This window comes from Legionella brunensis (assembly GCF_001467025.1).
Classification (GTDB): Bacteria; Pseudomonadota; Gammaproteobacteria; order Legionellales; family Legionellaceae; genus Tatlockia; species Tatlockia brunensis.
In genome coordinates this window covers 256795-314465 of the sequence record NZ_LNXV01000008.1, presented here as the reverse complement: position 1 = coordinate 314465, position 57671 = coordinate 256795, and the positions used below count along the sequence as shown (strand labels likewise).

Here is a 57671-nt window from a genome sequence, read left to right as displayed (position 1 = left end):
CTGGGCTGCTTGCAGTAACTTTTCTGAAGCTTGTAACTCACCTTCGGCATGAATCACTTTTGCTCTTCTATCCCGCTCGGCTTCAGCTTGTTTTGCAATAGCACGGATCATGCTTTCATCCAAATCAACATGTTTAATTTCGACATTAGAAACTTTGATTCCCCAACTGTCAGTTTGGGCATCTAAAATTTTTTGAATGTCGCTATTGAGTTGCTCTCTTTCCGCTAACATTTCATCTAATTCGTGCTGCCCCAACACTGAACGTAAGGTTGTCTGAGCCAATTGGCTAGTAGCTTCAAAATAATTTTCAACTTGGATAATTGCATTTTGTGGCTCTACAACGCGGAAATAAAGAACAGCATTCACACGAACTGAAACGTTATCTCTAGAGATCACATCTTGGCTTGGCACATCCATAACCACCGTTCTTAAATCAACACGCACCATCTGTTGCACAATAGGAATAACAAGAATAAGTCCAGGCCCTTTGACACGCCAGAAACGGCCCAGCAAAAAAATCACTCCCCGCTCATATTCTCGCAATACTCGCAGAGTGGACATTAAGAAAATAGCAATAATAATGATTACAAACCCCATGAATGAGAACATTTTTTTCTCCTTTTTCCCACCAGTATCCTTTCTAACTAATGTGAGTTCGATATAAATGGCATAAATGCTGTTATGTCACTAAACGAACATTATTTTTTAGCCGAACTCTCATTACCGTGATTCGTTTCGATTTCTTCTACTTCAAGCTGTAAGCCCTTGGTCGCAACAACTTTAATGCGTTTATCCGCAACGATAGGCGTTTTTGCATGCACAGTCCAGATTTCTCCTCGGATAACTGCCTGACCCTCAAGATTAATAGCCCCTAAGGACCTGCCCTCTGCACCTAATAAAATGCTAACACCGTGTTGAGGCTTTTGTTTTCTTGATTTTACAGCCATTGCTCCTAAGGTAAATAAAATAAGAATATTTACTGCTGCCATTGCCAAAATTGCTGACCATGCAATTTGATAGCCATAATTCTTTGTATCAATCAATAAAATGGACCCGATAATAAATGCCACTGTGCCACCAAAACCTAAAGCTCCAAAACTTGGAGCATAAGCTTCGGCAATAATAAAGATAATACCTAAGATAATTAAACCAAGTCCTGCATAACTAATGGGAAGTAACTGTAGTGCATAAAGTGCAATTAGTATGGAAATAGCTCCAATTACCCCAGGCAGCACGAAACCAGGATTTAACAATTCAAAGAAAATTCCATAAATGCCAAGTAGCAATAGCAAATAAGCAACGGTTGGATCAGTAATCGCCTGCAAAAAACGCATTCGCCAATCCGGTGTCAAATTGACTATTTGTGCACTTTTTGCTGATATTTTGACCTGCTTTCCATTTTGGGTTACAACCATGCCATCTAATTGTTTCAGCAAATCCTGCCTGTCTTTAGCAATAATATTAATTACGCCTCCTTGTTTTGCTTCAATTGCTGTTAAAGTAGCGGCATCTAATATGGCCTTTTCAGCAAACTCGGAATTTCTACCTCGTAATTGAGCTAAAGAGCGGATGTAAGCCACAGCATCATTGGTAATTTTTTTATCCATCGAGGATTTGGGTTGCTCCTTCTTACTCACTACCTCATTTAAATTAACAGGACTTGCCGCGCCTAAATGCGTGCTAGGTGCCATGGCAGCAACTGTGCTGGCATACACTATAAAAGTGCCCGCACTGGCTGCACGCGCACCATTCGGAGCGACATAAGTCACCACAGGGATTTTTGAGGATAAAATATCTTGCACAATCAAGTGCATTGACTTATCTAAACCACCTGGAGTATCTAAAATTATCAGAATCAGTGCTGCGTCTTGACCTTGTGTAATGCCACGACTTATAAAATCTGCCGTTGCAGGTCCAATGGCGCCATTTATTTTAAGCTCCATAATCTTATTAGCTAATGCCGTTGAGATAGAAATGAGAAACAAAACTATACCAACAATGACAGCTTGCCACGGCTTACTTGATTGACGAGATTTCGTTGGATTTGCATAAGTTAAGCAAGAATGCAAAAGAAGAGATTTTTTTGCAAAGCCAACGCGTGATGCTAAGGCGTGTGCAAGTCCCATATATAAATCCCGATTTACTCCCTATTAGGATAAGAATAGCAGTATTTTTATTAGGTGTAGAATTTAATAACAGTATGAATTATTTGCTGTTCATGCCTATAGGACATGAACAGTTAATATGAGCTTAGAAATAAACACCGAGTTGTGCAACGACTGCATCCGATGTTTTACCAGTTCCAACTGTATTTTGGTTAACAACCCCAACTGGAGCCGCACCATTAGCGAATTGGTTTGCTTTGTAGTCAATATCGTGACGATACTCAATACTTTCTACCGTGTCTTTCCAAATTGAAATATTAAAGACACCAGCGAATCGTTGTTCCGGTAAATTAAGCGCCAATGCTTGTTGAGTCCACTGGTAGCCTATGCCTAATGATGCTGGCTTTGAAAAAGCCATGAAAGTTACTCCTGCCTCAAGCTGACCTGCTTGCGGTCTAGCAGGCTTGCCATTGAAACTTAAGTCTTGAACACTAAAATCTCTTGCAGCAGCAACCCATTCAGCAGTAAAACTATAGCGATCAACGTTGAGGTTAATATGCGCTCCTACTCCTGGCACTTGATGGACGGCCTCCGTTCCGTTAGTCACTGAACCAAATCCACCAAAAGTAGTTCCAGGTGCTGAACCTGTATTTTGCATGCCAGCAGAATCCGTGATCGAACCGATGTAACTTGCCCCTAGCTCGCCTCTAGTATTATCCGTATGGATTGTATAACCTGCGTTTATACCGCCAACACCTGAGTGTCCATCAGTAGTATCGGATTTAAATGCATAAAGAGCAGCATATGGGCCAGATTCCGTTTGTGATTTATAGCCGAAAATGAAAGGTCTTGATTTAGTACGTGCAAGCCTCATCGTGAGTGGAGAGCTCACCATAGAACTTGAGTATCTACCATAAGGAATGTAGATTTGGCCAGCAGTGAAATAATAAGGGGTTATATTTAAATCACCGATGTTAACGAAACCTTGATTTAAGAAAAATACTGAATTCTCTACTCGGGTACCTCCAATTTGAGGAGGCAAAGAATCATAAGCTATCGAGGTGAAAGCCTCTACTTTACTATTTAACAATACAGCAACATCAAGCTCACTTGAGCCTAAGTCTAAATCACCAGTTGTAGAGCCTATGTAGGGACGCTCGGCAAAAGCGACAGGCTCGGTCTTTCCACTCAACGCAATAATTGGTCTTTCAGGAATGGGGTATCCTATGCTCTCATAGGCATCATAAACTCGACGCCGTTGTTCCATTAAACGCACGTCACGATTAATACTGGAAATGTTAACAATATAATCGGAACCATCAAATGCTGGCCTATCGCCCGTATAAGGTGAAGCAACTACAGGTGTTCCAGCGATATAAGTGACTATTCGATTGTCTGCAATAAGGGCTGTTGGGTAAAAACTACTTGAGTCCGGATCACCATCTACGATATTTACCTGTACAGGAGCTGCATGAAATTGACCCTTAGCCTTTTTAGATTTTGAGGCTTTCTCGTCTGCCACTTCCCTTCGACTTTGCTTCCTTGCTTTTTCTGCCTGTTTACCCTGCTTTTTTTGCGCTATATTTTGAGACGTACCCTGTGATTTCTCTGTAGGTTGCAGCGCAACTTGTTTTTGCAAACGATTGAGTTGAGCTTGTAGAGCTTTTGTTTGCGCTTGCAGTAATTGAATTTCTTTTTGTAATTCTGCATTTTTAGCAGCAAATAGTGGCCCAGAGATTGCGGCAATGGCCATAATAAGTACTTTCTGTTTCACGAGCGGTACTCCTGACTGTTTTTTTGTCTTCCTGGTTATTTATCGCTGAGGATTATAGCTTGCATCGATCGCAGTGGCCAGCCTTTGCGCACAATATTTGTTATACTATTCTTAGACAAGGGAAGTTACGCTCATGAGGTAGGGAAATCAGTATTAATAATTTGGATAAAAAAAAAGCCCTGGGCAGGGCTTTTTGAAAACGGTAGGAACTATAGAAGGTTACCTACCCATTTTGCACCAAGGTACGGCCCATACAGTCCAAAATCACTATTCTTTAAGTTAGCTGCAAGATTAAAGACATGCAGCGCATCAAAATAATTGAGAACTTGATAACCGCCTTCAATATTAAAGACGCCTTGAGGCATTTCGTAGGCATATTTTAGGCCCAACTTCGCTTCTATACTTGGAACTACAGATTTTTTGCTCGCATAAACATTAATAGGCACTAATCCACTAGGTGCGAAAATAAATCTATTATTAAAACGGCTTGTGCCATATAAAATTGAGCCAGCAGTATTTGCAGTAATGCTAAATCCGCGCACTAAGTCATAGGCATAATCTATACCGATAACAGGACCAACCCCATTAAAATCTGCATCGCGATCTTGAGAAAACCCTGCAGGTGCGAGCACTGGTATTGTTGCAGCATAGTTATAGGTAGCATCCAAGCGGATTCTTGCATATTGCAAACCACCGTAGAATCGAGCATCTTTCAAGAGCCCCATATCAACGTGCTGCCCCATCACGAGGTTTACTTGATCAAAACGGTTGTCTATGGTTATGCCGAATGGCACGAGGAAAGGGCCACTAAAAGGAGTAACACCAGCATAGCCAGAGTGATGAGAGTTATCATCATCAAAATGCACCCAGGTCATAGTAATGTCATTACCTGTGCTGAAATGATAAGAACCTTCTAAACGGTATCCCCAATCCCAATCATGCTCGACTTCCCTAAAGGTGTCGCTTTGGGTCAACTCATAACCTCGTTGAGAACTATAAATAGGTTGTAAATAAAGAGCTTGTACTCCTATGTCCCATTTTTTAGCTTCGCAAGGAACAGTTACATCGCCAGGTACACAAGCAGGCCCCATTGTCCCTGCTGATGCAAAACCACTTGCTGCCATGCAAAAAATAGCGAGGGTTGTTTTTTTCAACATTGATCACTCCATCTATCAAAAAAAAGCCCATCAACAAGGATGGGCTTCAGTAAGACATTTCCGGTTTGACTAATTAAACGTTACCAACCCATTTCAAACCAGCGAAAGGACCTTGTAGAGCGAAGTTAGATTCGCGGTTACCAGCTAAAGTACCGATGAAGTGGTTAGCGTTGAAATAGTTAACCCACATCCAACCAGCATCTAGAGTCAAGTCACCTTGAGCCATGGCATAAGTGTACTTAGCACCTAACTTAGCTTCTAGTTCAGGAACGATGGTTGTTTTTGAACCAGAGGTAGAACCAATTAGGAAACCACCAAAAGCAGTTGCAGTGTTGAACTTAGCATCGCCAACTAACAATGCAGAAGCGCCATTTCCGTAAATAGCAAAGCCATTGTTGAAGTTGTACTGCATGTCCATACCTACACGTGGACCGAAGCCATTGAACTTGCTCTCACCTGTTGTAGAGAAGCCAGTGAATACAGAAGCTGGTGGAATATAACCAGATGCAGTAAACTCGTGCTCGATACGGGCATATTGAACACCAGCATGGAAACGAATGTCTTTGAACTCACCGAAATCAACGTGTTGGCCAAACTCTAGGTTAACAGCATCCCATTTTGGTTCAAAATGATGGCTGCCATAGAGAGGACCGAAACCGCCGAAGAATGCATCAGCAAAGTTCTCATCGTTTTGCTTGTTCCAGTGGTACCAGTTAAGGTTCAAATCATTACCAGTACTAAAATGGTAAGAACCTTCTAACTTGAAGCCCCATCCCCAGTCAGGATCCAAATCACGATAGTGATTAGTGATACCATCTGGAGAGTGGAAGAAAGGATAACCGTAATCTACATCATATGCAGGTTGAAGGTACAGAGCATATACACCAAAATCCCAAGCTGTTCTTTCGCAAGGAACGGTGACATTACCAGGGGTACATACAGGACCCATGGTTCCAGCAAATACTGCACTGCTACCTAAAGCAAGAACAGCTACCGCTGTTTTTTTCAGATTTAACATGCTTCATCTCCACTTTTTTATTATTAATTTCCCGTTTAGCCGTCAAACCACAACATGGTATTGACTATAGTACGCAATCATCGCTCTATCCGAGAACGTACATGGTCAGATTATCAAGCGCTACTTTATCAAAGTCAACACTATTTCCACAAAAATTCTCTATAAATTCGATAATTTAGTCTGTCTAACGACCAAAAATGTCTTCTTTATGTCCATACTAATTAATTTGCCGCCAACTCCATTAGGGCAAGATTAGCTAGTTTTCCATTCTAAAAAAGCCTCATTATGTTCCGACTAAAGTTAATGTCTAACAAAAACTAATTATTCCAGGTGTTAAACCTTTCGAATCAATAGGTTGGCTAAATTCTTTTTGAATGTACCAGATAAAAGGCCGTGTGAGCAATTTTTTTTTGATTTATTTTCAAGTATTTGATTTAACAATTTTAACTACTACTCTGCGATTAAGGGTTTTTCCTGAATCAGTATCATTGGGTGCCACTGGATCTTTAACACCGTACCAGGTTATTGATAAGCGCTCCAAATGAACCCCTTGGCTTTGTAAATAATTAGCAACTGCTTTAGCGCGCGCCTCTGAAACAGCATTATTATAGGATTTGCGCCCTGTATCATCAGTATAGCCAGCAATTTTGACTCGCTTTACTAGTTGATCAGCACGACAGTATCTGGCTATTTTCTTCAGCTGTTGCTTGGCTTCATCACTCAACTCAAAACTATCCGAATCGAAATATATGATGCTCATTCGCACACTAGCATAATCAAAAGGTAATAAATTACCTAAGCAACGCTGATATTTTGCATAAACCTCTTGGAAGTGAATTGGAGAAAGCACTACGGTCACAGGAAAACCTTCTTCCGACCGATACTCAAATTTAGTTTGGAAGCCTTCTGCTAAATAAGTTAATAATTTAAGCGCTGGCTCACGAGGTAAATAAAGACCATATTGGCCTGGATTAACTGTTGTTTTTGAAACAAAATAGGATTTGCCATAAGGTTTCCAAACAGGTGGAGCAGCATAGACTACTGCCGGAAGCTGTCTTTCTACCTGTTGCCATTTGCTTAGAATAAAATGAGGCGGCTTCGCTGCATATTGTTCAAAATAAGCAATGCCATAATTGGGGACTGTTAAAGACAAACCGCAACGCAGCGGATTACCATTCATCCGCCAATTCTCCTCACCCATCGGGCTGGCATAATCTACATGGATTGTAGCAAACACATGATTAATGGGCAGCCAGCACAAAATAGCAATTTTTAACAATCCTTGTATAACAATCCGTATAAATGCCATTTTTTGCTCATCCAGCTTAGCAATCCATGTTATGCTTCAAATATCGGCAAACTCAACGGAATCTTTACTGTGGAATCTATAACAATCACGCGCCCTGATGATTGGCACGTCCATCTGCGGGATGGTCTTTACCTGGAACATACTGTTCCAGCTACAGCACAACATTTTGCCCGCGCCCTCATTATGCCCAACCTTAAACCTGCCCTCACAACTGTTGACGCGGTTGTTGCTTATCATCAGCGCATTATCTCGGCTTTACCTAAAGAGACGGACTTTTCGCCATTCATGACTTTATATCTTAATGAAAAAGTTACGGCAGATGAGCTTCAACAAATAAAGAACTATCCATTTATATTAGGTGCCAAACTTTATCCTGCCGGTGCCACCACGAACTCAGAAGAGGGGGTCAATTCTTTGCGAGCCCTCTATCCTTTATTTGAAGTCATGCAAACAGAAAATTTGGTATTACAAGTTCATGGCGAGGTAACTGAAGGGGATATTTTTCAGCGTGAAGCGGCATTTATTCACACAAATTTAGTCCCCTTAATTCGCAACTTTCCTAAGTTACGCGTCATCCTAGAACACATTTCCACCCAAGTTGCCGTTGATTTTATTAATCAATCGCCAGAAACCGTGGCAGCTACCATTACCGCGCATCATTTAATTTATAATCGTAATCATTTGTTGGCTGGGGGTATTAGACCTCATTATTATTGCCTTCCTATTTTAAAACGTGAAACTGATCAAAAAGCTCTGCAAGAAGCAGCCATAAGCGGCAGTCCTAAATTTTTTGCAGGTACAGATAGTGCTCCGCATGCCGTGGCCAACAAAGAAAGTGCCTGTGGTTGTGCAGGTATTTTTTCAGCACCCTATGCAGTAGCCTTGTATACACAAGTCTTTGAACAATTAAATGCTTTAGACAAACTTGATGCTTTTTTAAGTCGTTATGGTGCTGAATTTTATCAGTTGCCAATTAACAAGGGCCAAATAACTTTAAGAAAATCCGCACAACTTATACCCTCAGTGTTCCCTTTCGGCAAGGAGTTCGTAATTCCTGTCGCTGCTGGAGAATCTTTAACTTGGAGTGTTCATGAGTCTGCGTGATACTATTTTTTGCACCGAATTAAAGGACCGCTTCCGCGGCTTTTTGCCCGTCGTGGTCGATATCGAAACAGCAGGCGTGAATCCTTTAAAAAATGCACTGTTAGAGATGAGTATTGTCCTGATTGACATCAATAGTGAAGGTATCTTTTCTCCGCAAGCCACTTATTTTGAACACATTATACCGTTTGAAGGGGCTGAACTTGATGAGAAATCATTAGAATTTATTCAAGTTGACCCCTATCAACCACTACGATTTGCAATTGATGAAAAACAGGCCCTTAAAAATCTGTTTGCGCCAATCAATAAAGCTTTACAAGAGCGTAAATGTCAAAAAGCAGTTTTAGTCGGTCATAATGCCTGGTTTGATTTGCTGTTTATTAAAGAGGCCGTTAAACGTACTGGTGTTCGCTCCCCTTTTCACTCGTTCACTTGCTTTGACACAGCCACATTGGGAGGGTTATTTTATGGGCAAACAGTGCTTTCAAGGGCAGCTAAAGCGGCGGGAATTGACTTTAATGTTAACGAAGCACATTCGGCAATTTATGATGCAGAAAGAACGGCAGAGTTATTTTGCGCCATGCTTAATGCTTGGCGCAAAATTCATACAGACTCTTATAAATCATCCGAATGAGTTGCTAAGTATTCTGCTACGCCTTTTGGAGAAGCCTTCATGCCTGCTTTTCCTTTTTGCCAACCAGCAGGGCATACTTCACCATGCTCTTCGAAGAATTGAACTGCATCAATAATACGAATTAATTCGTCAATGTTACGGCCAATTGGCAAATCATTAACAATTTGCGAACGCACAACACCGTTCTTGTCGATAATAAAGGCACCACGGAATGCAACACCAGCCACAGGATGCTCTACACCATAAGATTGGCAAATCGTATGAGTCATATCAGCAGCCAAAGTAAAATTCACATGGCCAATGCCACCATCTTTAACAGAAGTATTACGATAAGCATTGTGAGTGAATTGCGAATCAATGGAAACAGCAACCACTTCAACACCACGGCTCTTAAATTCATCCATACGATGATGAAGAGCTATTAATTCAGAAGGGCATACAAATGTAAAGTCCAAGGGGTAGAAAAACACCAAACCAAATTTACCTTTTAATGAGTCATGCAAATTAAATTTGTCAGTAATTTCACCACTCGCCAATACGGCAGGAACTGTAAAATCGGGGGCCTTGCGTCCAACTAAAACACTCATCTATTTCTCCTTAATCAAGCACACCAAGTGCGCAACATTTAAGCTTAAAGTGCAACCGCTTCACGTAATAAAGACTCTAACTCACCTTGTTGATAAAGTTCTGCAATAATATCTGAGCCGCCGATCAACTCACCTTTAACATAAAGCTGGGGAAAAGTAGGCCAATCTGCATATTGCGGTAGAGTTTGTCGAATATCTGGATTAGCAAGAACATCCACATAAGCGAAATTCACCCCACAGGCATCAATGCATTGCACAGCACGTGCAGAAAAACCACATTGGGGCATTTTAGGAGTACCCTTCATATAGAGTAATATTGCATTTTCAGCAATTTGTTGTTTAATCTTTTCGATTGTTTCCACTGGGTCACCTATCGTTTTAATATCAAAAAATAAATAAAAACCAGTGTAATTATGGCGAAAATGAGACCAATTCGCAACTAGCAGCCATCAAGGGGTGGTTATCACATAATCAATTCTGGTTTTATTCCACATTTTTTCCAGCCATAATGAACCTGGAAAAACCTATCCTTCTTACTTGAAGAGCATTCGCTACAGAAGAATATTGAGATTAAAAATCTCGTTATATATTAAATGTCTATTTTACAACAATAGCACATCAGCAAAATAGAATTTTACAAATAAGCGCTCATTGAATATGTTTACCTTCCTGCTAAACTTAACATTCATTTAATAAAGAGGACTAAAAATGGCTTTTACACTACCCCCACTACCCTATGCAATGGATGCTTTGGCACCCCATATCTCTAAAGAAACTTTAGAGTATCATTATGGCAAACATCACAATGCTTATGTGACAAATCTTAATAAGCTAATTGCGGGAACCGAGTATGAAAACTTTAGTCTAGAAGACATTATTAAGAAATCTTCCGGCGGTATATTTAACAATGCCGCCCAAGTATGGAATCACACGTTCTATTGGCATTGTTTAAGCCCTAATGGTGGCGGTGAACCAACTGGTAAACTCGGTGATGCAATCACTAAACATTTTGGTACCTTTGAGAGCTTTAAAGAACAGTTTTCTCAAGTAGCAGCAACAACGTTCGGTTCTGGGTGGGCTTGGCTAGTTCAGGATAAAGATGGTGTGCTTAAAATTATAAGCACTAGTAATGCTGGTACGCCGATGACTGAAGGCTTGCAGGCATTATTAACCTGCGATGTCTGGGAACATGCCTATTATATTGACTATCGTAATGCACGTCCGGAATACATTAAATCTTTCTGGGCCATTGTGAACTGGGATTTCGTAACGAGCAATATGTGTTAATTTGAACTTATACCAACAAATTTATTAAATATTCGAATCCCGCCTAAACCGCGGGACTAATAACCACAGGAGTTTTCATGGCGCTAATTACCAGCTATAACCCCTTACCAATTAGTTTTACCCATGGTGAAGGTATTTGGTTATATGATGATCAGGGTAAAGCTTATCTCGATGCTTTAAGTGGTATTGCTGTCTGCGGATTAGGCCATGCACATCCAGACGTCACCCAAACCATTCAACAACAAGCAGCTAAATTAATACATACCTCGAATGCCTATCATATCAAAGAGCAAGAATTATTAGCCGAGAAACTAATTTCTATATCAGGCATGAAACAAGCTTTCTTTGGCAACTCTGGCGCTGAAGCTAATGAAGCAGCAATTAAACTTACTCGTCTCTTTGGCCATAAGAAAGGGATTGATACCCCCTCGATTATTGTTATGGAGCGAGCCTTTCATGGTCGTACTATGGCCACCCTCACCGCCTCCGGGAGCCGTAAGGTTCAAGCTGGGTTTGAGCCATTTGTTCCGGGCTTTATTCGTGCCCCGTTCAATGACATCGAGGCTATACATACTATTGCTGCCAACCGTGATGACGTTGTAGCTGTCATGCTTGAACCTATTCAGGGAGAAGGCGGTATTTATGTGGCAGAAGATTCTTATTTGCGTGCTATTGCTGAGCTCTGTAGGAAGCATGACTGGCTGTTTATTCTTGATGAAATTCAAACAGGAAATGGTAGAACGGGGAAATATTTTTCCTTTATGCATAGCGGTGTGCAACCTGATATTATCACCACAGCGAAAGGTTTGGGAAATGGTATTCCTATCAGTGTTTGTTTAATGGGTGATAAAGCTTCTAATTTATTCAAGCCCGGTAATCATGGTTCAACTTTTGGTGGCAATCCCTTTGCTTGTGCAACTGCTCTAACTGTTTTAGACGTGATTGAGCGTGATAAACTATGCAACTTAGTTACACGTAACAGTGCTATTTTAAAAGAAAAGTTAATGCTAGAGCTTGGAGAGCATCCGAGTGTACGTGCTTTTCGCGGTAAGGGGTATATGTTAGGAGTTGAACTTGACAGGCCTGCTAATGATGCAAGACTAATTGGTATTGAAAATGGAATACTTTTTAATGTAACCGCAGATACTGTGATTAGACTTCTTCCTCCTTTAATTATCAATGACCAAGAAATTGAAGAACTAGTATCAAGACTTACCAAAACTATTAGACAATTTGTTGAAAAATGAGCGAAATCATTCAAATACATGACCTCCAACCATCCGAGCTTGAAGAGGCTGCCTCAATTTTGACAAAGGCCTTTGCTAAAGATCCGGTAATGTGCTGGATCTTTGGTGATAACTATCAGCAAGGGGCACAAGCCATGTTTTACGCTATAACACAGTATTGCATGTTATATGGTAAAGCGTTTTGTACTGCAGAATTAGAAGCCGTTGCTATACGAAAATTACCTTCTGATAGAAAATTCTCTTGGTGGAAAGGTCTTCGTTCCGGTTTTTTTACCCTTCCTAAACGTATGGGAAATGAAGCGTTTAAGCGACTGATGGTCCTTGATGAGCTCACGCAAAAGGAACGGCAGAAACAAATGGGCAATCGACTTTTTTGGTATTGTTGGTGTCTTGCAAGCCAGCCAGAGCAACAAGGAAAAGGGTTTGGTACGGCTTTAATGAACCATACTTTCAATTTAGCTAAACAAAGTGGGCTTCCTTGTTACCTGGAAACTGCCACACTCAAGAATCAGGCCTTATATGAAAAAAATGGTTTTGTGAAACTGAGTGAATTCACTTTACCAAACAGCGATGTAAACGTTATCTCCATGTTAAGAGAATAATAGCTTAACAGTAGCTAACCTTCTTAAACCATATGTAAGTCAAGAACTGCGCTTGTAATTGACCTACCATCAGGAGGAAGCGATGTATCATAAACTACAAAAATTGTTCTTTATTTTATTGCTTTTATCCTCCGGGCTTTTATTAGCAGCAAAGCCTTTTTTTTAATTACACCCCAAAAAAAACGCCTGCCCGCATTAATCCAGGAGAAATAGTTACTGCTGTTTATAAAATTACAAATAATACTCCAAATATTCTAAGAAATAATGGGCTAGTCCACATTTTCAAAGGGATGAGTCAGGAAATAGTTAAGGACAGTTGCCGCAAATCTTTTGATTTAGATCCAAACGCTAGTTGCCTACTTAGAATTCGATTTTTTGCTAATGACATGCAAAATCCTATAAAAACGGGGCCCTTTGTATGCAATACAATTACTAACCCCATATATTGCCAGGAATAACTCTGAAGACGAGCTTGCTAAAAGGCGGACATATGTTAACTTGATTCGGAATAAGATATTTCAAGAATTAAAACAATCCCTTGCAGCCGTCCTGGCTATCTCCTTTTGTGGTTTCATCGCGTACATTTAGAAGGTAATTATTTAAGCAATACCTTAATAGGCTTTAATTGCTCAAATACTTAACCCGTGAGTAAATTATAATACTAAATGGTTGTTTTTTAATATGGGTAAGTTTACCCATTTCTAGTAAAATTCATCCTCTCGTTATAAACCAGTTCTGCGCTGACGAATTACTTCGTATAGACAAACACCTGTAGCAACTGAAACATTTAAACTCTCAACAGTACCTAACATCGGTAAAGAAAACAAACCATCACAGTGCTCACGAGTGAGGCGACGTAACCCTTCTCCTTCAGCACCCAATACGATGGCCAGTGATGTTTTACAATCTATAGCATACATGGAATCCATAGCCTCACCTGCCGCACCATAGAGCCAAACGCCTTCTTGTTTAATTGTCTCCATGGCTCTAACCAGATTAGTTGCACGAACAACAGGGATAGATTCGGCAGCACCACAGGCTACTTTACTGACGACCGGCGTAATACTAGCGCTTTTATCTTTCGGAATAATCACAAAATCCACGCCTGTTGCATCTGCCGTACGCAAGCAGGCACCTAAATTATGAGGGTCAGTAACACCATCAAGAATTAAAATAAGGCAAGGCTTTTTAGAAGTAGCTAATAGTGGCAGTAAATCATTTTCACCATAATCACGTAAACTTCCAGCACAAGCAACAACACCTTGATGAGCAAATTCCGCAAAACGTTGATTCATTTTCTGAGCAGTCATTTTCTCAACAGGAATACCTTTTTCCGTCGCTAATGCAAGTAGAACTTGTATTTTTTTGTCGAGTCGGTCCTGACTAATATATAATTTCTTGGTAGGCCGATGGGAATTGGCAAGTAAAGCATTGACTGCATGGAGGCCAAAAACATAGTGCTCACTCACTCAGAGCCTCCATTTTCAGCAGGTTCAAAATCAATTTTGCGTTCATCAAGGTCGACGCGAGCAACCATAACAGACATCTTATCGCCTAAACGGTAAACATGACCACCACGCTCTCCCACCAGGCGATGTTTAACTGCATCAAAAGCATAATAGTCATTTCTAAGTGAAGTAACATGCACTAAGCCTTCAACATAGATTTCGTCCAACTCCACGAAAATACCAAACCCCGTAACGGCAGAAATAGTACCTTGGAACACTTGGCCTAATTTATCTTGCATGTATTCACATTTTAACCAAGAAACAACTTCCCTTGTGGCTTCGTCAGCACGCCTTTCTGTTGAAGAGCAATGCTTGCCAAAGCGGTTCATTTCTTCCTCACTGTAAGGAAATTCGCTGACTTGCTTATTGTCGACTAAATGACCGATAGCTCGATGAATTAATAAATCTGGATAGCGACGAATAGGCGAGGTAAAATGAGTATAGGCAGGGTATGCTAGTCCGAAATGTCCGTCATTCTCCTCCACATATTGTGCTTGTTTTAGTGAGCGCAACATAACTGTTTCAATCAAATGTCGCTCAGGTCTCTCCCCGATATCAGCCATCGTTTTTTGGAAGTCTTTAGGATGAGGTTTTTTTCCTCCCCCAAGCCTTAAACCAAGTTCGCCAAGAAATAGGCGAAGAGCATTAATCTTATCTTCATCAGGTAAAGAGTGGACACGATATAACGTAGGGATCTCTGCTCGCTCTAAAAAGCGCGCTGTTGCAACGTTGGCTGCCAACATGCATTCTTCAATCAAACGATGAGCATCATTACGTATAACGGGTATCACGCGTTTTATTTTTCTATTTTCATCAAATTCAATACTTGTTTCCGTTGTATCAAAATCGATAGCCCCACGACTTTTCCGAGCTTTTAACAAGATATTGAATAAAGAATTGAGCGATTCAAGTGCTGGCACCAATGATTCATATTCAGCAGCAATCTTGTTTTCTTCTAACCACTGACCAACTTGGGTGTAAGTAAGACGAGCGTGAGAATGAAAAACCGCACGATAAAATCTTGAGCGTGTTATTTTTCCCTCTGCCGAAATAGCCATTTCTGCAACCATACACAATCTATCAACATGTGGATTTAAAGAGCAAATCCCATTGGATAAAGCCTCTGGCAACATGGGGACAACCTGGCCGGGGAAATAAACAGAGTTCCCCCGCTTCGCAGCCTCTTTGTCCAAAGCCGAATCCACTTTGACGTAGTGACTCACATCGGCAATAGCGACATAAAGTTGGTAGCCACCTTTGGGCTTTTGATAACAATATACGGCATCATCAAAATCCTTTGCATCCTCACCATCAATAGTTACAAAGGGTAAACTTCTTAAATCCGTACGACCTTTTAATTCCTCTTCACTGACATGCTGCGGAATTTTTGCAACTTCGGCCATCACTTCGTCAGGCCACTGGGCGGGGATACCATGGGCAAAAATGGCAACTTCAATTTCCATACCGGGCGCCATATGCTCACCCAAAATATGAATTACCTTGCCTATAGCCTGATTGCGTTTGGTTGGGAATGCGACTATCTCGGCCAGAACCATTTGACCATTCTTGGCGGTAGCGGCAAATTCCAGCGGCACAGAAATGTCTTGAGTTAAGCGTTTATTATCGGGAATAACAAATCCTACGCCATGTTCCGTAAAAAAACGGCCAACAACAGTTTGGTTAGCATGTTCAAGGACTTCGTGAACTTTACCTTCTCGCCGGCCTCGCCTATCAACTCCTGTTTGATAAGCCAGCACCAGATCACCATGCATTACTGTTTGCATTTCCTTGGCAGATAAGATCATGTCTTCACCGCCATCTTCAGGAATAAAAAATCCAAATCCCTCAGGGTGTCCTTGTACTGTACCACGCTGTAGATTAATGCGCCCTAATAAGCAAAAACGGCCACGACGATCTTGCATAATTTGGCCATCTCGCACCATCGCTTTTAAGCGAAATCCTAATGCTTCCTGCTCAGCACCACTCTCCACCTCAAGTTTACTAACTAATTGGTTACGAGACATAGGACGGCCATATTCATCCAATACCTGCATAATTAACTCACGACTAGGTATAGGCGTTTCGTATTTTTCTTTTTCCCTTTTATAGAAAGGATCCTTTGATTTTTTACTCACATTCACCACATATTTTAAAAATTATTAGTATCAGTTTATCACTTATTGCGATGAGTCAGGTAATCCAAAACCACGTCCGCCTAAATTCTCGGTCAAGGCTTGTAGATTCATGTCTTCTACTGCCCAAAATGTTCCAGACATTTGTGTAGGTATAGTCACCGAAGACCAACGGCAAACAGAAATTACGCCCTCGCAAGGAACCTGTTGTTCATGACCCGGTTTTGATTCAATACAGCTCAATTCAAATGATTCTTTATCGAGTGCCAGTGCAGACCAATGTCCAGCTTGTATGCGGCTACTCCATCCAGCGCTAGCACTTGGTTCAGAAACAGGATGAGTAAGCCACAAATCGGAATTCGATAAGTTATGTATCATGACTAGAAGGGGTTTTTTAGCAGACAGCATAACAGACTCGCCTTTTACCTCAACCGGCTTACAAGAAGCTGGGATGGTAGTCTCAGCACTTGCCATACTAAACCCCAAAATTAGTAAAATAGATAGCATAAACTTCATTATCACCCTCCAACAAACTAAAAAAATTCCCAAAAGCTAACTTGGCAACCCTCTAAGTAAAGTACTCTATTAATATAAAAATGAAAAATTTTTAATGGGAAAGACCATTCTATTCTTTGCTGTCCTTATTTTTCCAGCTTTAAATGTAAAATCAATATTTATAGGTACACTCTTCTTTACGATCTACCTTATGCTGTTAAGCTAAACAGAAATTGCCTGCAGGCACATGAAAATTGTTAGCGAACAAAGTAGCCAGCATTTTAAAATTAGTAAGCAAAGCTATATACCTATAGGGATAGATTATGATGTAATGACTGCAAACTGGTGGCAGTTTGTTTAAATTATATACATTACTCACAACTATCTTAACTAAAAATGAAAATATGGGTTGACGCAGACGCTTGTCCTAAAGGCGCAAAAGAGATTTTATTTCGTGCAGCCGAAAGAACGGGTACGGAACTAATTTTGGTTGCCAATACATTATTATTAAAGCCTCCTTCTCGGTACATTACGACAGTTCGAGTCGATAAAGGATTTGATGTGGCAGACAATTATATTGTCCAACATCTTGCAATAAATGACTTGGTCATCACAGCCGACATCCCGCTAGCTGCTGCAGTGATAGAAAAGCAAGGTTTAGCCTTAAATCCTCGCGGTGAGTTATATACGGCGAATAACATTAGGCAACGCTTGTCACTACGCGATATGATGGAGCAGCTGCGAGGAAGTGGAGCAAACATTGGCGGTCCTGCTGTATACAACACAAAGGATAAAACGGCGTTTGCTAATGCGCTTGACACCATACTTGCAAAAAATAAATACAAACCATAGCCACAAATATTATAATTTAAACGAGTACCTTACTATTTACTGGCAACTGTTATAAAGCAATATGGAATCCAAGGCCAATATAAGCAACCGAAAAATCATCCATGTGGACATGGATTGTTTTTATGCTGCTATTGAAATTCGCGATAACCCTACTTTGGCTAACAAACCTGTTGCCGTTGGTGGCGCTGCAAATCTACGTGGCGTTCTTTGCACTTGTAACTATATTGCAAGACAATATGGTGTCCATTCAGCAATGCCGACTGCTATTGCTTATCGACATTGCCCGGATCTTATTGTGCTACCGGTTGACATGCCAAAGTACAAGCAAATCTCTCAAGCTATTCATCGGATTTTTAAAGAATTTACTGATTTAGTAGAGCCCTTGGCACTTGATGAAGCCTTTCTTGATGTAAGCAATTGCGAACTTTATCAAGGAAGTGCTACTTGGATAGCGGAAGCAATTCGTAAAAAAATTTGGGACAGTGAAAAACTAACTGCCTCAGCCGGTGTAGCCCCTAACAAATTTTTAGCCAAAATAGCCTCTGGCTGGAACAAACCTAATGGCTTGTTTGTAATTCGCCCAGAAGAAATTCTGCCCTTTGTTAGCCAATTACCTGTTACCCAATTATTTGGGGTAGGTAAAGTGACGGCAAAAAAGCTGCAACACATGAATCTTCATACTGGAGCAGATCTTCAAACACTACCACTATCAATACTAGTCAAATATTTTGGAAGGTTAGGAGAGAATCTCTATTATCAAGCTCACGGAATTGATAATAGACCAGTACAACCGAATAGAGAGCGTAAATCATTAAGTGTTGAAACCACATTAGCAGAAAATATTTGTGATACGCAGCAAGCAACAGAAATCATTAATGACCTCTATAAAATGCTATTGAAGCGAATCCAAACATCAGCTGCAGACCTTTTAATAAAAAATCAATATATTAAAATAAAGTTTAATGATTTTAAGCTAGCCACAGCAGAAATAAAGTGCTCAGAGCCTCAGCTAGATAAATTTCATGAGCTTTTCCATAAAATTATCAATGAAACTCCGAAACCTATTCGTCTGCTCGGACTAGGGGTGCATTTTCTTACTAAAGAGGTCCCAACCTCATTTATTCAACAGTCATTATTTTAAATTCGTGATTACCTCAGGCATACTATGTAAAAAAAATTAAGGACAATTTTTGGTCATGCAAACACGTCAATTGGGTCAACAGGGGTTGGAGGTATCCGTTATCGGTTTAGGATGTATGGGCCTAACCTGGGCTTATGGTCCTACTAATGAAGCTGAGTCCACCCAGGTACTTTACCGAGCATTAGATTTAGGCGTTAATTTTTTCGATACAGCCGAAGTTTATGGACCTCATACTAATGAAGACTTAATTGGCCGTGCTTTAAGAAGCAAAACACGGGATAAATTTATCATTGCCAGCAAATTTGGCTTTACCTGGAATGAGCAAGGTGAAATCAATGGGCTTGACAGTTCTCCTGTGAATATTAAAAAAGCAATTGATGGCTCTCTGCAACGTTTAGGAACCGATTATATTGATTTGTATTATCAACATCGCCTCGACCCTACTGTCCCCATTGAAGATACTGTTGGCGCTATGGCTGATCTAGTCGCCGCGGGAAAAATCCGATATATTGGGCTTTGCGAGGTGGGACCTGCTACCATTCGGCGCGCCCATGCAGTCCATCCACTTTCTGTTATTCAATCAGAGTACTCTCTTTGGGAAAGAGGAGTAGAAGAAAAAATATTACCTCTTCTTAGGGAGCTAGGGATAGGATTTGTTGCTTACAGCCCCATTGGACGAGGTTTTTTAACAGGTAAAATGACCAATTTGCAACAATTGCATCCGAGTGATTTTCGCCAGCGCTTACCTCGTTTTCAACCTGAAAATTTTGCGCATAATTTTAAATTAGTCGAGCTTTTGCAGAAGATAGCAGCAGCCCATCAAGTAACCCCGGTGCAAATTGCCTTAGCCTGGTTATTAAAACAAATGAGCGGTATTGTGCCTATCCCAGGAACAAAACATATTCGCTATCTTGAAGAAAATGTACAAAGTGCCACACTCAGCCTTCCAGAACAAGCATGGCAACAAGTAGATGAGTTAGTGACCTCTTTTCAATTTAAAGGAATGCGCTACCCCGAAGCCAACATGAAAACTATTGATAGAGCGGAGTAAGGAATACTATAGACAACGGTTGGCCTTTCATATTTTATAGTAACAGGCCGCCAAATTATGAAAGGATAAGGAAGTATGGCTTTTGCAAGGCGCATTATTTGGATTGCAATGTTACTATTAAGCGTAGGTGGGATTCATGAGGCCCAAGCGGAAGAAACCGATCAGTTTACCCTTCCCCCCGTCCCCCTGGTAGATATCGGACCAACTGTTAGTCGCAGGCTTTTCGAGACCCTCGAAAATGCGATGACCCAAACCAATTTGGAAATTCAAGCACTTCTACCCAGAGCCCAAAAGAGTCAAATCGCTACTTCACAATTGGCACGTCGCCGTACCGATGCCTATATCATTGATTTAATTTACAGGCAAACAGGAGTAGGTCTCCCCGAGTCAACTTTTGAACGATGGGTGCATTGGAGTCGATTTCCGAAAGAACTGCAGCCTATGCGCTATACTCCAATCTGGCCATGGAAGACAGTTTATTGGCTCGTTATCTCTCAATTTCCAGGGACACTATTTTTTCTCTCTCCCACCATCAATATGTATGGTCATTACTTTGGTACTGATAAGATTGGCCATTTTTTTCAGCAGGGCAAAGGATATTATAAAATGTATATGCGCCAGCTAGCTCGCGGTAAATCTGCTGAACAAGCTCATGCTGCCATTATTGCTCATGGCCAGCGCCAAGAAGATGGTTTTTTCGGCACATTGATCAATGGTATTTTTTCTAATGCGGATCTATCAGCTAACTATGCTGGATGGAAATTCTATATGAACATAGCCCATGAAGTACAAATTGGGGATCAAAAGCTGTCGCCGATTATTGTTTTGGAGGGTAATCAATGGAAATTCGCCAAGAACATCGATAAAGACAACCTACTGAGGCCTTACATTAATGATAATCTCAATGAAGCGTGGAATCCCTCTCATTACTTTTTTATGCGCAGCCTTATCCGCAAACATGTTAAACAACGCTGTACAGATTGGATTCAACGCATTGGTATTACTGCTGATAGTGTACAAGCAAAACTTACTGAAACCAGTCGCTGGCAGGATGAAGAATATGGCCATTGGCTGCCCGCAAATGATGCAGTTACCCTCAAGGTTTGCTTCAATAGTAAATAAGAAGCCTTGTCTTTTAAGTTTGCCATGGCTCAAAAAGATTGACCGCAATAGTTCCCCCCATGCCCGCCGACCAGTGCATTGCATAGGAAGCTTTCGTGTTATGTACAAGTGATAAATCCAAATTGAAGTTGGGATCAATATCTTGAGGTAAAACAGGTAACCGATTTTTCTCTAATCCTTCTGCAATCATGGCCACTGCAATTAAACATGCTGTACTACGTCCATGACCAAAAGTACGTTTGAAGGCGCTAAGATGAGGTGGCTTTTTCCCAAAAAGTTCTTTAATCAACTTTATTTCGAGCGCATCCCATACTTTGGTGCCTGTAGCATGTAATGATATCCAATCAATCTTTGACAAATCGCCCTTTAAAAATTTCAAGGAATCGATTACTGCCTCCCGCAATGCAGCAGTATTTGGCTCTGGCGCTAACAAATGATAACACTCATTTTTTACACTCCCACAAATCCAGCGTGCGAGAGGGGTATGCTGGCGTTTTTTAGCATGCTCTTCCGATTCTAAAACCAAGGCAACAGCACTTTCCACCGGTCGCATACCATCCCGTTCAAAGGTCAACGGACGCGCAGTCCCTGAAATTGATAGAACACCCATGGCACTTAACACATTTTTTATAAAAGGTGACATTAACTCTACACAGACAACCACTACTATATCGGCAACACCCATTTTTATTAAATTAGCTCCCATCCACAATGCTTGTCCTCCCGTGGCACTAGCAGCACTTAAAGAGAAATCACCTGCTCCCAAACCAAAACGAATTGCAATAGGAGCTGCAAGAGCATTACCCCTGATTTTAGAAGACGTGTAATGATCGAATATATGAGGTATGGAAAAATCAAATAGTCCGAGAGAACCAGTAATGGTACCAGCGACAACCGCTGCACGAGGATCGCGGAATTTTTTGTCTTTACCTCGCAAAAAATTTCGCTGTTGACCTAAATTAGCCTTTGCCCATGCTCTTTCTACTGCAAGCATAGCCTTAAGTGTGTGTGGGGCTAACAAGTGACTTTCATCTTCAGGTAGATAAGATTGATCTTCTACAGAAATAAGACCAGGCACAAGATCCAAATCATTAAATGCAGCTTCAACCATAGCCTTATCGCTTAGGTTGCTGTAAACCATGCCCCAAGAGGAAATTACAACATCTACCATCTTGCTTCTCTCCCGGCAAATAACCATTCATCTAAGTATTGTGTAGAGCTTTTATAACTGTCAAACCAATCATCCTATTGCTTGTTTTTAAAGGAAACTTGTCATCCCAGTTCTTCATCTGCCGCTTATAAAGATATATTATGCGGCGTTTAATTGCAGGAGCATCTATGCCTTGGTCTGTTGAAATCATTGATGAAAATAAATATTTATTCACCAATCAAAACCAGAATACCCCTATAAAAAACTTCACCTTGAGACGTGCATCCAGCATAGATCATATACTGCACATCCAATGTGATGAAAAAGGCAAGGAGAAAATTGAGAAAACATTTGCTGAAATTAGTGCCATGGATAATGAATTATTAATTTTGACAGACTCTTATTCCCCCTATGCAAACCAGGGATTATTATCACGAAAATGGCAAATTGAATGCGCGCTAATTGCTGCTAATGAACTCTCTTCATTTTCACTAGAGGATAGGAAGATTTTTACTACTTTCGGTTTAGATCATTTGTCATTTGAAAAACCACTTAGCATGATGATGATCAAGGTAGAAAGAAATGGCGGAAGCTTTGAATTAGAATTAACGCGGCAGGAAGCATCTGAAACTGCAGAGCCGACCTTTCAGGTAACACAAAAATTTACCTACAAACCTGCTCAACATCTTTGTTTATTTGGGAAAAAGCAAAAAATTAATTTGACCAAAAATAGTTATGACTTGAGTGAATTAAGAAATTATATTCTCTTACTTACCGAACGAGTAGATAATCTTGAGAAGATAGGAGAAGACTATTTTGTTGTTCATAACAGGGTATGTAAAGAAGTTCATCAATCATCCATGATCCTCTCTTTTCAGCGCTTAAAATCCAAATTGGATTCAATTAGAAAAAATATTACAGCACTACAAGAACTTTTTGCTATGGAGTCTGCTGATGACGTAACAACGGCAATCAGGAAAAATTCTAAATATGTTAATGTCTCAACGTTCTTAAAAGCGGGGGCGTATTGTCTTCATAAAGATTATACCCAATATGCAATGGATGAGCATAAAAAAGAAAATTTCGTGGAATTTTTTACTGAGCTGGACTTGTTAGCCAATGATTCTTTAGCATTAGAAGGCATAGTGAGTGCCATCCATGATAAAAAAATCATCCTCGAGCATTCTATAACTTATAACATGGAATTGTAAGGCTTATGTTTTACAATAGGGTCTCCATCACAGTCACTGGATGCCCTTTCAGCTCATCCATGCCAATGGTAGCCCAACCAAGACGTTTATAGTAATCGGGAATCGTGGGATCGAATGCCAAGAGATAAATCGTTTTAAAACCCAATTCGACTGCTTTGTGCTTTGTTCTATTAATAAGTATTTGTGCAATACCTTGTTTCTGGTAACTTGGAGAGACTACGAGTGAACCAAGCCAAGGCATTAAATCAGGGCGAATACCGTCATTTTCACGTAAAGAGCACATGGCAACAGGTTCGCTATTATAGAATGCGACAAATGTCAGCGGTAACTTATCGCTATTTAAGTGATTGAGAAAATTTTGCTTCACCCGCTCAATAGGCACATCAGGCACCCAGATTCTCCCTAATACTTCATGCCAGATATTAGCAAGTGAAGGAATACAATCTTGATGATACTTTAGCAGATCAATGGTTACCATTTTAAACCTTTAAACGGGGTTAATCTCAAATCTGTTCTCAAAAGCGTATCTTCATCAATTTTTTTGAGTTCGTTTAAATTCAAGTATCTTTGCTGAAGTATTGCTATTTATTTTGAGCTTGTTAAAATTTTTTAATAATTCTTCGTGGAGCGCCCAGCCTGCAGCACTTAGAATCTCTAAATCTTCATTATTAATAAGCGGTAAATCCTCAATACAAGGCTTTCCATGATATTGAAACAGTTGTATATCCTCGAGTGCTTCAAAATTATCCAATACTTTGATTGCCAAGTCGATTTTTTTTCTTAAAACGTCCTTATCAATAAAATTAGTATCCCAGAGCTGTTTTAAATTATGTCCGGTGAATTCTTGGCCTGTTTTTTCTTTATAAAGAGCTATTAAAGAGACTTCAAACCCTTGTCGATAGAGGAAAAAAGACATAATTAATTTCTCAACCCAGCTTTTATTGATAGACTCACCATCAAAATAGAGCCTCATGCCTTCTAAAGAAGAAATCTGAAGTGCCAAGGCACTATTTAAAAAACAGGTTATCACATTAAAATCGTCAGATTCATTTTTCATTTTATATCCCAACATTATCTTACTTAGGAAAACCAAACAATTTTAATTTACACAAGTCACCGGTTACTCAACACTCCCATGAACTTGCTAGTAATCCTAAGTTATCTGTTCTCTTTTAAGATTTATGTTTTCTAAAAGAGATTTATCATAAGTGAAGAAAGATACATTAATAGCACCGCTGGCGAAACATTTTAATTTCGCAAAATTTCGGAAATGAGGCACAAATTCAAGATGCATGTTAATATAGATTTTTTATTTACACCTAGAAACCATGGCCAATTTACCGCAAGTTACCGAGATCGCCACTTTGCATCACGATTGTATTTTTAATTGGAAAGCCAATGGCATACTTTTAAATCAAAAAAATTTCTTAGCACTCGTGGAAGAAAACCATGCATTCAATTATCGGCTTTGGCATGCGGAGGATAAAGCCAGACGAGAAGACATGGGATTTGAATTTGTTTATCATGCCAAACGTGAAATCGACTATTGTAACCAACAGCGCAACAATCGTATGGAGGCGATGGATGAGTACTTGTTTACACAGCTACAACCAGCACAGTCCACCGATTGTCCAGTACACTCTGAAACTCCAGGCATGATGATTGATCGTCTCTCCATTCTTGCACTGAAAGCTTATCATATGGAGCTTCAGGTCCACCGCCAAGATGTTGATGAAATACATCGACAAACTTGTCAGCGCAAATGGCAAACGATTACCGCACAGCAAAAGCAATTATTAACTTGTCTGGATGAATTGCTTACTGAAATTACCCAACAAAAACGTACATTTAGAATTTACCACCAATTTAAAATGTATAACGATCCTAATTTAAATCCCGAGCTATATCAAAAAAAATAACTACCAATACTGGGTTGACGGTGAAGGCATTGTAGGAGGAACAGGAGGTGCGGTGTTCTTATTTTCCATCTCACTTAAGTCTTGAGCACTTTGTGAACGAACCATGCCCTCTGATCGTGATTTTTGTTGCCCTTCCTTAGAGGAAGAGAAAAATGAAAAGAGCGAATATCCAGAGGAAGTGTGGAAAGGCGATATTCTGGTATTGGTTGTCGGACTCGTAATGATGGGAATGTCTATATTAATGTCATTAGCAACGGAGGGGGAATTCATGCCAGGGGAATCAGAGCGTCGCTGGGAAGCTGGATCTAATCCCCCGGAAAGCGGGGTAGGTATACTTTCCTTTGTACTACCGATCTTAGCATTAGGTATGCTATCAATGGGATTTCTACCAAATGCACGTGCTTGAGCTCGAAGTGCCAGTGCTATTGCATGAACCACAGCACTTACTACGGTAACCCCCAGCATGATTGGGGTATCGTGATAATGCCCCATGTCATCACGCTCTTGGAAATTATTCATTGTAAAGTCAACAGCCTTGGAGCCTTTTCCAAGTCCTGAAAAAAACGAGCGAACAACCTCAAACCATTCCTGAAAAAAGAATTGTGGTGAAGGATCAACGATCATGCCATCACTAATTGCTGTCTTAACTTTCTCAGGCTTTAATTCCCCAACCTGTTGCTTAGTTGTTTTAAGCACATGAAGTATTTCATTTAATTTTTCATCATGTGGGTTATTATCCAGCTCCTGCTCTTGCTTCACTTGGTGGCGATAGGCATGAACAATTGCATGTATGGTAAATCCAATTAAAAGCCCCATTCCCATGGTAATGCAAGCAATAAGCAAAGTCGGGGGAAAACTGGCAGAAGCTAAAACGATGACCGTTGCTATTGCAAACATAGCGCTAGCGAGAGCTCCATAGGCGGCTAAGCCATTTTTCATCCCAGCAAGCAAAGCAGATGAGTAAGAAAGTGTCGATAGTTCACGAAGATAGGCGCGTTTTTTCTCAAATTGCCCATGCAGATGACCAATCATATCGGTTAATTCTTGTTGCTTCGTAATTCTATCTGGAGTTGAACCTTGCTCAGCTATCATTAACCATAGATCATTTAACTCATTAATTTGTGTTTCTAGTGTTTTTCCGCACAAAGCCAAGTCAATTTTAGCTTGAGTAATGACCAAGCGACGCTGGAAGTCATATTCCTCATAAACCCGAGTAGCAATACAAGCCAAAAAATAAATGGAGCAGAATATTGCCATTGCGGTGAATACGGGGGGCGCTAAGCTACACAGCCCCAAAACACCTATATAAAGATAAAGACCGTCAACAATACCCCCATAAGCGGCTGAAAGTAACATTTGCCGTCTTTTTGACAGGGTTTGACTTTGAATTAAAGTACGTTTTTTTTCTATTTCTTCTAAAGATAAACATTCAGCATCTTGAATTTCAGCAAGTAAATTAGCATTGGCCCTCATCATGTCTTTGCGGAGGTTCACATGATAACGAAACCAAATACGGTTCACTGCCGAGAGTACTCCAAGTAGCACTCCCACAGGCACAATCATATACCTTAGATTTTGCCCTCCTAAAAGCTCAATGACTTGTATGGCACTGCGAAAGCCTTTATAAGCATTTTTTAAACCCTTCATCGTATCACGAAGGTAAGGCCAAATTGCGGCAATAAAGCCTTTAAATTGGTTCTTATCATCATCCTTAAAATGATTAGCTAGTAATGAAAAAACTACTACCGTGATGGTACTTGAAGCTGCAATTGCGAGGCCCTCTGGCGTAAGCATCCACTCATGCATCACGTCTGAAGAAGAAGTATTACTACTGGTGCACAGTAAATCAAATGAATATTTGATCATGCTGTAAGAAAGACTCAAGCCGTCGAGCGCTCCATATAGAGCGTAGATATAACCCAATTCATGTAACCTTTTTGCCAATAAACGGGCTTGAGCATCCATTCTCCCGGCAATCAGGTAGACATTACTTGAGTTTTCAAGCTTTTCTTTGGGATTGTCAGAGACACTCTCGGTCGTCATGCGAATCAAAGGCAACGGCTAAGATGGCGGGAATTGTACATAATTAGAGACTAAATGACAACCAATTTTTCATCTTGATCTAAAATAAGACAAAAATAATAGTCCATTGATTATGATATCATACTGTACAAAATAATAAACGTTTTTTATAAAATTTAATTAATTCATCTTTTAAAACGCAACTTGATGATTGTATGATGATTTTTTTATACCTTGATATACGACCTCTTACTTCGCATCCATATCCAGAAAATCCCCAAATTACTTCAGTACAGAATAATTTTTTACAAAATTCTTGATGACTCAAAACAACTCTGGGCGTAAAATTACAAATTTGCTAGCATATACCCAACAAATTGGGTCAGGACTTACGCAAAACCTTAGAGTCGAGGCAAAAAATGTTTTTAACAAAGAGATTGAGATTTTGCGTAAGTCCTGTGGGTAAAAACAATCTTCTCACGTACTTACTATGAAGGGGTGTAATGAGTCTGCGTAGCTTTCTTATTGTCGTTTTATCTTTGCTCTTAGGATGTTCCATGGCAGCCAATCAAAAAATTATCTATGGCTATGTTGAAAAAGCAACTTTAGTCGATAAAGACATGACCTTATCTGCCAAATTGGATACCGGGGCAAAATCGGCTTCTCTTAGTGCCATCGATATTCATGAAATTGAAGAAAATGGTAAAGCTTATTTGCAGTTTAAAGTCCCCGGTAAAACTGGTGAGGTTGAATTTACTTGCGAATATGTCGGTAAAGTTAAGATCAAAGTGCGTGCCGGGGAACATTCCTCACTCCAGCATCATATAGAACCGATTAGACGTCCTATTGTCACCATTAAGGTTAAAATTGGTGATAAAATACGTACCATCCCTGTGAATTTAACCAATCGTAAGCGTTTTAATTACCCTCTCTTGCTCGGCAGAGATGCAATCATCGCTTTTGATGGTCTCGTTGATCCACAACATGCATTCCTAGTTAAAACTCAAAAAGTTGAGAAAAAATGAAGTCAAATAAACGCCATGTTTATGGCTTAATTCTTACCTTATTCATTGTAGGTATAGGCGTATTCCTTTACCGTCATCTAATACTTGATGTTCCTGTGACAGACACAGAAACAGTCAATAGTTGGATGGTCGAAGCTCATTTGCGCTTTACTGCGGAGCGCAATATGCCCGTAAAAGCCAGTTTCACGATTCCTTATATGCCACCCTATTTTGCAATTTTAGATGAATATTTTGTTTCCCATAACTATGGTGTAACGACAAATTTAAGTGGCTACAATCGCCTTACAATTTGGTCTTTGCGACGTAGTAGTGGTGTCCAATCCCTTTATTACCGGGCTATTTTTCGCGAAACAGATAATAATGAATCTTCTTTAGGCAAGCCTCCTGCTATAAAAGCACAACCCTTGACTGAAAATCTAAAAGCTGCCGTAGATGCGATTACCAATCAAGTACGTCAATCCTCGGCAGACATCCAAACATTTGCCCAAGGGACTATTAAAGAACTGAATAAGCAAGATGGTAATTCCAGATTATTGGTAGGCAATGAATTCAATGATGACAGCGTAATAAAAGCTGCCATCATTGTACTAAATCAAGCAAAAATTTATGCGATGCCTGTCAAAGGAATTTATCTGAAGCATCAAAATAAGACCGATTTTAAATTATTCATGGTCGTTTATAATGGCAAAGATTGGGTCTATATTAATCCGCGAACAGGTAGCGCAGGTTTCCCGAGAGATTTTCTTGTTTGGCAATATGGCTTTGATCCCGTTTTTGATGTTTTGGGTGGCAAAAAACCTATTTTTAACCTAACGGTTTCGCCAACTCCGATTAACGCCTTATCAATAGCCAAAGCACGAGGTTTACAAACAGACTCGCAGTTATTACGCTTCTCTTTGTTACAATTACCAGTCAATGTTCAAGAAACTTATAAAATTTTACTTACTGTACCCATTGGTGCCTTTATCATTTTATTGTTACGAAATTTTGTTGGTTTAAAAACCTTTGGTACTTTTATGCCTGTGCTAATCGCCCTGGCCTTTCGAGAAACACACGTCATTTGGGGAATTACTCTTTTTGTTATCATTGTGTCATTCGGGTTACTAGCTCGCTTCTATCTGGATCAACTCAGGCTTCTATTAGTGCCGCGATTAGCCGCTATTCTCACCATTGTCATTCTTTTAATGATCTTTATTAGTGTGCTAAGTCAAAATTTAGGATTAGAATCAGGCTTATCGGTAGCCCTCTTCCCCATGGTGATTCTCACGATGACCATCGAACGTATGTGCATTACCTGGGATGAACGCGGTGCATCGGATGCAATAAAATCAGGCATAGGCAGTCTCATTGCTGCTGTTATTGCCTTTTGGGCAATGAATTATGAACCCATGCAATATTTAGTTTTCGCTTTCCCAGAGTTGCTTTTGGTTTTACTCGCATTAATTTTATGGTTTGGTCAATATCGCGGATATCGCCTTTCTGAATTAATGCGCTTTAAAGTCTTGGGCGGAGAGCAGTTATAATGTGGAAACTATACCACAGACTCCATAAGCGGGGGATCTTAAGTATCAATCAGCGTAATAGTGATTATGTTTTAAAGTACAACGAACGTAAACTCTACCCGTTGGTTGATGATAAATTGCAAACCAAGAAGTTAGCAATTAAAGCAGGCATTGCGGTTCCCAAGCTCTATGAAATTATTGACAGCGAACACCAGATAAAAAACATTGATAAAATCCTCGAGCCTTACAGAGATTTCGTTATTAAACCTGCTCACGGTGCAGGAGGCGATGGCATTATTGTTATCACAGGTAGCGTTTTCGGACGTTATCGTCAAATCAATGGTAAGTTATTTACTAGCCAAGAACTGAGTTACCATCTTTCTTGTCTGTTAACAGGCGCTTATAGCTTAGGTGGTCACAATGACTATGCCATTATTGAACATCGAGTTGTTGTCGACCCGATATTTAAAGAAGTTAGTTATGAGGGTATCCCCGATATTCGCATTATTACTTTATTAGGCTACCCTGCCATGGCCATGGTTCGCTTACCAACACGACTATCTGGTGGCAAGGCCAATTTGCACCAAGGTGCTATTGGTGTAGGCATTAATTTGGCAACCGGAAAAACCTTAGGCGGTGTATTTCAGAACGATACGATTGATTATCACCCCGATACTCTGGCACCTATTGTTGATATCACCGTACCCTATTGGGATAAGATTCTCGAAATTGCAGCCAGTTGTTATGAGTTGACAGGACTAGGCTATTTAGGGGTCGATATCGTCCTCGATAAAGATCATGGCCCGTTGATGCTAGAGCTTAATGCCCGCCCCGGATTGAACATTCAAATTGCCAATCGTGAAGGCGGACTTAAACGCTATCAAAAAATAGAAAATCATGCCGCAAAAGAAAAAGAATCTATTGCAGCAAGAGTCGCTTACAGTAAACAAGAGTTTGCTCGATAACATACTCCCACTCCTAATAAATTCCCCTTAAATGATGAGTACTTGAGAATTCCAATGGGAGTTAATTGCTATTCATCGATACATTGAAGCAATGTCTACGCTAAGATTGAAAATTAACTTTTTTTAATCGCAATTTTTCAATACTGGGCAAATCCAAATCTGGCATCGACAAGAAAAAACTGTCAGAACCGAAGCCCGATAGCAAAACGTTTTGGTGTGCTAATCCCAAAATAATGGTTGCCAAAATCATAAATACTGCAGGAACATATTCTGGAAGCAGACGGAAAATCCACATGACTAAAGCGGCTGCAAAGATGACCACAAAATTGGTACAAGCCCAATTCATGGTTGATCCTCTTAATAAGAAAAAGAGACCCGCAGGTAAAATTAACGCGGTTAACCAACCCACTACGTCAACAGCATAACTGGATACCGCCAAACCTTATTCTCATTTCCTTGAAAATAGCCATTTAGTTTATTTTCGGTTTGCTGAAATTGCAAAAAGTAAAATCTGATAATTTTTTTCTACCTATCTTAATTTTAAAAACGGGTTGAGAAAAAATAATTTTAAAATTGCTTAATTATTCAGGAATTATGTCAAATATAATCTTACTAGGAGATTAAATCTCCTAGTAATTTAAGTAACCTTCGAACTATTCTTCAGACGACTCAATGCTGCGAATACGCTGTGCTTCGATGACTAATAATTTAAAGTAATCATAAGACATATAGAAATTACCATGATCACCTACATCTTCACCCCAAGAGTTGCGTAGAGTGAATAACCCACGGTGTTTTTGGCCCTTTTCATCAATGGCTACTGCATTATCATCAAAACCAGTAATAACCATTTCATGACCACCAAACATAGCTCCGAACATAGCATCTCTGGCAATTTCTGGCGTTAAAACCCAAGTATCAAAAGTAGAGTTATGACTACCTACAGCCCCCATAAATCCAAGATCAAAGTCTAATAACAGAACACCAAAAGTAACGCGATCTTTCGCTTTTAAACTACGCTTCACTTCCTCAACCACTTTGTTGGTATCAGCACGATCAAGCGCTTGGTAAATATCCAGGATTGGTGACCATGCTACTTGCTCTCTTAAGGTTTCACTCATTTGGTGATAGTCTTCTGGATTCATTTCTGCGGCAGGGGCTTGGCCATTTACAGGGTACTCTGTAACACCGGCACAACCTTGAGAAGCCTGTTGCTCTTTACTAACAACCCCAAAGAGGTCCATTTGACCAAGCACCATAGGTCCAAAGGAACCATTCCAACCACTCGCACCATAGGCATTCTTTTCAAGGTAGTTACCGAGCTCTAATTGACATACCTGACTGATGTAATCGCCTTTACCCAAAGCCGCATCAACAGCTGCAGTAGAAGCAAATGTTACGCAGGTACCGTGTCTACCTTGATTCAGTACAGGAACTTCATTCATACCTAGTTGTATTGCATCGCCTTTACTATCTGCCTTCAGGGCAAATTGCTGTTGGTGGGCTAGAGCATTCTTTGCGCGGTTAGCTAAATTCTGTTTGGCTTTTGCTGATAATTGAATATTTAGAAATTTAATTTCTTTAACAACGTTGGCTGCTGCAGCTCTTGCAACATTTTTTGTAGAGATATGTGACATCGGTACCTTAGCTGTCTTGGTTATTGTCCCTACAACCTTAATATCCTGTGCGGCTAAACTGCCACTAACAAGCATCGATAAAACGGCGAATTTCGCTAACTTCATGGTTAAACTCTCCAAAGTTGCGCCACGGGTTTGTGGCGGCGAGAGTATATCATATGGATTAAAATTATTCATTACGGATTAATTGAAGCCTAAAATGACAATTTGTGAATAAAAATGACGATTTAAGCCATTGGTTTAATTGATTATTTTTTAATCATTTTTCTGCGCAAGTGGCCAGCTTGCGTGGAAGACAATAAAAAATTACCAACTTCATCCTCAGCTTTGTACAACTTAAGTTAATAGACCACTCTACTTACTTTCTAGTTGTATAAACGTCAACTATGCTAATTAATAACACACCAGCGAGTTACATGATGATAGTGAGGGTGTCATTGTTGTAAGGATAAGTTCATGAAACTCCATCAAAATGAAATTGAACAGCAATTAATTTCGATTACCCGCGAATTCCTTCTTGAACTCGAAGCTGAGCGTGCGGTACAAGCAATTACTCTTGAAGCTTCTTTAGAACGTGAATTAGGCATTGGTAGCCTAGGAAAAACAGAACTTTTTCAGCGCATAGAGAAAGTATTTTCAATTCGACTTCCTGAAAATGCAATGATTAAAGCAGACTCGCTAGTAGACTTAGCTAAAATTATTCAACAAATTAGTCCTGCTTCGTCAATACCAACCGATACTCAACAATTTTCTCCTATACTCGAAACATTATCGCTAAATTTAACAACAGCAACCACTCTTCTTGATGTAATACGCATCTATGCAGCCAAAGAACCCAAACGCCCTCACATTTACTTACAAAATGAATTAGGTAAAGAACAGATCATACATTATGGGGAATTACTTGAAAAAGCACTTCTTGTTGCCAATGGATTATGGAAACGCGGTATTCAACCAGGAGAAACCATTGCTATTATGTTGCCAACTCATGAAGAATTTTTTTATACTTTTTGTGGCATATTGCTCGCAGGCGCTATCCCAATCCCTATTTACCCACCGTTTCGTCCTGATCAAATCGAAGAATATACTAAAAGAGAAGCAAAAATTTTAAAGAATGCCCAAGCAAGAATATTAGTTACCTTCTCGCAAGCTAAAAGTCTTAGTCAAATTCTGCGAACCTTTATACCGAGTTTAAAGGAAGTGGTTACTTTGAACAATCTGCAAACCCCCGCTGCAGATTCTTCACCAAGTATTTCCGTAGCATTCAATGATATTGCCTTAATTCAGTACACCTCAGGTAGCACAGGTGACCCCAAAGGCGTCACGCTAACCCATGCCAATATTATCGCCAATATTCGTTCTATTGGAAAAAGCGTGCCCGTTAAACCTACTGATATCTGCGTAAGCTGGTTGCCTCTTTATCATGACATGGGATTAATGACCTGGCTTGCGAGTCTTTATTTCGGACTTCCTGTGACTATCTTATCACCACTAGCCTTTTTAACCAGGCCAGAACGCTGGCTATGGGCCATTCATTATCATCGTGGTTCTCTTTCTGGCGGACCTAATTTTGCTTATGAACTCTGTGTTAAAAAAATTGATCCAAAAGATATTGAAGGATTAGACCTTAGCTCATGGCGTTTTGCATTTAACGGTGCTGAGGCAATCAATCCCCGTACTCTGGAACGCTTTAGCAAAAAATTCTCTCCTTATGGTTTTAAAATTGAAGCCTTTGCACCAGTCTATGGTCTTGCTGAAACAACAGTAGGATTAACTTTTCCACCAACAATGCGTGTTCCCCTCATTGATAAAATACAGCGTGAATTTTTTGAGAAAGAAAATAAAGCTATTCCCGCATCCCAAGACACAAAGCATGTTATCGAATATGTTGGTTGTGGCGAACCTTTAATCGATCATGAGATACGTATAGTTAACGATGCAGGAAATGAGCTGCCAGAAAGAATGGTAGGAAATATACAATTTAGGGGTCCCTCCGCCATGCAAGGATATTATGGCAATCCTGCAGCAACCGCTAAAACCTTTCATAATGGTTGGTGGTACACTGGTGATTTGGGTTATTGTGTCGGTAAAGAACTATTTATTACCGGACGTAAAAAGGATCTTATTATCAAAGCAGGACGTAACCTTTATCCAGAAGAGATTGAAGAAATAGTCAGCCAAATCGCAGGAATTCGCCGTGGATGCATCGTTGCTTTTGGAACCACCGATCCTGAAAGTGGCACTGAAAAATTAATTGTGGTTGCCGAAACCTATGAAATTACAAAAGAAAAAAAACAACAGATAAGGACAGAAGTTATTGAAAAAATGGCAAGCGCAATAGGTCTTCCACCTGATGTTGTCATACTTGTTCCACCTAAAACTATTCTCAAAACATCCAGTGGCAAATTGCAGCGATCTGCTTGCAAAAAAGCATACCTCGAAGGCAAACTAACCAAGCAACGCTTACCCGTAAAATTACAATTGATAAAACTCGTCCTCTTAAGTCTTAGAAAAAAACTTTCTGATGGGTTCAGCTATCTAGGAAAATTACTCTATTCCTTTTACGCAGGGCTCATGCTAATTCTGGTATTTCTTTTGTCTTGGCTAATTATTTTACCCTTGCCGCAGCATGCTGCGGCAAAATTAACAAAATTTTGCACGCGACTATACTGTCGATTGATAGCATGCCCCATTACCATCCATGGCAGCACAAATCTGCACCACCCGATGATTTATGTGGCTAATCATGCAAGTTACGCGGATTCAATTGTTTTATTAGGCGTTTTACCACCTGGAATTATTTTTGTTGGCAAAAAAGAATTATTAAAAGTTCCCATCATCCGTACATTTATCAAAAAACTTAAATTTATATCTGTAGATAGAATGGATTTTACAAAAAGTCGACACAATATAACCCTGATTAAAAACGCCATCCAAAAAGGACTATCCATTGTCATATTCCCCGAAGGCACATTTACCTACGCCACAGGTTTGCGCCCATTCAAATTTGGTGCCTTTACTGTTGCTGCTGAGACGGGAACAGCAATCTGTCCTGTTTCTATTTGCGGGACTCGCTCTATTTTGCGGGATGGTAGCCTTCTTGCAAAACCTGGAGTCATTAAAGTAACGATTGGGGAACCCATTTTTGCGAAAGGAAGCGATTGGAATGAAGTCATTCGTCTACATTCATTGGTTCGCGCTGAAATTGCAAAAAACTGCGATGAACCAGTCATTGACATCATTGTCGCCGGTCCAATTACTGATTAATACCTGAACTCACTGGCGTGTTTACAATGGCCACCTCTTTTTTCATTTGTGACTCATTATACGCGTCTCGAAAGGTCGTTAGCTTTGCCAACGAATCAAAGACTTTATCCGTGCGCGTATTTTTGTTGTGAGGAGGCTGGTTTTCATATAAATCAAACATGCTTTTTTCTTTTAATGCTTCGTGTAATGTGCTTGTCTTGAAAATACGCTCGCCTGTGATATTTGATATGGAAAAGGTACCACTTCGATTAAACCCTTCCTCATAGGTTTCTTTAAATAGCGCGTCTGCTGTTAAGGTCTTATTACCATACTCTACTGCTCTTGCCAGAGCAAAAGCCTCAATGGAATCCAATCGACGTTCAACCTTATCTTTTATTAATTGGTACACTTGCCTACTAATTACATCATTAGGCTTACCTTGATATTCTAACTGCGTTCGAAGTGCGGCTATCTCACGAATCAATGGATCTTTACTTGCATCCTTACCCGCACCCATCAGTGTTGCCCGATGAATATGCTCAAAGTTATCCACTAAATCAATGTAGAATTGCTCTTCATTAAAGTCATCTGGGCCATATAATTCATGGTTGGTAATGTAATTAATGGTATCTAAGTAACCTAAAGCATCCATTACTCTTGCTAATTTAGTAGCCTCGTCAAAATCTGTTGTTTTAATATTGCCTACACGCAACTCCACTGTACGAAGAGCGTAGTCTGAACGTAACTTTTGATATCCTGCTTCTTTTTGAGCGGTATTTTTAAATGAGGTGTGCAAATCGCCAAGCACTTCTACCAAAACATTTCTTTTTAACCGTTCAATCACTCCTGCGTCATAGAGAATAGGTTTCATTTTTTCTTTGACGAAAGAGCCTAATAGCTTAACCCTATTCTCCTGATTTGTTTCATTTTTATAGGCGTTCCAAAATTCCTGATTGTCTTTTGGTTTTAGTAACAAGCTATCGATTGCTTTTTTTGTCGCAGACATGATGCTCTGAGATTCATCTATGGTGATGACTTTATGTTTCACTTGCTGTGCCAAAACGTACTTTATCGCTTGATGCAATAATTGAGCCTCATCTTCCGCAGAATCTAAATCTTCTTCCTCGTCCCTGACTTGTTTAGCCAAAACAATTGCATCATCTATTATGCTATTTAATATTTCGTCAGAAACCACTTCATCCCAACGCTTGCCATACAACGCTTGAAAGACTTGATTTTTCTTATCATCTAAACCTTCACCAAAAGCAAAAACCATGGTTTGCTCAGGTTTAGTGTTTTTTGCAAAGGTCCCATTTTCTTGCAAATCAAAATAATCCGTTGGCAAATTATCATAGAGTCCCCCGTCAACAAATCGCTGCTTTACCCCATTAATCTCAATCTCAATAGGTTGTAAAACGACTGGAATTGACGCAGAAGCCCGACAAGCCAAGGCAATTTCAACATCTGGTGTAAGATCACTATTGAAAATCTGGAGTTTTCCGTCAGGAAATCTAACAGCAGGTATTGTCAATTGCTTAAAATGCTCTGGGAAATAACGATTAAGTATTGCTAAATCACCGAAGGTAATACGCGGGCTCTCCCCTCTTACTTTGGCTAATAGCTGTCTTAGATCCTCATGCTGCTCAGCAATATCCTCAAGATTGTCTAACTGCTGTAATGACCCTTTGACTGTTGCAATGATATTGTCACGAATAAACGCTTCAAGAGGTTTACCATCCTTTGTTATGGATGAAATACCGGGTTCATTTTTGCCAAAAACAGCACCAACCCTCTTACCCAAAAGGTCTTTGAAGTTAGTAGAAAGCAATTGCTCACGAAAAATGTCAGAAGGCATGCCTACAGCCATGAAAGCAGCAGTGATCGCACCGGCTGACGCACCAGAAAAAGCTTGAATTTTTTTTAATACACCAGTGTCTTGCATTGCTCTATAAGAGCCAGCATAACCGACTCCTTTAGCGCCACCACCGCTACAAACTATTCGCTCTATAGGTTGTTGCTGTGCCTTTTGAAGCTGTTCCAGTGTTGGTGAAATTGGGCCCTTAGCTTTCATAAAAAAACATTGACAATATGATCATAATTTAATCATAAAGCATTAGTATTAACGCTTCCTTAACTAGGATGATCGGAGGGCTCTGGTTGATGTCAGCAAGAATTGCTAATTAAAGTATTGGTGCCAAGCGCTAGAAGTCTAGTGGCAACCGTGTTTTAAGTGCCCTGAAATAACTTAACCATTGCTTCATTAAATAGCGGTATATCTCCCGGTTTTCGGCTTGTTAACAGTTGACTATCACATACCACTGGCTCATCAACCCATTCTGCACCAGCATTTATTAAGTCAGTTTTAATAGAAAGCCAAGAGGTCATTTTATGCCCTTTAACCACATTCGCATTAATTAATAGCCAGGGCCCATGACAAATAGCTGCTATGGGTTTATGTTGTTCATTCATTTTGCTAACAAATGAAGCCGCTTTAGGAAACAGGCGTAACCTGTCTGGGTTGATTACACCACCCGGTAAAAGTAATGCATCAAAATCCTCAGGATTTGCCTCATCCAAAGGAATATCCACAGAAAAATTATCGCCTTTTTCTAAATGATGCCAACCTTGTACCTGTTCTTTTTCTGGAGAAATCAATAAGGTTTTAGCACCCTCATTTTCCAAAGCTTTGCGCGGCGCTTCCATTTCCACTTGTTCAAAACCATGGGCCACTAAAATTGCTACTCTAATTCCTTTTAACTTGTCCATACATCACTTCCTTTTTTTCCAATTTTTAAAAACTATTAATTTTCCCTATCATTCATCATCACTACTGCAATTCATCCCCCAGCAAGCTCCAACACATGTTGATACTGCCCCTATAAAAAATAAAACAAATACGATAAAAGCAGCCCAAGCTAAATTATTCGGTGAAACATTGATGGCAATTGAATTTTGATCGCTTGTAACGGTCTTTTTAGGACTAGTTTCTTGAAAATTGGTTTTTTCTTGCGTTGCTGAAGTTACTGCGGTTTGCGTCAGATTATTCGTATAAGTCGAGACATATTGACTCGTATGGCCTGCTATCAGTGCAGTCAATACCAAGGCTACAACCCAGGTAGTAAAACCATAAATAATCCCTAAATTACGTTTTGGGCAATATAATCGCCCCAAATAGCCCGCAGCATAACCAGCCACAACCATAGAAGCAATTATTCCTATCAGTAAGCCTAATAAACCGCCTATAGCCAAAACAGCGGAGCCTTCTGGATTCAGGGTGAATAAGCTTAATCCTATAGCAATACCAAATAAATTTAATAAAAAGCCTAAGCCTACACCGGTCAAAGCGCCAACAAAAATTGCCGTCCAGGAAATGCGTTTAAAGGAATGTGGATGACAATGATTTGGTTCGTTGATCATGATAACCTTCCTTGTCTAAAAAATATGAGAAACTAGCCAAATTAATACTAAGATGCTTAGAGGAACCCCCAATAACCATGCAATTAGGTATTTAAGCATTTTTATCTCCTTATAAAACTACTTCCTCATGAGATTAAAAATGATCATGACACACATCTTTTTTGATGAGCCTTCTTAAGAAATAGAGTAAAACCAAGCTCAAAGCAAATGAATGAAACTTAACCGAATGATATTTAAAATTTTTTTTTACCGCTAATACTCGACTTAAAAAGTTATCTAACTTTTTTAAGTGCTTGATAAACCGCTAGGGCACGGTGACGAGCTTCATCGTGATCCACGATAGGATAAGGATAATCTTTGCCTAAGGTAATTCCCAATTTGTTAGGAGCCTTCCAGGGCTTATGAATCCATTGCGAAGAGACAGAGGCTAACTCAGGCACCCATCGCCTGATATACTCACCCTGAGCATCAAATTTCTCTCCCTGTAATACAGGATTAAAAATACGGAAATAAGGAGCAGCATCAGCACCACTGCCAGCAACCCACTGCCAACTTGCAGAGTTATTAGCCAGATCCGCATCGACTAAGGTATCTAAAAACCAGGCAGCTCCTTTTCTCCAATCAATCAATAAATCCTTTACCAAAAAAGAAGCCACAATCATACGAACACGATTGTGCATATACCCCGTTCGCCATAGTTCACGCATACCCGCATCAACAATGGGAAAACCGGTTAGCCCCTGCTGCCATTTTAGTAGGACATCTTCATCATTTCGCCAGGAGAATTGATTAAAATCTTGTTTGAAATTTTCTTCATGTAACGAAGGAAAATGATAAAGCAAGTGATACGAGAACTCCCGCCATCCCAATTCTGCCAAGAATACTTCAAAAGGTGGGCAGCAAGGCCATTGATTAATACTTATCGGAGCAGGGAGTTCAATTTTTTTTAAGCACTGTCGCCAAAAGGGAGTAAAGACTTTAAAGTAGCTCTGATTGCTGGTCGTGACTTCCCAAGGCTCGATTAATAAACTGGCATTAAAGCTAAAAACCTTGACACCTAAATTTTTTAATTGCGCCTTAATGGCTTTATCCCGCGTTATTTTTTCAGGCTCATAACAGCGATTCCAATATACAGCCTCTATTTTATATTGCTTAATTAACGTAAACAGTTGTGGCCAAGCCAGACCATGCCGTAAACACAAGTTCAACCCATGACTTTCCAGATCTTTTTTTAAAGACAATAATGAATGATGCAACCACCACCCTTGTGCTGCCCCTACTGTTTTAGCTGGTTTTTCATCTGCAATATAAAGTGGAATAACTCCTTTATGGTTCTGGCATGCAGCGGCCAAAGCTGGATTATCCTGACAACGCAGATCTTGCCTAAACCAAACGAGTGCTATTGACATATTAGTCTACCGAAAGTTATCTAAAATTTAATTAGTGTTCATTATGCTCATAGTATTTATGTTTTTTACAGCAAACCAATGGTATTCTCAAAAAATGAATTTAGGATACGAGGCTCAATGACGTGCAAAATGTAACTAAGAATGACAACCGGATAGTAATCGGGGTTTCTTCTTGTCTTTTAGGAGAAAGGGTTCGTTTTGATGGCGGCCACAAACGTGATAGCTACCTTTGTGATTTGCTAGCCAACTATGTTGATTTTTTGCCTATTTGTCCTGAAGTAGCTATTGGCATGGGCACGCCACGCCCCCCTGTTCGCTTGATTGGCAATGCTCAATCACCAAGCATGGTAGACATTAAAAATCCTAATAAAGATTACACCGCCGCAATGCTTAATTTCTCTCAAAACATTATGAAACAACTACAGAACATCAGCGGCTATATCTTAAAAAGCAAGTCACCTTCTTGTGGTTTAAAACGTGTTAAAATCTATCAAGACCAAGGACAAGCACCCCGAATGGGGCAAGGCATTTATGCCAAAACTCTTACAGAATACTATCCCTGGTTACCTATTGAAGAAGAGGGGCGCTTGAATGACCCTCATCTACGTGAAAATTTTATTGAGCGTCTTTTTGTCTATAAAGAATGGCAAGACCTGGTAAAAACAGGCTTAACCAATAGCAGTCTACTTGATTTTCATACCCGTCATAAGTTAACACTAATGGCTCATCATCCAATACGATGCCGAATGCTTGGTAAAAAAGTCAGTCGTATTAATGAAGAAAACTTATCTGTATTTGCGATAGCCTACCTTACTGATTTAATGGAGACACTTGGTTATATAGCAACCCCAAAGAAACATACGAATGTATTGCAACATTGTTTAGGCTACTTTAAAAAACAGCTCGATAAAAAAGATAAACAAGAATTATTAGAAGCCATTGAAAGTTACCGTCGTGGATTACTGCCTTTAATTGTTCCCATAACTTTACTTAAGCATCATTTAAATCACCACCAACAACCCTATTTGGAAAAACAAAGTTACCTCGCTCCCTATCCTCAGGAACTAATGTTACGTAATCACATCTAGGTCATCTTAAACTCAAAGAGCCTTCCTATATCTAAGAAAAATTCGTGGCAGTTTACTTGTATCAAAGCAGGCAAATACGAGCCTATCTGCAGGCTTTTTTGTCGCTAAATCCAAACATTGTTTATGGAGTTTTGCTTCAAATTGATAACCACATTTCTCTATCACACGAAGCGATCGAAGATTTTCTGCCTGGCAGCAAATCTGCACACGAATTGCCTTTAATTGTTCGAAAGCGTAATGAGTCAGAGCAATCGTCAATTCTGTTGCAAACCCTCTACCAGTGTAGTCACTGTGCAGCCAATACCCAATTTCATAAAAAGGTACGAAAGAATCACTTTGATCATTGTAGCCGCTGGCACCAATAATACGATTCTCTTCTTTCAACAAGACGATAAAAGGCATTTCCTTTTGTTTATTGGTTCCCCAAACTTCAACATTGTTATCTATAAAGGCTTTTGTCATTTCCAGACTTGGATCTTGAGCCCAAGGCATCCAACGAGAAAGCGCAGATAATGACTCTTGAATCGCTTGATTAAGAGAAAATTCATCACCTTTTTGAGGGGCTCTAAGGATCAAGTGACTCGTTTCGATAATCGGATGCATAATTTGATTTTGCCAAATCATATGTTACTCCATATTGCGCTTAAACTTAGTAACTTACAATGGCCTTTAAGCCCAATAACAAATTAGGCAGCACGCTATTATCAGGCATCTTTCTACAACTAGTTCTATACTCTCTTTAACAAATCCTGCATGGAAGAAAAATTATGGCTGTTACAACTGGATTATCAGGTAATGAAATTTATTGCTTGTCAGAAAAAGGTTATGCTCCGGGAAATATCGTAGTTGGTAATAGTGTTCATTCTCTTGGAATTCTGCGAAGTGTTGGCACAGGATTAAAAGCCATGCTAGGAGGAGAGTTAAATCAAATTACCCAGCTTATCGAAGATGGTAGGAAAACAGCTTACCAACGGATGCTACAAGAAGCCATCAATCATGGCGCAACTGGAATTACCGGTGTTGACAGTCAACTCATTTTTCATGGTGCCAATGTCGAGTTTCTAGCAATTGGTTCAGCAATTCATGCCAATGGCTCAACCCCTCTCAACAAATTCTCCACCTCCGCTGATGGTCAAGAACTCTATGCCCAGTTGGATGCTGGTTATAAGCCCATTTGTTTTGCTTTCGGCAATGTTGCTTATGCGATGGGAATTGGCCGTGGCATACTTGGCAGTTTAAAAACCTTAGCTCGTGGTGAAATTAAAGAATATTCAAATATCTTTAATCACACACGACATTTGGCATTAAGCCGCATTATTGCTCACGCTAAAGAACACAAAGCTAATGCAGTACTTGGAATTAAAACAACTATACTACCCTTCGGTGGCGTTAACGAAATGCTAATGATAGGAACTGCCTCTCATAACTCTAAATTACCTGGCGATAAACTCAATGATCCAATCAGCAGTGATATGACCAATATTGAAATGTGGAATATGGCGAACAAAGGTTACATGCCATTACGCTTGCTACTAGGAACTTCTGTGTATTCTCTGGGCTTAGTTGGTGGAATTACTTCGACATTAAAATCCTTTGTACGCGGCGAGATTAACGAATTAACCCGTCTGATTTATGATGCCCGTGAGAATGCTTTAGCCATTATTAATGAAGAAGCCAAGGCGATTGGTGCTGATGATGTCATCGGTGTAAAGACTTATGTCTATCAATTGGGAAATGGCTTAATCGAATTCTTAGCCATTGGTACAGCGGTTAAAAAACTCTCAGCCAGCACCACTGAATCAGAGCAGCTTCCTCCACAGGCCATTATCGTCGACAGAGATACCTTTTATGACTCAAACATTCCCAACAATTTCGATGTGAATATGAATACCGGCAATAAACCCATTAATAGAGGCTTCTCCTCTCTAATGATCCCTTTCATTATTTTGCTATTTTTAATTCATCTGCTTATTAGGATCTTTACTTAAATGGATCTTTTTTAAACTTAATTTCATGATCTTAGATTTCGCGACACACAGGCGTGAACGCTACTGACCCTGCTAAGAACAAACCAGAGAATGATTAAAATTTAATCGCTGGGGACATTAGTGGGGGCTTTGTTTAGAACCAGATTCAAAGATACGCGAAACAAAACTATTAACAAAAATCCCTTTAGGATCCAGTTCTTCCATGACATCTAAAAATTTTGTGTGGTGGGAATACCGTTGCAAAATGTCTTCACTTGATGCAAAAAATTTTCGAGACCAAGAAACTCGCCCATCAACCCTTAAAAGATCTTTCTCAAGTTGTGCATAGAAAGAAATTTCATTGGAATCAGCCGCTTGAAACAATATATCGATATAACAGGTATCCCTCTGATATGTAGGTGATAAAAACCCTAATGTATCAGCACCAACAGGCCTTAGAATAAAAGGCAAACATCGTATATAGGCGCCTGTATGATTAAACTCTTGTGTGGTGTGGAATATAGCATCTAATGCTTCTTTTACTCTGCTGATTGGAATAGCGTATTCCATATTAAAAAAACGGCTTTTATGCCGTGAGAGCTCTCCATCTGACCAATTCGTAACATTACTGGAGTTATAAAGTTTTCTTAAAATAGAAAGAAAAATTTTACTATTAAATACTTTTTGGAAGAGTTTTGTTAATAATTGCCATCTTTTTGGCTTAAACATCCAGAGTATCGACTCAAATACCCAGATACTCCTGATGGATTGTTTACTGTAAGGTTGCAATCCACATCGTATTTTGTCTTGAGTTTTAATAAAAGCTAATCCTTGTAAAGGAAAAAGCATAAATTGCACTCCATCATGTTTACGTGCCAGACTTTCAATTTCATCATTGATATCCTTTAAGGCAGTTGAATATCGCTGCACTAGTACATCGTAACTTTCTTCAAGTTTCAGAGTAATGGAATAAAAAATACCTAATGCTCCAAAACTAGCCAATGCGGCTTCAAATCGTTGCTGACCTTTGGTATTTCTAGCGTCATCCTGAAGTTGTAACATTTCACCATTTGCCGTGACCAGTTTGATCTCACGCACTAGAGACGAATATGTGCCATAAAAAATATTAGTGCCATGAGTAGCATTAGAAATCGCGCCGCCTAGTGTAATTTCATCAACATTTGGAATGCTTGGCAAGGCAACATTATTATTGTTGAAAAAAAGATATAGGTCTTTTAGTCGAATACCCGCTTCTGCTTCAATAACTTTAGTGCGAGGATTAAAAGAAATAATTTTATTGAGATGTTTTAGATCAATTTGTATGCCACTAGTAGCTGCGCAGTCTGAAAAGGAATGTGCTGCGCCGATAGCTTTTATTTTTATATTATGTTTTTCCGAGTATCGCACGCAGTCTTGCAATTCCTGCAAAGAAGCAGGACATACCGTTTCCTGACAACACCAAGTTTCATTGCCAGCCCAATTTGTTTTTCTGTTAACCTTTGGTTTTGAATCCATACAAGCTTCTCATAAGTTGATTCTAGGCCTAGCGCTCCGAAACTTGTGCTCTGATGCAAAATTTGCAATTACCCTGAATTGTAGACGAAAGATCAGCGATATGCATGCTGCGATCAACCGCCCACTTTGATACTCGCTCAAAACCTACATAAATAATCTTTATCTTCTTCTATTAACGTTTTTTGAAGTTTATTGAAAAAATTTGCAATAATTTGCTTGTGCTTGCACTACTAATTCATGGCATAGGTACTCTTCTCCAACATCGTCTTTGTAATGCTCAAAACATTTGCGGGTAGATTATGATGCTTAGTTTAATCGTGAATCTTGCCATCAACGAGATGAATGACTCTGTCTGCTAAAGACGCAAACTCAGGCTCATGTGTGACCACTATTACTGCTCGCTGATGCTCATGTGCGAGTTCTTTTAATATCATTTGCACATTTAAACTCGCAGCCCTATCTAAATTTCCTGTCGGTTCATCGGCCAAAATTAATAAGGGTTCATTTGCAAGGGCCCTGGCAATAGCAACACGTTGACTTTGGCCACCAGAAAGCTGTTTAGGGAATTTATATAATTGATCTTCCAAACCTAAGTTTGTTAATAATTGAATAGCACGTTTTTTAATGGCATCAACAGGCAATTTGCCTAATCGTTGCATGGGTAGCATGACATTTTCTAATGCACTAAATTCTGCCAGTAAGAAGTGAAATTGAAAAACGTAGCCTAGCTGTGCAAGTCTTTTATCAGCCAGTTTATCTTCGCTATAGGTTGCTGTGTCTTCTCCCGTTAACCATAATTTTCCACTCGTGGGTTTATCCAGTAATCCTAATAAATAAAGGAGCGAGGATTTACCAGAGCCTGAAGGCCCGGTTATGACAACAAATTCGCCCATCTGAATTTCAAGGCTGATGTCCTTAACCAAGGTAATGGGCACCTCTTCCAACAGAAAACGCGTGAGTTGCTCAGTCTTTATTACCGTTGTCATTTATATCCCTCCTCGCAGGATATCAACGGGTTGAACCATCGCGGCTTTACGTGCTGGAAGCAAAGCGGCGATAATTGCAGCAGTCATCGCAAAAGCGGTGGCTATCAGAAACTGCCAATACCCCCAGTCAAGCGGCATGCTAATTAATTCCGTGCTCCCTGGTGGCTTAAATTTTATCTGCATAAGGCCATACATTAACAAACTTCCTAGAGGGAGTCCGAACATACATCCAACAACCCCAAGAATTAATCCCTCAATCACAAAAATAAATTGAATCTCATGCTTATAAAAACCCATGGATTTAAGGATGGCAATATCACGGTGCTTTTCCATTACTACCGTAGAAATGACATTATAAATTCCAAAGGCTGCCACAATGAGTACCGCACTCACTACGCTGTACATAATAATGTTACGAATGACCAAGGTGTTTAGTAGATCTTCCGATTTTTCTTGCCAGGAAATTGATTGATAACCAATTTGCTTTTCAATTTGTGCAGCCATTTCATGAGCCTGGTAAGGATTTGGTAATTTAATAACAATGTTATTTGCTCGATTAGGACGATTAAGCAAAGCTTGCGTACGTTTAAGGCTTACAAAAGCTTGATAGGTATCAAAATCAGCTCGGCCAGTACGGAAAATGCCAAGGATCTTAAATGTTCGCACCTGGCCTGCGGGAGCAGTAATAGTAATATTATCTCCCATGGTTAATGATAATTTCCGTGCCATTTCACTACCAATGACAATACCGTCCGAATTAACTATCAAATCATCAATCGTTCCTGCAATCATGTAGTTTTCAATGGTGGAAACTTTCTTAATTTCCTCCGGAATCATGCCATTTAAAGTAATAGAAATATCTTTCCCGGCAAAACTCACCAATGCTTGGCCAACAAGGACAGGAGAAGCAAGAAGGCCTGGTGTTGTATAAAGATATGCCATAATTTGCTCATATCCTCGTATACCCCGAGTCTCAGTTAAAGGCTTCACACTACGAATTTCAATAGCCCCTGTTTTATAAAATTGCTGAACTGGCTGCAACCGCGGATTACGGTATTCGTCAACAATAGTAATATGGGGAGAATTATCAACAAGTCTTCGGATAAAATCTTTTTCTGAGCCCTGCATCAACGACGAAATTGTCAAGAAGAAGGCAACACCAAGAATAATCCCCATCAGAGATACTAAACTTTGTCGCTTACGGGCAAGTAAATGTCTTGAAGCAATCATTAGAAATAACTTCATTCTTTTTCCTGCTCTACCAGAATAGGACGAACTCTAACTCCCTCTTCTAATTCGGTATTAGGATGCAAGACCACTAAATCTTGGGTCGTCACTCCCTTTAAAATCTTTACTTGCTTAAAGCCTTTTGCGCCCACTAATACAGTCGACTGGATAAGTCGTCCATTTTGTACAAGCCAGATTTTATTTTTTGTCACGGCAGTTAGCGGTAATAACAGAGCATTCTTTTTTTCGTGAAAAATGATATTGGTTTCAGCAGTCATTCCGATTAACAAAGGATTTTTTTCCGTGAAATTAATGCGTACGCGATAACTACGGGCGATAGGATCCCCCTTAGGCGTAATGCTTTGCACTTTTCCATAAAAAATTTGTCCTGGAAAAGCATCCGCGCGAATCAATACTTTTTGCCCTAATTGTACATTGGCAATGTCTTCTTCATCGACTTCAGTCGAAATACGTAATGGTGCGCAGCAGGAAAGCCAAAAAACAGCTTGATTAGCTGGAATTAATTGCCCTATCTCACCATCGCGACGAATAATGCGACCATCTGCGGGAGCAACTAGCTTTAAATACTTAATTTGTGCTTCAGCACCATGAACCTCAGCATTTGCCGTCTTCCATTCTGCTAACGTTCTATCGTACTCATCTTTAGATACAACCCCTTGCTTGACTAAGGTCGCATTACGTTCATATCGCTTACGGGCCAATTCTTCGCGGTGCTTTAATTCTATTAATGTTTGTTGTAGTTGGTCATCTTCCAATTGCGCTAAGACTTGTCCTTTGACAACTTCACTCCCTTCATCTGCATTCAGTTTGATTAGACGGGCAGAAATATGAGTGGAAATAGGGAGCATTACTGTCGCTTCAACAGTGCCAGTCGCATAGGCTGCTTGAACGGCTGTTCCATAGACAGGATGAGTCACTTCTACCGTGTCTCGAGTTAGCAAAGGGATACTAAACCATCCTGCGAATAGCACGATAAGCACAACACTAGCTAACAATAAAGATTTTTTCATAACCTGCCAATTTAAAAAGTATTGGTTTGACTTTGCAAATTATTACCTTACTAAGCAAGTATACTCTCAGGATTTAGGAAAAATCCTCATCTCCTGGTTAAAATTATTGTTAAATTTGATTAAGTTAATATTCCTTCCGTACAAAACGATGGCTGTTGAAAGATGTAACCTGCAAGTTATCTCGACCCCACCAGGTCGTAGGGGCCTGAGTATTATAGACCCCACGGCCTTGAGCACGGGACCAAGACCTATGCACAATCCAATATCAGAAGAGTAATTTGTATCGTCACATCAAAACCTAAGACTTTGCTAATCGTCTACTTCTTTAATCCAGGTACGGAAAACAGCTGCCTATCTTGTAAGCGCAAAGCGGTTAATTGCCCGCCCCATAGACAACCCGTATCAATGGCGTAAATAGTGGGATCAGGTGATTTACCTTCCAGAGCCGCCCAATGACCAAAAACCACCTCCACATGGATTGGTTTGCGTTGAGGAACAGCATACCAAGGCAGATAATTTGCAGGGGCAGCCTCAAGGGTTCCTTTATAATCTAGAAGCAAACACCCATTAGTATCGCAAAAGCGCATGCGCGTAAAATAATTGGTGATTACACGTAATCGTGCCCTACCTGTCAATTGTTGCGACCAGCAATTCGGCTCATTGCCGTACATATGGCTAAAAAAATCTCTGTAATTTTCGCCAGCCAGGACTGATTCTAGTTCACGTGCATGCGCTTTCGCTTCTGCCAAATCCCAAACAGGAGGAATACCGGCATGACACATTACAATCTCTAATTCTATATCATGATATAGAATGGACTGTTTTCTAAGCCAGTGCCCTAGTTCCTCGCCATCACTTGCCGATAAAACAGCATGTAAACTATCATCATGGTTCCTGTAGGGATGATCGCCAAATAATTTATTTAACAAATGTAAATCATGATTGCCTAAAGTGATCCTGGGCGTTATCGGCAGATTTTTTACAAAGCGCAAAACCTCAAGTGACTGTGGTCCACGGTTGACTAGATCACCAACAAACCATAGACGATCAACCTTATCATCAAAATGAATATGCTCCAGTAATCGTTGCAAAGGCTCATAACAACCTTGTATATCACCGATTGCATAATCAGGCACCGTTGGGTACTCCCGGTTTGAACATAGCCTGTATAGCAGGTGCTGTCAGGGGTTGCCATTTGCCAGAAGCATTCAAATGGGGTAAAGATGTAGCAGTATAGCTACTTTGTTGACTGGTAAAGTTGGTATTAAATTGTGCTTGATGAATCAGCTCTGTTGCCGAAATAGAACTATTCTTACCCGTGTTTAAATTATGTAATTGTACTTCAGCAGGCAAAGCAACCGCATAATCGGCAAACACAATGCCGGTATGCATCTGTTGCGTGTTGCTTTGCTCAAAACGGGAATTAATGCTGCCATCAGGACCTAAACGATGTAAACCTAAGGATAAAAAGCCATTCTGTATCGCTTGCCAATTTTTATATTCAGGATGTTCACGAATAAATAATTTAAAAATATCCACCGACATTAGCATACCACCAGGCACCATAAATAATGGTGCCTTATTAATCATAATGCGACCACCATCTAAAGTTTTTGTAAGCCATTGAATAAATTCCACACCTATTTGCTGTTCAATTTCAGCAAGCGACTCTGGCACTCCTCCGGCAAATGTACTGACTCGCCCATAGCGCCCGCCACGAGAGCCATAGTTTTTCGCCATCATTTGGTTAAAATAGCGTTGTAGGGCAATCGCATTTGCACGAATTAAAATCGCCCCTAATGTCCCAGCACCCTGTAGATCTTCATTCAGTAAAGCAAGCCAAACCGCTAGCACTTGTTGGTTTGAAGCAATCCAGCTAAAGCCACTTACAGGCATCAGCAAGCGAGCAAGCAAGAGGTTAAGACGGCGACGAAAATCTTCATCGGATTCTTTTTGGAATTCATAGCTATAATGACTTCCAATAGAAGCTAAACTTTCTAACAATGGATTCCATTGCTTTAAGAATTGTCCATGGTTGTCATAAAGTTCGATAATAAAATCGATTTGCAATTTAGCAATGCCTTGCAATATCGCGGCAGAAAATAATGCATACTGCCATAGCTTTTGCTCTTCCGATAATTCGGCAACACCTTCTTGAATTACATATTGCTTAAATAAAGAAAGAGCAGCTTCCGTGCGATTTAAAGCATGATCTAAAAAACCACCCAGTTGTGAATAATAACTATTAGCAGTCTCGGGCAAATTTTGGCAATGATTGACAAAATTATGCATAAGACTTAAGCACAAACTGTCATAGCGAGCCTCCTCCAAGGCACAAGCGTCTCTAATCTGTGTTAATAAAACCTTACGCTTGTCTTCTGCCAGTAAAAGTGGAGCTTGCACAATGCGGGTTAAGCCACTTAGGGATTTAGCATTTAGTGACTTAGTTTTCTTTCCATACCGATGAAACAAAATCAACCTCCAAGATCAGGCATGTACTATTAATTTTACACTAGTTGTCCATAAATTTCGCCATTTGAACATAATCTGCAATAGAAATTTGTTCAGGTCGCAAAACCGGGTCAACACCTAGTCCAGTCAGCTGTGCTGCACTGAGTACGGACTTTAAATTATTTGCCAGCGTTTTACGGCGCATAGAAAATGCCTTGGCCACTAGAGACTCCAAGGCAGTCATGCTCACCTTAGGATAGGGTGAGGAGCGATAAGGTGTTAAGCGCACAATGGCTGAATCAACCTTAGGCTTAGGGTGAAAAGCCTCAGGCGACACATCAAATAGATGCTCTACATCGCAATAATACTGCACCATCACACTCAATCGTCCATAAGCTTTAGTCCCTGGTTTGGCAGCCAAACGCAGTACCACTTCCTTCTGTAACATAAAATGCATGTCATCAACAAACTGTGCGTATTCTAGTAAATGCAGCAATAAAGGCGTCGAAATATTATAGGGTAAATTCCCTATAATCCGCAGATGCCCCCCCCACTGACTGTAGTCAATCGTCAATGCATCGCCTGAGACAAGATTCAATTTACCAATAGCGGCTGGCATTGCTGCTAAATGAGCTTGCAAGTCCCTATCAATTTCAATCGCCGTTAAACTTTTTAACTGTCGCAATAAGGGTTGCGTTAAGGCTCCTAGTCCAGGACCAATTTCAATAACCTTATCGTTCTCCTGCAAATTCAGCGCATTCAAAATTTCATGAATGATTTGTGTATTTTGTAAGAAATTTTGACCAAAGCGCTTACGCGGATGATGCTTCACTTACTCTCACCTAAAAATCAAAGCGAAATTATATCAAAATAATTTGAAAAATGGTGGGTTAAATTAGCTTAATAACATTAAAATTATGAATAATTATTCATAATTTTAAGTCCCGTTAAAAAAGAATTGCAAAGACTTTTTAACAACCAATGTAGATAAATTTTGCTCGATTTAAATGCCATTTATAAGCTATATAAACGAAGAATTCATGCTAACCTTGGCAGGATAATCCTGAACCAACTCACGTAGCTCCTCTCGACCTTTTTTACCCCCCAGATTTATATCCTTCATGATATTAAACAACGTGGCATGCTGAGCAACAGCTTCGAGTAAATAAGTATCCAGGGAATGATTATTCAACTTCGAGTCCATCTGCAAATGCTGTTGTAGTGTAGCAATCAAATTTTCTGAGTTTGCTGTACTCAGTGTTGTTCTAAGATTTTCTGCACGTAGTTTACCAAATTCGGTATAGTGACGTAATTTGGTAAAAAGACCTAGCTTATAGCCACGGCCATCATCGGAGTCTTTGTTTTCTCGCCATTCAAGATAGTCATCAATTTTTTTAATTAAGTCTTTTCTTAACTGCTCTAAGGGAGCTGCAGGAATTTCTGAGGACTTTACAGAGGCTGAATTTTCTTTTACCTGGTGCTGACTCGGTTTACCAACAGTTTCATCCACCTCTTGTTTTGCTTCAAATTTAGCCTCTAAAATAACCTCTTCCAGGGCTTCATCTAGTGTTTTTTGTCCTTGTTCCTTGCCGATTAAATAAGCTTGGTAACCTTCTTCTATTGGCGTATCCACATTAGGTTTGCCATCATCAAACACGATATGGTTCCTGCGATCCTCCTCCCTTATCCCAAGCAATTGCTCTAGCGCTCGCCGCACAGAAGCCTTACCATTGAGATCATCTTTCCCCCAACCTGCAAAAAGAATTCCATCCTGTCGCAGTATTTTCGCTGGCGCATCACTTGAATGATTCTCATAGCGTTTTTTATCATAAACAGCCATGGCATGTACCTCAGGAAATTTTAATCCTTTTTCTATACATGCTTGTTGGAGTTGCTTAAGTATTTTTATTTGATCATCTTCAATGTTTTTAGAATGAAACACAACTTCGTAGCCATAGTGTTTAACAAGCCTATTAATTGTCCCTACTATGTTGACGCCATTTTTTAAGACCTGTGCCCCACCCCAATCAAAATACTCTAAGACAAGATCATCATTCTCATTGATAGTACTAATATCATCCAGAACAGCTCCGTCTAAAACCCCACCATGATCAAGCATCAAATATTTTGGCATTGATTTTCCTTTAGCAGCAACTTAATTGCTCTTATTTTATACTATTAAGCTTAATTTTAACACCCCTGGTTTTACTGAAACTTAATTGGCTTTGTTAGCAAGAAAAGACATGTTAATTTAACGATGAACCGGGCAAAAAGTAGCTAACTCATGCTTAATTATTTATTGGAACTTCGACGCCGTGCTTTGCACATTCTTCTCTTTTTTGCTTTATTGTTTTTTGTATTTTTTTTCTTTGCCAATGATTTATTTGAAGCGCTGGTCGCTCCTTTACTCAGCGCCTTGGGAGCTAAAGACGGATTGATAGCTACCCAAATTACCTCAACCGTATTAACGCCACTTAAGCTTGCAGCAAATGCAGCCATGCTTTGCACGGCCCCTTTTGCTTTACTGCAGTTATGGCAATTTATTGCTCCCGGGCTTTATCAGCATGAGCGTTATAACTTACGTGGGGCTATGGTATTGAGTTTGCTACTCTTTTTCCTGGGAATGTCATTTTGTTATTACATTGTGCTTCCTTTTATGTTTCAATTTTTTGCAAAGGCTGCTCCTACCGGCGTTAAGCTACTGCCCGACATGGCTTATGCTTTGGATTTTATTAGCCACATGCTTTTGCTATTTGGTTTATGCTTCCAAGTGCCTCTTTTTTGCCTTCTTTTGGTGCGTCTGGAGTGGGCAACCCTTGAGTTATTAAAAAAAATTAGGCCCTACATTATCGTAGCAGCCTTTACGATTGGTATGTTACTGACTCCTCCAGATGTGTTTTCACAAATCATGCTAGCAGTACCACTTTGCTTACTGTACGAATTGGGATTAATTTTAGCAGCCTTTAAAACGAATAAGTCTGTCAGATCGGATTTGCAAACAAAAGAATGACAGGGTTTATTAGATTTCTTAATAAAACCGTCAACGCTAATACACCAAGAATCAAATATCTATCAAGATAATAGAGAGCCCCCGTAGCAGAGGGTAAAAAGGGGCTGCAACCTTGTAACCAACGACTAATTGCAACACAAATGGGGAAATATAAAAGTGCTACAATTTCTATAAATATTCGCGCCTCCATAAAATTACCAACAAGCAATAAAACTAAAAAATAAAATAACATGACGTAGCGTAAAGGTCTGTACTGCACAGGCATGTAGTCATAAAAACCGAACCAAAATAGTGGCAACCCGGCAAAACAAAAGTAAAATAATAAGATATTCTCGTCTTCAAACAGCCACATTAAATTAACTTCGTAATGTGTATGCCCTGAAGTCCTGTAATACAATTCAAATACATTACCAGGAAGGTCTTGAACCAATAATAAAATAATTATTCTTGCTAAGAGGTAGGCAACCAATGATAGGAGCATTGGGGTAATTGCAGCGCGTAATTTCTGCCAATGTAAAGCAGGAATAATCAACACGAGTAACAAACTACTTTCCCGGTTAAAGGTTGCTAAAAAAACTAAAGGAATAAAGTAACGCCATTGGGCACGAAGGCACAATAAAAAACCTGCTGTCATAAAAAAAAGGGTAGCGCTATCATAAGGGTAATAAACCGTAGCCTCACCATTAATAGTGAAACGATAATTTACCACGGTTGCCAAAGGCAGAAGTAACAAAAATAACCAGCCTAACACTTGCGACTGCTTAGCATTAAATGCCTGGCCAAGCAGTTTAATTAAGACAATATAAAATAAACTAATCATTATCAATTCGGTGATTAGGAACAACTCTTGCGCTTTTAAAGGGAGAACAAACGCTAAACCATGGGCAATAGCAGGTACTAAAAATCGTTGGCCAAAAGGTAAGCGGGCAGAAAATGCAAGTAATTTGTCTAGAGTTGCGTCAACATAATAACCAGTAAGCTTAATGTGCAGAAGCGCATAACCAAGAAGTAGGATAATTGTTATAAACCGCGATTTATAACTTAATAAATCCTTATTCATCATTGCCAAATTTAATTCAAGATTCATTGAGGCTAACCGATATCAGAGTAAAAAGGCAAGAACTGGTCAAAACCAGGAGAGAGCGATGAATAAATCAGCAAAATTTAATGTCGGTGACCGTGTCATTCATAAAAACCATGGTTATCGGGCAGTAATTGTCGATATTGATCCCTTTTTTCAAGCCTCAGGCCGCATTAATCCTCAAGTTAACAAACGCGAATTTGCAACTCGAAATCCTTGGTATCGACTATTGGTTGATGAGAGTAGTCATATGACTTATGTTGAAGAATGCCAATTAATTAAAGATCCTAGCAAACTAGCCATTAACAACCCGCATATTGACAATTATCTTTCTGAGAGTCAGGGGGATTATCATGGCAACAGCCGATTGCATTAACACGGAAAATGCAATTGGCAACTGCTTTTCCAAAATTAAGTATGGCGAAGCATAAAAACTAGAAAAGCAATAAATAAAATCAAAATAAGCGCCAAAAACCCCATTGTAGCAAAACTTTTACTAAGGTTTTCCCGGCTGAATTGTTCAGGACGCCCTTTAATACTACGGTATAAAACCCAAATGATAAGTCCTGCCGCGACTATTCCTAAAACCTGGTATAAAGTCTCCATTACTCTTCCCCTTTCATTGCTTCGAAAGCAAATGCGTCTGAAAATAATTGCTCTCTTGGTACACCATGAGAAACCAAGATATCTCGTATCGCATAGACCATATCAAAAGGTCCAGCAATCACAATTTGCCATTGTTGTAGGTCTTGTGAGTGATGGTCAAGAATTACAGAGGCTAATGTTTCTTTGCTGGTATTAGACAACAAAGAAAAATAATGGAAGTGTTCAACATGAGCCTGCCATTGCATCACCTTTTCATCCATGTACAAATCACTTTGCGATCGAGCTCCCCAGAATAATTCAAAAGCGCGTTTATCACCAGTCGCTAATAACTGCTCTATCATTGCCTTAATAGGCGCAAATCCTGTACCACCAGCAATAAATAAAATCGGCTTACTCATTTGTAGCTTATTGAGATGACACCCTCCCTGAGGCACGCGAATCCTTACAGTTCCTTTTTGTTTAATTTCTGCAAGTAATTGTTGATTGGCCGGATTATCCTGACTATGACGAATATGTAATTCATATTGATGAGAGCCCAAGGGAGCATTTGCGATTGAATAGCTTAACTCACCGTCTGCAGAAAGGACTTGTAAATATTGCCCTGGCTGATAATCCATATACTTAGCTGGCTTCAATATGATTTGCAAAATACTATCTGTTAATGGTGTTACACTTTCAACCTGAGCAATAACTGGTTTACTCATAAATCTAATCCTAATTTAGGCCAATAGTTTTCTACTTCTTGCAATACTTCCTTACACATAACAATCGGTTTTCCCCATTCTCGCTGTGTTTCTCCATGCCATTTGCTGGTAGCGTCCAATCCCATTTTTGACCCTAAACCAGAAATAGGGGACGCAAAATCTAGATAATCAATGGGAGTATTATCCATCATCACAGTATCGCGCAAAGGATCCATTCTTGTGGTAATAGCCCAAATAACATCCTGCCAATTTCGCGCATCGATATCATCGTCACAGACAATGACAAATTTGGTATACATGAATTGTCTTAGAAATGACCACACAGCCATCATGATTCTTTTGGCATGACCAGGATATTGTTTTTTAATAGTCACTACCGCTAAACGGTAGGAACACCCTTCCGGCGGTAGATAAAAATCAACGATTTCAGGAAATTGCTTTTGCAACAAGGGAACAAAAACCTCATTGAGGGCCAAACCCAAAATTGCCGGCTCATCGGGCGGACGCCCCGTATAAGTGCTATGGTAGATAGGATTATCCCGATGAGTAATCCGCTCTATCGTAAATATAGGAAAGGATTGTACTTCATTATAATAACCCGTGTGATCGCCAAAAGGCCCTTCTTCTGCTTGTGAGCCGGGCTCAATGTAGCCTTCCAAAATTATTTCCGCGCTGGCAGGCACATGTAAATCATTACCAATGCAGGAGACAAGCTGAGTTCGCTGCCCCCGCAAAAGACCAGCAAATGCATATTCTGACAAAGTATCTGGAATAGGCGTTACAGCAGCTAATATTGTGGCAGGATCTGCACCTAAAGTAACAGCAATGGGGAAACGTTCATCTGGATAAGTCTCTTGCCAAGCTTGATAATCCAAAGCACCACCACGATGGGAGAGCCAGCGCATGATCAGTTTATTTTTACTAATGACTTGTTGCCGATAAATACCCAGGTTTTCCCGACTTTGGTAAGGTCCTTTCGTTGTAACCAACCCCCAGGTAATGAGAGGAGCAGCATCGTCTGGCCAACAAGTTTGGATAGGAAGGCGAGAAAGATCTACTTCTTCTTTTTCCCAAACCCGGGTTTGACAGGGCGCGGTACTGATGTATTTCGGAGCCATATTTAAAGCTTGTTTTAGCAAAGGTAGTTTCGCAAAAGCATCTTTGAAGCCTTTTGGCGCCTCAGGCTCTTTCAAAGCTGCCAGTAACTTGCCTATTTCCCTTAAAGCAGAAATTGTTTCCTCCCCCATGCCCAGCGCAACTCGCTCCACAGTACCAAATAAGTTTGTTAGGACTGGAATGTCATTGTCCTTAGGATTAGTGAACAGGAGTGCAGGGCCACCTTCACGTAGCACTTTATCGCTTACTGCAGTCATTTCAAGA

General features: G+C 39.9%; 53 protein-coding genes (2 of these 53 only partly in view). 19 read left to right on the top strand and 34 right to left on the bottom strand.

All coding sequences use genetic code 11. The features are described 5' to 3' along the window. From Lbru_RS06545 to Lbru_RS06520, 6 genes are all read right to left on the bottom strand, one after another. Positions 1 to 597 carry the 5' portion of a slipin family protein gene (locus tag Lbru_RS06545; protein WP_202967541.1) on the bottom strand. The gene continues 147 nt to the left of window position 1, outside the view, so only the first 597 of its 744 coding nucleotides appear in the window; the start codon lies at positions 595 to 597; the stop codon falls past the left edge of the window. A 101-nt stretch (positions 598 to 698) separates the two neighbouring features. After that, positions 699 to 2126, bottom strand: coding sequence for an NfeD family protein (locus Lbru_RS06540; protein ID WP_083500844.1), 1428 nt, complete (start codon positions 2124 to 2126; stop codon positions 699 to 701). 124 nt (positions 2127 to 2250) lie between these two features. Beyond that, positions 2251 to 3879 carry a FlxA-like family protein gene (locus tag Lbru_RS06535; protein WP_058441373.1) on the bottom strand — a complete coding sequence of 543 codons (1629 nt, stop codon included), beginning with the start codon at positions 3877 to 3879 and terminating at the stop codon, positions 2251 to 2253. Between the two features lie 209 nt (positions 3880 to 4088). Then, positions 4089 to 5036: an Lpg1974 family pore-forming outer membrane protein gene (locus tag Lbru_RS06530; protein WP_058441372.1), complete on the bottom strand. Its 948-nt coding sequence runs from the start codon at positions 5034 to 5036 to the stop codon at positions 4089 to 4091. Between the two features lie 73 nt (positions 5037 to 5109). Continuing rightward, positions 5110 to 6054: an Lpg1974 family pore-forming outer membrane protein gene (locus Lbru_RS06525; RefSeq protein WP_058441371.1), complete on the bottom strand. Its 945-nt coding sequence runs from the start codon at positions 6052 to 6054 to the stop codon at positions 5110 to 5112. Between the two features lie 421 nt (positions 6055 to 6475). Beyond that, positions 6476 to 7363, bottom strand: coding sequence for a flagellar protein MotY (locus Lbru_RS06520; protein WP_058441370.1), 888 nt, complete (start codon positions 7361 to 7363; stop codon positions 6476 to 6478). Between the two features lie 69 nt (positions 7364 to 7432). Between Lbru_RS06520 and pyrC the strand changes: the two genes are divergently transcribed. Continuing rightward, a complete protein-coding gene (pyrC, locus tag Lbru_RS06515) occupies positions 7433 to 8467 on the top strand; it encodes a dihydroorotase (protein ID WP_058441369.1) in 1035 nt (344 codons plus the stop codon). Next, the gene (gene rnt, locus Lbru_RS06510; RefSeq protein ID WP_058441368.1) at positions 8454 to 9098 is read left to right on the top strand and encodes a ribonuclease T; all 645 of its coding nucleotides are present in this window, start codon (positions 8454 to 8456) and stop codon (positions 9096 to 9098) included. The genes pyrC and rnt overlap by 14 nt, the downstream gene beginning before the upstream one ends. On the opposite strand, the gene Lbru_RS06505 is transcribed toward rnt, so the two are convergent. Together Lbru_RS06505 and grxD are read right to left on the bottom strand one after the other, a co-directional pair. Next, on the bottom strand, positions 9080 to 9685 hold the full coding sequence (locus tag Lbru_RS06505) for a peroxiredoxin (protein WP_058441367.1): 606 nt from the start codon (positions 9683 to 9685) through the stop codon (positions 9080 to 9082). The genes rnt and Lbru_RS06505 overlap by 19 nt on opposite strands. 44 nt (positions 9686 to 9729) lie before the next feature. After that, positions 9730 to 10047 carry a Grx4 family monothiol glutaredoxin gene (gene grxD / locus Lbru_RS06500; protein WP_058441366.1) on the bottom strand — a complete coding sequence of 106 codons (318 nt, stop codon included), beginning with the start codon at positions 10045 to 10047 and terminating at the stop codon, positions 9730 to 9732. Positions 10048 to 10393: 346 nt separating this feature from the next. On the opposite strand from grxD, the gene Lbru_RS06495 reads away from it, so the two are divergent. The 3 genes from Lbru_RS06495 to Lbru_RS06485 all read left to right on the top strand — a co-directional run bounded on the left by Lbru_RS06495 (position 10394) and on the right by Lbru_RS06485 (position 12821). After that, positions 10394 to 10972, top strand: coding sequence for a superoxide dismutase (locus tag Lbru_RS06495; protein ID WP_058441365.1), 579 nt, complete (start codon positions 10394 to 10396; stop codon positions 10970 to 10972). A 77-nt stretch (positions 10973 to 11049) separates the two neighbouring features. Beyond that, positions 11050 to 12219, top strand: a complete 1170-nt coding sequence (locus Lbru_RS06490; protein WP_058441364.1) for an aspartate aminotransferase family protein — start codon at positions 11050 to 11052, stop codon at positions 12217 to 12219. Beyond that, positions 12216 to 12821 (top strand): GNAT family N-acetyltransferase, encoded by a 606-nt coding sequence (locus Lbru_RS06485; RefSeq protein ID WP_058441363.1) that lies wholly within the window; start codon positions 12216 to 12218, stop codon positions 12819 to 12821. The genes Lbru_RS06490 and Lbru_RS06485 overlap by 4 nt, the downstream gene beginning before the upstream one ends. A 722-nt stretch (positions 12822 to 13543) precedes the next feature. Here Lbru_RS06485 and rlmB read toward each other — a convergent pair. Genes rlmB through Lbru_RS06470 form a run of 3 tightly spaced genes read right to left on the bottom strand, consistent with a single transcriptional unit; the run spans position 13544 to position 16977 of the window. Next, complete coding sequence (gene rlmB, locus Lbru_RS06480) at positions 13544 to 14290, bottom strand: 23S rRNA (guanosine(2251)-2'-O)-methyltransferase RlmB (RefSeq protein ID WP_058441362.1); 747 nt, start codon at positions 14288 to 14290, stop codon at positions 13544 to 13546. Continuing rightward, positions 14287 to 16464, bottom strand: a complete 2178-nt coding sequence (gene rnr, locus Lbru_RS06475) for a ribonuclease R (RefSeq protein WP_058441361.1) — start codon at positions 16462 to 16464, stop codon at positions 14287 to 14289. Before rnr ends, rlmB begins: the two co-directional genes overlap by 4 nt. A 42-nt stretch (positions 16465 to 16506) precedes the next feature. Further along, positions 16507 to 16977 carry a hypothetical protein gene (locus Lbru_RS06470; protein WP_058441360.1) on the bottom strand — a complete coding sequence of 157 codons (471 nt, stop codon included), beginning with the start codon at positions 16975 to 16977 and terminating at the stop codon, positions 16507 to 16509. A 375-nt stretch (positions 16978 to 17352) separates the two neighbouring features. On the opposite strand from Lbru_RS06470, the gene Lbru_RS06465 reads away from it, so the two are divergent. The 4 genes from Lbru_RS06465 to Lbru_RS06450 all read left to right on the top strand — a co-directional run bounded on the left by Lbru_RS06465 (position 17353) and on the right by Lbru_RS06450 (position 21122). Next, entirely contained in the window at positions 17353 to 17808 is a 456-nt protein-coding gene (locus tag Lbru_RS06465; RefSeq protein WP_058441359.1) for a YaiI/YqxD family protein, read from the top strand. Positions 17809 to 17869: 61 nt separating this feature from the next. After that, complete coding sequence (gene dinB / locus Lbru_RS06460; RefSeq protein ID WP_058441358.1) at positions 17870 to 18949, top strand: DNA polymerase IV; 1080 nt, start codon at positions 17870 to 17872, stop codon at positions 18947 to 18949. A gap of 55 nt (positions 18950 to 19004) precedes the next feature. Beyond that, positions 19005 to 20000, top strand: coding sequence for an aldo/keto reductase (locus Lbru_RS06455; RefSeq protein WP_058441357.1), 996 nt, complete (start codon positions 19005 to 19007; stop codon positions 19998 to 20000). A 75-nt stretch (positions 20001 to 20075) separates the two neighbouring features. Further along, positions 20076 to 21122 carry a hypothetical protein gene (locus Lbru_RS06450; RefSeq protein ID WP_058441356.1) on the top strand — a complete coding sequence of 349 codons (1047 nt, stop codon included), beginning with the start codon at positions 20076 to 20078 and terminating at the stop codon, positions 21120 to 21122. A 13-nt stretch (positions 21123 to 21135) separates the two neighbouring features. Here the strand turns inward: Lbru_RS06450 and Lbru_RS06445 are convergent, their stop codons facing one another. Further along, positions 21136 to 22293: a beta-ketoacyl synthase N-terminal-like domain-containing protein gene (locus Lbru_RS06445; protein ID WP_058441355.1), complete on the bottom strand. Its 1158-nt coding sequence runs from the start codon at positions 22291 to 22293 to the stop codon at positions 21136 to 21138. A gap of 140 nt (positions 22294 to 22433) precedes the next feature. Between Lbru_RS06445 and Lbru_RS06440 the strand changes: the two genes are divergently transcribed. Continuing rightward, positions 22434 to 23483 carry a hypothetical protein gene (locus Lbru_RS06440; RefSeq protein WP_058441354.1) on the top strand — a complete coding sequence of 350 codons (1050 nt, stop codon included), beginning with the start codon at positions 22434 to 22436 and terminating at the stop codon, positions 23481 to 23483. A 10-nt stretch (positions 23484 to 23493) separates the two neighbouring features. Here Lbru_RS06440 and Lbru_RS06435 read toward each other — a convergent pair whose 3' ends face one another. Beyond that, the gene (locus Lbru_RS06435; RefSeq protein WP_058441353.1) at positions 23494 to 23961 is read right to left on the bottom strand and encodes a GNAT family N-acetyltransferase; all 468 of its coding nucleotides are present in this window, start codon (positions 23959 to 23961) and stop codon (positions 23494 to 23496) included. Between the two features lie 54 nt (positions 23962 to 24015). Next, positions 24016 to 24540: a hypothetical protein gene (locus tag Lbru_RS06430; RefSeq protein ID WP_058441352.1), complete on the bottom strand. Its 525-nt coding sequence runs from the start codon at positions 24538 to 24540 to the stop codon at positions 24016 to 24018. Positions 24541 to 24811: 271 nt separating this feature from the next. Between Lbru_RS06430 and Lbru_RS06425 the strand changes: the two genes are divergently transcribed. Beyond that, positions 24812 to 25402, top strand: coding sequence for a DUF4254 domain-containing protein (locus tag Lbru_RS06425; RefSeq protein WP_058441351.1), 591 nt, complete (start codon positions 24812 to 24814; stop codon positions 25400 to 25402). On the opposite strand, the gene Lbru_RS06420 is transcribed toward Lbru_RS06425, so the two are convergent. Then, positions 25403 to 27445 (bottom strand): hypothetical protein, encoded by a 2043-nt coding sequence (locus tag Lbru_RS06420; RefSeq protein WP_058441350.1) that lies wholly within the window; start codon positions 27443 to 27445, stop codon positions 25403 to 25405. Between the two features lie 482 nt (positions 27446 to 27927). Here Lbru_RS06420 and Lbru_RS06415 point away from each other — a divergent pair, with 482 nt between their 5' ends. From Lbru_RS06415 to Lbru_RS06405, 3 genes are read left to right on the top strand one after another with little or no spacing between them, the layout of a single operon-like run. Further along, positions 27928 to 28449 carry an ATP-dependent zinc protease family protein gene (locus Lbru_RS06415; protein WP_058441349.1) on the top strand — a complete coding sequence of 174 codons (522 nt, stop codon included), beginning with the start codon at positions 27928 to 27930 and terminating at the stop codon, positions 28447 to 28449. Continuing rightward, entirely contained in the window at positions 28446 to 29972 is a 1527-nt protein-coding gene (locus Lbru_RS06410; RefSeq protein ID WP_058441348.1) for an inactive transglutaminase family protein, read from the top strand. Before Lbru_RS06415 ends, Lbru_RS06410 begins: the two co-directional genes overlap by 4 nt. Next, on the top strand, positions 29972 to 30916 hold the full coding sequence (locus Lbru_RS06405) for an alpha-L-glutamate ligase-like protein (protein WP_058441347.1): 945 nt from the start codon (positions 29972 to 29974) through the stop codon (positions 30914 to 30916). Before Lbru_RS06410 ends, Lbru_RS06405 begins: the two co-directional genes overlap by 1 nt. A gap of 100 nt (positions 30917 to 31016) precedes the next feature. Here the strand turns inward: Lbru_RS06405 and Lbru_RS06400 are convergent, their stop codons facing one another. Together Lbru_RS06400 and Lbru_RS06395 are read right to left on the bottom strand one after the other, a co-directional pair. Beyond that, a complete protein-coding gene (locus Lbru_RS06400; protein WP_058441346.1) occupies positions 31017 to 31355 on the bottom strand; it encodes a hypothetical protein in 339 nt (112 codons plus the stop codon). Positions 31356 to 31569: 214 nt separating this feature from the next. After that, entirely contained in the window at positions 31570 to 32658 is a 1089-nt protein-coding gene (locus Lbru_RS06395) for a C1 family peptidase (RefSeq protein ID WP_058441345.1), read from the bottom strand. 351 nt (positions 32659 to 33009) lie between these two features. On the opposite strand from Lbru_RS06395, the gene Lbru_RS06390 reads away from it, so the two are divergent. Continuing rightward, positions 33010 to 35820 (top strand): AMP-binding protein, encoded by a 2811-nt coding sequence (locus tag Lbru_RS06390; protein WP_083500841.1) that lies wholly within the window; start codon positions 33010 to 33012, stop codon positions 35818 to 35820. On the opposite strand, the gene Lbru_RS06385 is transcribed toward Lbru_RS06390, so the two are convergent. From Lbru_RS06385 to Lbru_RS06370, 4 genes are all read right to left on the bottom strand, one after another. Next, the gene (locus tag Lbru_RS06385; protein WP_058441344.1) at positions 35810 to 37870 is read right to left on the bottom strand and encodes a patatin-like phospholipase family protein; all 2061 of its coding nucleotides are present in this window, start codon (positions 37868 to 37870) and stop codon (positions 35810 to 35812) included. The genes Lbru_RS06390 and Lbru_RS06385 overlap by 11 nt on opposite strands. Before the next feature lie 155 nt (positions 37871 to 38025). Further along, positions 38026 to 38565 carry a type 1 glutamine amidotransferase domain-containing protein gene (locus Lbru_RS06380; RefSeq protein WP_058441343.1) on the bottom strand — a complete coding sequence of 180 codons (540 nt, stop codon included), beginning with the start codon at positions 38563 to 38565 and terminating at the stop codon, positions 38026 to 38028. A gap of 48 nt (positions 38566 to 38613) precedes the next feature. Continuing rightward, a complete protein-coding gene (locus Lbru_RS06375; protein ID WP_058441342.1) occupies positions 38614 to 39216 on the bottom strand; it encodes a hypothetical protein in 603 nt (200 codons plus the stop codon). Positions 39217 to 39488: 272 nt separating this feature from the next. Further along, the gene (locus Lbru_RS06370; protein ID WP_058441341.1) at positions 39489 to 40625 is read right to left on the bottom strand and encodes a cryptochrome/photolyase family protein; all 1137 of its coding nucleotides are present in this window, start codon (positions 40623 to 40625) and stop codon (positions 39489 to 39491) included. Between the two features lie 122 nt (positions 40626 to 40747). Here Lbru_RS06370 and Lbru_RS06365 point away from each other — a divergent pair, with 122 nt between their 5' ends. After that, on the top strand, positions 40748 to 41713 hold the full coding sequence (locus Lbru_RS06365) for a YbgA family protein (RefSeq protein WP_058441340.1): 966 nt from the start codon (positions 40748 to 40750) through the stop codon (positions 41711 to 41713). Between the two features lie 12 nt (positions 41714 to 41725). Here the strand turns inward: Lbru_RS06365 and Lbru_RS06360 are convergent, their stop codons facing one another. Further along, positions 41726 to 42337: a GNAT family N-acetyltransferase gene (locus tag Lbru_RS06360; RefSeq protein ID WP_058441339.1), complete on the bottom strand. Its 612-nt coding sequence runs from the start codon at positions 42335 to 42337 to the stop codon at positions 41726 to 41728. Positions 42338 to 42480: 143 nt separating this feature from the next. On the opposite strand from Lbru_RS06360, the gene Lbru_RS06355 reads away from it, so the two are divergent. Then, positions 42481 to 43701 carry a heavy metal-binding domain-containing protein gene (locus tag Lbru_RS06355; protein ID WP_058441338.1) on the top strand — a complete coding sequence of 407 codons (1221 nt, stop codon included), beginning with the start codon at positions 42481 to 42483 and terminating at the stop codon, positions 43699 to 43701. A 117-nt stretch (positions 43702 to 43818) separates the two neighbouring features. Here the strand turns inward: Lbru_RS06355 and Lbru_RS06350 are convergent, their stop codons facing one another. The 8 genes from Lbru_RS06350 to Lbru_RS06315 form a co-directional block, all read right to left on the bottom strand. Next, positions 43819 to 45195 carry a D-arabinono-1,4-lactone oxidase gene (locus tag Lbru_RS06350; protein WP_058441337.1) on the bottom strand — a complete coding sequence of 459 codons (1377 nt, stop codon included), beginning with the start codon at positions 45193 to 45195 and terminating at the stop codon, positions 43819 to 43821. Between the two features lie 311 nt (positions 45196 to 45506). Beyond that, positions 45507 to 46181, bottom strand: coding sequence for an ABC transporter ATP-binding protein (locus tag Lbru_RS06345; RefSeq protein WP_058441336.1), 675 nt, complete (start codon positions 46179 to 46181; stop codon positions 45507 to 45509). After that, positions 46182 to 47426 (bottom strand): ABC transporter permease, encoded by a 1245-nt coding sequence (locus Lbru_RS06340; protein WP_058441335.1) that lies wholly within the window; start codon positions 47424 to 47426, stop codon positions 46182 to 46184. Next, on the bottom strand, positions 47423 to 48439 hold the full coding sequence (locus Lbru_RS06335) for an efflux RND transporter periplasmic adaptor subunit (RefSeq protein WP_058441334.1): 1017 nt from the start codon (positions 48437 to 48439) through the stop codon (positions 47423 to 47425). The genes Lbru_RS06340 and Lbru_RS06335 overlap by 4 nt, the downstream gene beginning before the upstream one ends. A 317-nt stretch (positions 48440 to 48756) precedes the next feature. Further along, a complete protein-coding gene (locus Lbru_RS06330) occupies positions 48757 to 49575 on the bottom strand; it encodes a symmetrical bis(5'-nucleosyl)-tetraphosphatase (RefSeq protein WP_058441333.1) in 819 nt (272 codons plus the stop codon). Next, positions 49568 to 50911 carry a conjugal transfer nickase/helicase domain-containing protein gene (locus Lbru_RS06325; protein ID WP_058441332.1) on the bottom strand — a complete coding sequence of 448 codons (1344 nt, stop codon included), beginning with the start codon at positions 50909 to 50911 and terminating at the stop codon, positions 49568 to 49570. Before Lbru_RS06325 ends, Lbru_RS06330 begins: the two co-directional genes overlap by 8 nt. Positions 50912 to 50951: 40 nt before the next feature. Further along, positions 50952 to 51722, bottom strand: coding sequence for a 16S rRNA (adenine(1518)-N(6)/adenine(1519)-N(6))-dimethyltransferase RsmA (gene rsmA / locus Lbru_RS06320; protein ID WP_058441331.1), 771 nt, complete (start codon positions 51720 to 51722; stop codon positions 50952 to 50954). A 189-nt stretch (positions 51723 to 51911) separates the two neighbouring features. Then, on the bottom strand, positions 51912 to 53024 hold the full coding sequence (locus tag Lbru_RS06315) for a hypothetical protein (RefSeq protein WP_058441330.1): 1113 nt from the start codon (positions 53022 to 53024) through the stop codon (positions 51912 to 51914). Positions 53025 to 53174: 150 nt separating this feature from the next. Between Lbru_RS06315 and tatC the strand changes: the two genes are divergently transcribed. Continuing rightward, entirely contained in the window at positions 53175 to 53900 is a 726-nt protein-coding gene (gene tatC, locus Lbru_RS06310; protein ID WP_058441329.1) for a twin-arginine translocase subunit TatC, read from the top strand. Here the strand turns inward: tatC and Lbru_RS06305 are convergent. Then, positions 53872 to 54987, bottom strand: a complete 1116-nt coding sequence (locus tag Lbru_RS06305) for a hypothetical protein (protein WP_238583834.1) — start codon at positions 54985 to 54987, stop codon at positions 53872 to 53874. The two genes, tatC and Lbru_RS06305, sit on opposite strands and share 29 nt — an antisense overlap. A gap of 58 nt (positions 54988 to 55045) precedes the next feature. Between Lbru_RS06305 and hspQ the strand changes: the two genes are divergently transcribed. Beyond that, positions 55046 to 55357 (top strand): heat shock protein HspQ, encoded by a 312-nt coding sequence (hspQ, locus tag Lbru_RS06300; RefSeq protein ID WP_058441328.1) that lies wholly within the window; start codon positions 55046 to 55048, stop codon positions 55355 to 55357. Positions 55358 to 55392: 35 nt separating this feature from the next. Here hspQ and Lbru_RS06295 read toward each other — a convergent pair whose 3' ends face one another. The 3 genes in view from Lbru_RS06295 to ubiD are tightly spaced (each overlapping or abutting the next) and all read right to left on the bottom strand, a layout consistent with a single transcriptional unit that may run on beyond the window. After that, on the bottom strand, positions 55393 to 55587 hold the full coding sequence (locus tag Lbru_RS06295; protein WP_058441327.1) for a hypothetical protein: 195 nt from the start codon (positions 55585 to 55587) through the stop codon (positions 55393 to 55395). After that, positions 55587 to 56291 (bottom strand): NAD(P)H-flavin reductase, encoded by a 705-nt coding sequence (locus Lbru_RS06290; protein ID WP_058441326.1) that lies wholly within the window; start codon positions 56289 to 56291, stop codon positions 55587 to 55589. Before Lbru_RS06290 ends, Lbru_RS06295 begins: the two co-directional genes overlap by 1 nt. After that, positions 56288 to 57671, bottom strand: the 3' portion of a protein-coding gene (ubiD, locus tag Lbru_RS06285) for a 4-hydroxy-3-polyprenylbenzoate decarboxylase (protein WP_058441325.1). It continues 86 nt past the right edge of the window; the window shows 1384 of its 1470 coding nt (coding positions 87-1470); its start codon lies beyond the right edge, outside the window; the stop codon is at positions 56288 to 56290. Before ubiD ends, Lbru_RS06290 begins: the two co-directional genes overlap by 4 nt.

Bases quoted from the DNA above. Each gene is read 5' to 3' on its own strand.
- Lbru_RS06540 (WP_083500844.1), bottom strand. From the start codon at position 2,126: ATGGGACTTGCACACGCCTTAGCATCACGCGTTGGCTTTGCAAAAAAA.
- Lbru_RS06530 (WP_058441372.1), bottom strand. From the start codon at position 5,036: ATGTTGAAAAAAACAACCCTCGCTATTTTTTGCATGGCAGCAAGTGGT.
- Lbru_RS06525 (WP_058441371.1), bottom strand. From the start codon at position 6,054: ATGTTAAATCTGAAAAAAACAGCGGTAGCTGTTCTTGCTTTAGGTAGC.
- Lbru_RS06520 (WP_058441370.1), bottom strand. From the start codon at position 7,363: ATGGCATTTATACGGATTGTTATACAAGGATTGTTAAAAATTGCTATT.
- rnt (WP_058441368.1), top strand. From the start codon at position 8,454: ATGAGTCTGCGTGATACTATTTTTTGCACCGAATTAAAGGACCGCTTC.
- Lbru_RS06505 (WP_058441367.1), bottom strand. From the start codon at position 9,685: ATGAGTGTTTTAGTTGGACGCAAGGCCCCCGATTTTACAGTTCCTGCC.
- Lbru_RS06495 (WP_058441365.1), top strand. From the start codon at position 10,394: ATGGCTTTTACACTACCCCCACTACCCTATGCAATGGATGCTTTGGCA.
- Lbru_RS06490 (WP_058441364.1), top strand. From the start codon at position 11,050: ATGGCGCTAATTACCAGCTATAACCCCTTACCAATTAGTTTTACCCAT.
- Lbru_RS06485 (WP_058441363.1), top strand. From the start codon at position 12,216: ATGAGCGAAATCATTCAAATACATGACCTCCAACCATCCGAGCTTGAA.
- Lbru_RS06470 (WP_058441360.1), bottom strand. From the start codon at position 16,977: ATGAAGTTTATGCTATCTATTTTACTAATTTTGGGGTTTAGTATGGCA.
- Lbru_RS06465 (WP_058441359.1), top strand. From the start codon at position 17,353: ATGAAAATATGGGTTGACGCAGACGCTTGTCCTAAAGGCGCAAAAGAG.
- dinB (WP_058441358.1), top strand. From the start codon at position 17,870: ATGGAATCCAAGGCCAATATAAGCAACCGAAAAATCATCCATGTGGAC.
- Lbru_RS06455 (WP_058441357.1), top strand. From the start codon at position 19,005: ATGCAAACACGTCAATTGGGTCAACAGGGGTTGGAGGTATCCGTTATC.
- Lbru_RS06450 (WP_058441356.1), top strand. From the start codon at position 20,076: ATGGCTTTTGCAAGGCGCATTATTTGGATTGCAATGTTACTATTAAGC.
- Lbru_RS06445 (WP_058441355.1), bottom strand. From the start codon at position 22,293: ATGGTAGATGTTGTAATTTCCTCTTGGGGCATGGTTTACAGCAACCTA.
- Lbru_RS06440 (WP_058441354.1), top strand. From the start codon at position 22,434: ATGCGGCGTTTAATTGCAGGAGCATCTATGCCTTGGTCTGTTGAAATC.
- Lbru_RS06435 (WP_058441353.1), bottom strand. From the start codon at position 23,961: ATGGTAACCATTGATCTGCTAAAGTATCATCAAGATTGTATTCCTTCA.
- Lbru_RS06430 (WP_058441352.1), bottom strand. From the start codon at position 24,540: ATGAAAAATGAATCTGACGATTTTAATGTGATAACCTGTTTTTTAAAT.
- Lbru_RS06425 (WP_058441351.1), top strand. From the start codon at position 24,812: ATGGCCAATTTACCGCAAGTTACCGAGATCGCCACTTTGCATCACGAT.
- Lbru_RS06420 (WP_058441350.1), bottom strand. From the start codon at position 27,445: ATGACGACCGAGAGTGTCTCTGACAATCCCAAAGAAAAGCTTGAAAAC.
- Lbru_RS06415 (WP_058441349.1), top strand. From the start codon at position 27,928: ATGAGTCTGCGTAGCTTTCTTATTGTCGTTTTATCTTTGCTCTTAGGA.
- Lbru_RS06410 (WP_058441348.1), top strand. From the start codon at position 28,446: ATGAAGTCAAATAAACGCCATGTTTATGGCTTAATTCTTACCTTATTC.
- Lbru_RS06405 (WP_058441347.1), top strand. From the start codon at position 29,972: ATGTGGAAACTATACCACAGACTCCATAAGCGGGGGATCTTAAGTATC.
- Lbru_RS06395 (WP_058441345.1), bottom strand. From the start codon at position 32,658: ATGAAGTTAGCGAAATTCGCCGTTTTATCGATGCTTGTTAGTGGCAGT.
- Lbru_RS06390 (WP_083500841.1), top strand. From the start codon at position 33,010: ATGAAACTCCATCAAAATGAAATTGAACAGCAATTAATTTCGATTACC.
- Lbru_RS06385 (WP_058441344.1), bottom strand. From the start codon at position 37,870: ATGAAAGCTAAGGGCCCAATTTCACCAACACTGGAACAGCTTCAAAAG.
- Lbru_RS06380 (WP_058441343.1), bottom strand. From the start codon at position 38,565: ATGGACAAGTTAAAAGGAATTAGAGTAGCAATTTTAGTGGCCCATGGT.
- Lbru_RS06375 (WP_058441342.1), bottom strand. From the start codon at position 39,216: ATGATCAACGAACCAAATCATTGTCATCCACATTCCTTTAAACGCATT.
- Lbru_RS06370 (WP_058441341.1), bottom strand. From the start codon at position 40,625: ATGTCAATAGCACTCGTTTGGTTTAGGCAAGATCTGCGTTGTCAGGAT.
- Lbru_RS06360 (WP_058441339.1), bottom strand. From the start codon at position 42,337: ATGATTTGGCAAAATCAAATTATGCATCCGATTATCGAAACGAGTCAC.
- Lbru_RS06355 (WP_058441338.1), top strand. From the start codon at position 42,481: ATGGCTGTTACAACTGGATTATCAGGTAATGAAATTTATTGCTTGTCA.
- Lbru_RS06350 (WP_058441337.1), bottom strand. From the start codon at position 45,195: ATGGATTCAAAACCAAAGGTTAACAGAAAAACAAATTGGGCTGGCAAT.
- Lbru_RS06345 (WP_058441336.1), bottom strand. From the start codon at position 46,181: ATGACAACGGTAATAAAGACTGAGCAACTCACGCGTTTTCTGTTGGAA.
- Lbru_RS06340 (WP_058441335.1), bottom strand. From the start codon at position 47,426: ATGAAGTTATTTCTAATGATTGCTTCAAGACATTTACTTGCCCGTAAG.
- Lbru_RS06335 (WP_058441334.1), bottom strand. From the start codon at position 48,439: ATGAAAAAATCTTTATTGTTAGCTAGTGTTGTGCTTATCGTGCTATTC.
- Lbru_RS06315 (WP_058441330.1), bottom strand. From the start codon at position 53,024: ATGCCAAAATATTTGATGCTTGATCATGGTGGGGTTTTAGACGGAGCT.
- tatC (WP_058441329.1), top strand. From the start codon at position 53,175: ATGCTTAATTATTTATTGGAACTTCGACGCCGTGCTTTGCACATTCTT.
- Lbru_RS06305 (WP_238583834.1), bottom strand. From the start codon at position 54,987: ATGAATCTTGAATTAAATTTGGCAATGATGAATAAGGATTTATTAAGT.
- hspQ (WP_058441328.1), top strand. From the start codon at position 55,046: ATGAATAAATCAGCAAAATTTAATGTCGGTGACCGTGTCATTCATAAA.
- Lbru_RS06295 (WP_058441327.1), bottom strand. From the start codon at position 55,587: ATGGAGACTTTATACCAGGTTTTAGGAATAGTCGCGGCAGGACTTATC.
- Lbru_RS06290 (WP_058441326.1), bottom strand. From the start codon at position 56,291: ATGAGTAAACCAGTTATTGCTCAGGTTGAAAGTGTAACACCATTAACA.